This window comes from Avibacterium gallinarum, assembly GCF_002921135.1.
GTDB classification, from domain to species: domain Bacteria; phylum Pseudomonadota; class Gammaproteobacteria; order Enterobacterales; family Pasteurellaceae; genus Avibacterium; species Avibacterium gallinarum.
The window spans coordinates 1-42,710 of sequence record NZ_PQVJ01000008.1 but is presented as its reverse complement, the minus strand read 5'-3'; the positions used below and the strand labels follow the sequence as shown (position 1 = coordinate 42,710).

Below are 42,710 nucleotides of genomic sequence, written 5' to 3'. Positions count from 1 at the left end.
CCTCGTAGGGACAGACCTATGTGTCAGTCCGCATAAAACGAAAAACAAAGTGCGGTGCAAATTTTATTTATTTTTTGATTGTTTTTAGTAAACTTGCCCACAAATAGATAAACAGAAAATCTTGAAAATCATTCATACAATTTATCATTTCACGCCTAATGAAAACGGACGTGATCCTATATAAAACCAATGAAAAATACAAAACACAAACAACCATTTAGCCCATTACAAAAAGCCTTATTTGCTCAATTAACGGAGATGATGAACGTGGATTATCGCCGTCTGCAAGGGCGAATTAAAGGGCTGCATCAAATCAAAAATCCACAAACCCAAGAAAAAGTTGCTGCAGAAATTCAGTTACAAATTCAGCAGGCGCAAGCACGTTTACAGCAACGAGAAAGTGCGATGGGAAAAATTGAATTTCCTGAAAACTTGCCAGTAAGCCAGCGTAAAGATGAAATTCTCAAAGCCATTGAGCAAAATCAAGTAGTGATTATTGCAGGGGAAACAGGGTCAGGTAAAACCACCCAGTTGCCGAAAATGTGCCTTGAGTTAGGGCGTGGAAAAAAAGGCTTGATTGGACACACCCAACCGCGCCGTATTGCCGCACGTTCAGTGGCAACACGCATTGCCGAAGAGCTACATTGTGAGCTAGGAACGCTGGTGGGTTATAAGGTGCGTTTTAACGATCAAATCAGTGATGACACCCAAATTAAGCTGATGACAGATGGTATTTTGCTCGCTGAAATTCAAAGTGATCCTTTTTTAAATCAATATGATACCTTGATCATTGATGAAGCTCACGAACGTAGCCTAAATAACGATTTTATTCTTGGTTATTTAAAACAGCTGCTGCCAAAACGCCCAGATTTAAAAGTGATTATCACCTCAGCAACCATTGATGTGGAGCGTTTCTCGCGTCATTTTAATAATGCGCCAATTATTGAAGTTTCGGGGCGAACCTATCCTGTGGAAGTGCGTTATCGCCCTGTGGCGGAAACGGAAGAACAAGATCAAATCCAATCCATTCTTAATGCCGTTGATGAATTGCAGGCAGAGGGGCGGGGCGACATTTTGATTTTCCTAAATGGTGAGCGTGAAATTCGTGACACCGCAGAAGCCTTGGAAAAACAGCACTTAAAACACACTGAAATTTTACCGCTCTTTGCTCGCTTATCGGCACAAGAGCAAAATAAAATTTTTCACCCAAGTGGCTTAAATCGCATCGTGCTTGCCACCAACGTGGCAGAAACTTCATTAACTGTACCAGGGATTAAATATGTGATTGACCCCGGCACGGCGCGCATTTCCCGTTATAGTTACCGTACCAAGGTGCAACGCTTGCCCATTGAGCCGATTTCACAAGCTTCGGCAAATCAACGCAAAGGGCGTTGTGGACGGGTATCTGAAGGGATTTGTATCCGCCTGTATTCAGAAGAGGATTTTAATCAGCGCTCAGAATTTACCGATCCTGAAATTTTGCGTACCAATCTCGCTTCCGTCATTTTACAAATGACCGCACTCGGGCTAGACGACATCAACGCATTTCCTTTTGTGGACGCACCAGATAAACGCCACATTCAAGACGGCATAAAATTGTTGGAGGAATTACAAGCCTTCCAAATCGTGAAAACCAAGCACGGCGAAAAACGTCAGCTCACCCAGATTGGACGCCAGCTTGCTCAGCTACCTGTTGATCCTCGTTTGGGGCGAATGATGATTGAAGCGGCGAAGCTCGGTTGTTTGCACGAAGTGATGATCATCATTGCCGCCCTTTCCATTCAAGATCCGCGAGAACGTCCACAAGAAAAACAACAAGCGGCAGATGAAAAACATCGCCGTTTTGCGGATAAAAAATCAGATTTTCTCGCGTTCTTAAACTTGTGGAATTATCTGCAAGAACAGCAAAAGGCTCTGAGCAAAAATCAGTTCCGCCGTTTGTGTCAGAAAGATTATTTGAATTATATCCGCGTGCGGGAATGGCAAGATATTTATCATCAAATCCGCCTTACCGTGCGAGAAATGGGCTTGCCGATTAATTCGCAAGCGGCAGAATATCCGCAAATTCACACCGCACTTTTATCGGGTTTGCTTTCTCATATTGGTATGAAAGAAGCGGAAAAACAGCAATATTTAGGCGCAAGAAACGCTCATTTTGCGATTTTTCCTAATTCCGTGCTATTCAAGAAGCAGCCAAAATGGTGTATGGCAGCGGAATTAGTGGAAACCTCCAAATTATGGGGACGAATGGTGGCAGAGATCGATCCCGAATGGATTGAGCCATTGGCACAGCATCTAGTGAAAAAATCTTATGCCGAGCCTCGCTGGTCAAAATCCAAAGGGGCAGTCATTGCTAATGAAAAAGTCACCCTTTATGGTGTGCCAATTGTGGCAAGCCGCCCTGTGAATTATGGCAAAATTGATCCCGTAGTGAGCCGTGAGATTTTCATTCAATCTGCCTTGGTGGAAGGAAATTGGCACACGAAACACACCTTCTTCTTGCAAAATCAACGGCTGATTCGCGAAGTGGAAGAGTTAGAACATAAAACGCGCCGCCGAGATATTTTGGTGGACGAACGCCGTTTATTTGAATTTTATGATCAACGCATTGGCACAGAAGTGGTGTCGCAAAAGCATTTTGATACTTGGTGGAAAAAAGCGCGGCAAAAAGATCCTGAATTGTTGAATTTTGAAAAAGCCTTTCTCACCAATGATAACGCCAATGTCAGCGAGCTAGATTTCCCTAATTTCTGGCATCAAGGCAATTTAAAATTAAAGCTTAGCTATCAATTTGAACCGGGTATGGAAGCCGATGGCGTAACAGTGCATATTCCTTTGCCATTGCTTAACCAAGTGGAAATGCAGGGTTTTGACTGGCAAATTCCGGGCTTACGCAAAGAATTGATTATCGCCCTGATTAAATCCTTACCAAAAACATTACGTCGCCATTTTGTGCCAGCACCGAATTATGCGGAAGCCTTTCTTGGCCGCGTGAATGACGTGGACAAACCCTTGCTAGAAACGCTGTCTGCGGAATTGCGCAAAATCACAGGTGTTTATGTTGCCCCTGATGAATGGAATCTCGCGCAAATTCCACCGCACTTAACAATGACATTCCGTGTGGTTAATGAAAAAGGTAAGAAAATTGCCGAGAGCAAAAATTTAGATGAACTCAAAGTGAGTCTGAAAGTGCAAGTGCAAGAAACCTTGTCAGCGGTGGCAGACGAAGGCATTGAGCAAACAGGGATTCATTTATGGAATTTCGACCAATTACCGCAATATTATGAGCAGAAAAAACAAGGCTTTACCATCAAAGCCTATCCTGCCATTGTGGACGAAAAAGATTCTGTTGGGATCAAATTATTTGAAACAGAATTTGAGCAAGCTGTCGCAATGGAACAGGGACTACGCCGTTTATTATTGCTTAACGTGCCATCACCGATAAAGTATTTGCACGAAAAACTGCCCAACAAATCAAAATTAGGATTGTATTTCACGCCATTTGGCAAAGTGCTGGAATTGATTGATGATTGTATCGCCTGCGCCGTGGATAAATTAGTGCAAGATTTCGGCGGTTTTGTGTGGAATGAACAGGATTTTGAACGCCTAAAAGATTACATTCGAGCCAATTTAAACGAAACCACAGTGGATATTGCCAAACAAGTGGAAGAGATTTTGACGCTCGTGTTTGAAATCAACAAACGCTTAAAAGGCAAAATGGATTTCACCTTAGCCTTTGCTCTTTCAGATATTAAAGCGCAAATTAATCATCTTATTTACCCAAACTTTGTGCAGAAAACGGGCTATCAACGCTTGCCAGATTTATTACGTTATTTGCAAGCCATTGATAAACGCATTGACAAATTATTGCAAGATCCCAACCGTGATCGTGCCGCAATGTTGCGGGTAGAAAATGTCGAAAAGGCGTATCAGCAGTTATTATTAAAATTGCCAAAATCTAAGCCAATCCCCGCAGAAGTGGCAGAGATCCCTTATATGATCGAGGAACTACGCGTCAGCCTATTCGCTCAACAACTCGGCACGAAATATCCTATTTCAGATAAACGGATTTTGAATGTGATTAATGAGATGGGGTAGCAGTACAATTATTGAAAAATCACTGCACTTTATTTATTGCTTTTTTCTTGGTGTAGCTAACGGATTTCGCCGTTGGCGACTTCCTTTCTTTTGCTTACCCAAAAGAGAGTAAGCAAAGAAAAGAACCCCGATCATCGTCAAATTTCTCTTACTTTCAGACTGCGTTATTTTGTCTTGCCGTACTGGCGTACTGTCTTCGCCAAAATGCCTTGTCTGTAAGTGAGAAATTTGACGAGCTCGCTTTTTCCTCATTCCGATAAAATTTTCTTAACGAAAAATCAGCCTGATGTTCGCTTCGCTCTCGCTCGGCGTGATTTTCCTAAAGATTTTATCTCCATTCGGGCGGTTTGGACGGGGAATGTGATTAAGCATTGTAGCATTGTAGGGTGGGCTTTAGCCCACCTAAAACAAAGCATAGGCAACCCGTGGCGTGAAAACGGCAAAATGGTGGGCTAAAGCCCACCCTACGAGATATGAAGGCGTATCATAACCTCCCGTGTAAATTGCCTTCATTTTTAACAAATTTTTAGAAAAGTAACGCCTGAACGCAGCGAAGCGAGTATGGGCTTACTTTTCGTTAAGAAAATTTGTTAAAAATGAAGATAAGCAATTTAGTCGGGTGCTTTTTTCTTTGTCTACTTTCTTTTGAGCAAACAAAAGAAAGTAGGTCGCTCAACGAGCGAAACTGGTTATTAATCACAAAGAAAAAAGTGATTTAACGATGAAACGATGAAACTAAAACTTTACTTTTCTCCTTTCGGGGACGCAAAAGAAAGTAGGTCGTTCAACGAGTGAAATCCGTTATTAATTCCAAAGAAAAACGAAATTTAATATAGAAAATTTAAGATAAAGTGCGGTGGAAATTTTTCAGATTTTAAAAATCTCAGAAAATTACACCGCACTTACTATTTTTTATAACTTAATCTTAAACATCATAAGTGCCCATTACGCTCGCTTGCGCAAGGATATGATTTTGCATCGCGAAGTGTAAGTCATTAAATCTAAAACCTGCTTTAAGATCGAGTTTGGTGTCTAAGGCGTAAACGATTAATTCATAACGGTGGCGGCAATTTGGTGGTGCCATTCCGCCGTAAAATGAGGCTTCAGCGATGTCGAATTTGCCTAATACACTCGCCCAGCTGTTTGCGCCTTGTACATAATCTGTCGCACTTTGGCTTTCATTTTCTTGCACGGAGGTGCGTTCTAAATTGGCAATGAGCCAATGTATCCACACAAAACCGCTGGCGGTAATGGCGTCTTTATCTTCTAACACCACTGCGAAAGATTTTGTGCCTTCTGGTGCATCTTCAATTTCAAATGGAATAGAGTAAGTTGGCATTCCGTTTGGGCTAAATTGCGTGCCGCGTTTTCCATATTTATCCAAAAAGACGCCTTGTTCAATGGCTTGGCTGGTTACTTTCATCCTGTTCTCCTTAATGAAAATAGTTGATAGCAAGAAAATAAAAAGTAAATAATAGTTTTAACCTTTCATTAATAATTTATCGGAAAAAATAAATCAAAGAAGTCATTTATTTGAATGGGATCACAGTAGATTCTAAGCAAGTTTTTTATATTAAACAAGCAGTAATCAAACAGTCTGAGGTTTTATATGGGAATTAGACAACTTTGGCAAGGAATGCAAACCTTGAATAATAAAAAACTTTTTTGCTTTCTTTTTTCTATTATTTTTGCTTTATAGCTTACCTTGCTTTCTTCCAATGCAAGTTTCACGAAAATTCAAAATTATGTGTTATTTCTGCTATTTTTGACGGTTAGGTTTATGGTGAACGGAAAAGATCCCTTTTTCCATCAGTATATAGCTTGATTTGATTGTTTCTAGTCTTTTTACTGAAGCAATGAAGAAAACCAAACTAATATTATTGTGGGGTTTTAATCAACCGTTACGATTGGTAGAGCGGGCGAAGTGGTAAAAAATTAGATACTGCATTAACGTTAGCGCAAGGATTAAAAGGCAGTAAGCCATAATTCACAGCATAATTTAAAATCTCGTTTATCAAGCGAATAGTGCGTTTTAGTGTGTCGCCTTTGCCTTGCTGGCTTAACGGTTCAAGGGATTTAATCACCACATTAGGCAGCATTTCAGCAACGGGCAAATGTCCGAGCAAAGGGAAAACATAAGTTTCCAAGCGTCGCCAATTCTTCTTCAAGGTGATAGGCTCAATTTCTAATGCTTTTTTCTCTTTCCACTTTTCAGCTACAGACAAAAAACTGTTCTCTATTTGCTCATTGATAGCCTGTTCTTCTTCCTTAGCTTTCTCTTGCGGATCGATACCTTGAGCAAGTAACGCACGAAATTCTTCACGTTTAGCGCGAGCCTGGGCTAGGGTAATGCTTGGATATGCGCCTACGCTGAATTTTGTTCGTTTTTTGCTAAAGGGGCGGTGATAATTAAATTGCCAAGTTTTAGATCCGGTAGTAGAGATAAGTAAAAATAGTCCATTGCCATCGGTTAAAGTGTAGGGCTTGTTTTGTGGTTTTGCCCGCTCAATTTCTGTATTAGTTAAAGGCTTGATAATACGCGCCATATCTAGTATCTCCGTAATTTTAGTAACTATGAAAGAGCGATTAGTAACTATATTCCGCTCGTGGTTACTATTATAGTTACTAAAAACTGCGGTTTAAGTCAATTGGCTACGATTAGTTGCGATAGGTAAAATAGGCTAAACCCTTGAAATTACAGGCATTAAAAAATGCCTTTCGAGTGGTTACGAAAGGCTTAGTTAAGTGTTTTGGTGCTCTGAGCGAGACTTGAACTCGCACGTCCTATGGACACTACCCCCTCAAGATAGCGTGTCTACCAATTCCACCATCAGAGCAAAATTCGGTTTAAATTATTGTGGGATATCTGAGTTTTGTTTTTCTTCCACTTTTGGTTGCTGTTCTTGAATTTTTTCTGCAACTTGTGAAAGATTATCAAATTTCCCTGTTTCAACATTATTTCTGTGAGAATTAATATTTGCAATAGCAATACTCACAACAAAGAAAATAGTGGCTAAAATAGCCGTAGTTTTAGTTAAAAAGTTACCTGCACCACTTGCACCAAATACTGTACCCGATGCACCGCCGCCGAATGATGCGCCTGCATTTGCGCCTTTACCTTGTTGGATCAAAATGAAACCAATAAGGACAACGGATACCACTAAGTAGATAATTAACAGTGCTTGATACATTATTTCTTCTCTTGTTCTTGAATAGCAAATTTAACGCGCGAATATTAGCGAATATTACAATGACACGCAAGGGATTTTCAGCAAAAAATGGTTAGTTGTTTTAATTGTAAGCAAATTTTTTCTGTTTTGCTGAAAAGTGCAGCGAAAAATTTACGATTTTTTTACCGCACTTTTGCGTTTGTAGCCTTTGTTGGGGGGGGGGCCATCTGTCTTGAAAGTACTCCGAGCTGTCGTAATGCATCAAAATTGGTATAACTGAGCATTGCAGGCAGGGATTGCACCAATTCGTGCATAAATTGATGATAACTCAGCGCTTTTTGGCTAATGCTGTTGAGCTGTGCTTCCCAGTGGGCGGTCATATCTGGTAGCGTGGCGATGTCAGGCAGGGCTTGAATTAAAATTCGTCCTGTTTCGGTACTATGAATATGACGCCCTTTTTTATAAACAAAACCACGCTTAAATAGCAGTTCAATAATGCTGGCGCGCGTGGCTTCTGTGCCTAAGCCATCGGTTTCGCGTAGGATTTTTTTCAACGCTTTATCTTGTACGAAACGTGCGATCCCAGTCATTGCGGAAAGCAGTGTCGCATCTGAAAAGGGTTTTGGCGGTTGCGTTTTTTTACTCAGAATTTCGCCTTTTTCACAGAATAATTCTTGTCCTTTTTTCACTTCAGGCAGCAAGGGTTCAGCGTTATTTTGCTCATCATTTTCTTTGCCCCACAGTTCTTTCCAGCCAGCCACTTGTAAATTGCTCGCTGCCGCAACAAATTTTCCCCCTGCAATATTTAAGGTGATTTTACAGCGGCGGTATTCCGCATCTGCGCAGAATTGGGCGAGATATTGGCGCGCGATAAGCTGATAAATATTGCGTTCCATCTGCGTTAGATTGACAGGCCGATTTTTTGCTGTTGGAATAATTGCGTGGTGCGCTTCCACCTTTTTATCATTCCAGCAGCGATTTCGCTGTTCAGGATTGATAATAGTCGGTAACGGCTGATAATCGGGCGCGTGAATGGAAATGGCATTCATCACCTTATGGCGTTCAGCGAAATGTTCTTCAGGCAAATAACGGCAATCGGAACGCGGATAAGTAATCAAACGGTGCGTTTCATATAAGCGCTGGCAAGTATCCAGCACTTCTTGCGCTGAAAGCCCATAGCGTTTTGCCGCATCAATTTGCAAGGCGGAAAGGGAATAAGGCAAGGGCGCGCTTTCTTTTTCACGTTTGTCTTGATAATCCGTTACCGTTGCAGGTTGGCTTGTAATGCGCTTTACCACATTTTCCGCTAAGGCGCGGGAAAGCACACGGCCATCTTCATCTTGATAATCCTCGCACGCTTTACTTGGCTGCCAAAGAGCGGTGAATTTTTGCGGAATTTCTTCCTTGGTTTGTACAAAAGCCTGCACTTCAAAATAATCTTTCGGTTGGAAATTTTCAATTTCTAGATCACGGCGAACGATTAAGCCCAGCACAGGCGTTTGCACTCGCCCCACCGAAAGCACGCCACGATAGCCCACATTCTGTCCACGCTTAGTGTAAGAACGCGTCATATTGATGCCATACAGCCAATCCGCTCTAGCACGCGCCAGCGCAGAGGTGGCTAGAGGGATAAAGTTTTGATTTGATTGTAATTTTTTTACCGCTTTTTGCACCGCACTTGGGTTTAAATCGCTAATTAAGCAGCGTTGAATTTGTGCTTTTTTCTCAGCAGAAAGATTGGCGTAGCTAAACACTTCGTCCACCAATAATTGCCCTTCACGATCAGGGTCTCCCGCATTGATAAGTTGATCGGCTTGATGAATCAGCTTTATTACCGTATCTAGCTGTTTTTTCACTGATTTTTTGGGGATAAGCAGCCATTTTTGCGGCACGATAGGTAAATCTTCCACACGCCAAGTTTTGAATTTGGGATCGTAAGCGTCAGGTTCGGCTTGTTCTAACAGATGACCAACGCACCAAGTGACACAATCATTTTCACCACAGCGAATAAAACCATCACCGCGCTGATGAGGTTTGGGTAATACATCAGCAATGGCGCGGGCAAGGCTAGGTTTCTCGGCTATAAATAATCGCATAGGGGACAACATCAATCATCTAAAACAAAGTTCGGCATTCTAACACAGATTTGATTATTCCCAATTTATTAATTTTTCGTTAGAATGTCGCCACTTATTAACATTGAGGATAAAAATTATGTTTGGAAAAGGTGGCTTAGGCAACTTAATGAAACAAGCCCAGCAAATGCAAGATCGTATGCAAAAAATGCAAGAAGAAATTGCACAGTTGGAAGTAACAGGAGAATCAGGCGCAGGCTTGGTAAAAATTACCGTGAATGGTGCGCATAATTGTCGCCGTATTGAAATCGATCCTTCGCTAATGGAAGACGATAAAGAAATGCTCGAAGATCTTATCGCAGCAGCGTTCAATGATGCGGTTCGCCGTGCAGAAGAATTGCAAAAAGAAAAAATGGCATCTGTTACCGCAGGAATGTCATTACCCCCTGGCTTTAAAATGCCATTCTAAATTTTCCCTAATTTTGCACCGCACTTCGTTTCTTATTAAAAATCAAAGTGCGGTGCGTTTTTTGTTTATTTTTAGGCAAAACAATGCAAACAAGCCCATTATTAGAAAATCTTATTGACGCATTACGCTGTTTACCTGGTGTCGGCCCGAAATCTGCACAACGAATGGCGTATCATTTATTGCAACGAGATCGCAGTGGTGGAATGGATCTGGCGCGTGCATTAACTGCCGCAATGTCGCAAATTGGCCACTGCGAACAGTGCCGAACCTTTACTGAAGAAGAAGTTTGCACCATTTGCAATAATCCACGCCGTCAAAACACAGGCTTGCTTTGTGTGGTAGAGCAGCCTTCCGACATTCAAGCCATTGAACAAACAGGGCAATTTTCAGGACGTTATTTTGTCTTAATGGGACATCTTTCCCCGTTAGACGGCATTGGACCAAGAGAAATCGGCTTAGATTTACTAAACAGACGTCTACAAAATGAAGCCTTTCGTGAAGTGATCCTTGCCACCAACCCAACGGTGGAAGGCGAAGCCACCGCCAATTACATCGCGGAACTTTGTATGCAACAAAATATCAAAGTAACCCGCATTGCCCACGGTATTCCTGTCGGCGGTGAACTAGAAACTGTGGATAGCAACACCCTCGGGCATTCTTTCTCAGGGCGGAGAGAGATTCAGTATTAAATATTGGAAAATTCAATGCGGGTATAATAAAGAAAAGAATGGTGCGACTAGCTGGACTCGAACCAGTGACCCCCACCATGTCAAGGTGGTGCTCTAACCAACTGAGCTATAGTCGCACTGAAATTTGCGAGCTATCTTAGCGAGTTTTATTGCGTAAGACAAGCACGTTTTGCATATCAAATAATTAATTGACATAAATTTAATCAATGGCTTAGCGTTTTTTGCTGTTTTTTTCGTGTGGGCGATCTCGATCTCGTCTTGTTTTAGGCGTATAATAGCCCGCAATTTTTAGTTTGTATTTTGAAGAACAATGGAGTAAGTAATGTCTAGAAGACTAAGAAGAACCAAAATTGTATGTACTATGGGACCTTCTACAGACCGTGGTAATAATTTAGAAAAAATTATTGCGGCGGGCGCAAATGTAGTGAGAATGAACTTTTCTCACGGTACGCCTGAAGATCACATTGGGCGTGCGCAACGTGTGCGTGAAATTGCACAAAAATTAGGTAAAACCGTGGCAATTTTAGGGGATCTACAAGGGCCTAAAATCCGTGTTTCAACCTTTAAAGATGGCAAAATTTTCTTAAATGTTGGTGATAAATTTGTTTTAGACGCAGAATTACCAAAAGGTGAAGGTGATCAAGAGTCTGTAGGTTTAGATTATAAAACCTTACCGCAAGACGTTGTTCCAGGTGATATTTTATTATTAGATGATGGTCGTGTTCAGTTAAAAGTATTATCTACTGAAGGCGCGAAAGTATTCACTGAGGTGACAGTTGGCGGCCCTCTTTCAAATAACAAAGGGATTAACAAATTAGGTGGTGGTTTATCTGCAGATGCCTTAACTGAAAAAGATAAAGCTGACATTATCACTGCAGCGCGTATTGGCGTGGATTACTTAGCGGTGTCTTTCCCACGCTCAAGTGCAGATTTGAACTACGCGCGTCAATTAGCGGAAGAAGCAGGACTTAAAGCAAAAATTGTTGCGAAAGTAGAACGTGCGGAAACCGTAATGAGTGATGAAGCAATGGACGATATTATCCTAGCTTCTGACGTGATTATGGTGGCACGTGGTGATTTAGGGGTTGAGATTGGCGATCCTGAATTAGTGGGGGTGCAGAAAAAATTAATCCGCCGTTCACGTCAATTAAACCGTGTGGTGATCACCGCAACACAAATGATGGAATCGATGATCAGCAACCCAATGCCAACGCGTGCGGAAGTAATGGACGTAGCAAATGCGGTATTGGACGGTACAGATGCAGTAATGCTTTCAGCGGAAACTGCTGCGGGTCAATACCCAGCTGAAACAGTAGCTGCGATGGCGAAAGTATGTTTAGGCGCAGAAAAAATGCCTAGCGTAAATGTTTCACGCCACCGTGTTGATCGCACTTTTGAAACGATTGAAGAAGCGGTTGCGATGTCAGCAATGTTCGCGGCGAACCATATGAAAGGAGTGGCGGCAATTATTGCAATGACAAACAGCGGTCATACAGCGAAATTAATGTCGCGTATTAGCTCTGGCTTACCAATTTTCGCATTATCACGTCATCAAGAAACCTTGAATCTTTGTGCGTTATATCGTGGTGTTGTGCCAGTTCATTTCGATCAAGAAAGCCGTACAATCGAAGGCTTAAAAGCTGCGATTCAATTGTTGAAAGATAAAGGGTATTTGGTAACAGGTGATCTTGTATTATTAACTCAAGGTGATCTTTTAACTTCTGGCGGAACAAACACTTGCCGCACATTAGTGGTTGAATAATCTGATTTTTAACCAAAACTAGGTTTGAAAAAGAAAAGTTACCCACAAAATGGGTAACTTTTTTATTTGACGCCTATCAACTTTAGTCGGAATAACATTTCCTTATTTTTCCTACTGATTGTTATAATGACGAAGTTTAATTTGATCGGGAGAAAGCATAATGAGCGTATTTAGCAAAGACCAAGTATTAGACAGATTTCGTTTTCGTGCCGCAACACGTTATTACGATCCAAATAAAAAAGTGAGTCGTGAAGATTTTGATTATATTTTAGAGCTTGCACGTTTATCGCCAAGTTCTGTAGGCTCAGAGCCTTGGCACTTTGTGGTCATTCAAAATCCCGAATTGCGTGAAAAATTGAAACCAGTGAGTTGGGGAATGGCAACGCAACTTGATGATGCGAGTTATGTAGTGGCGCTTTTAGCAAAGAAAAATGCCCGTTACGATTCAGATTATTTTCATAATGCTTTGGTTAAGCGTGGATTAACCGCAGAACAAATGGAAAAAGCAAAAGAAAAATACCGCACTTTTCAGCAAAATGATATGAAAGTGCTAGAAAGTGAGCGTGCATTATTTGATTGGACAAGCAAGCAAGCCTACATTGCACTAGCAAATATGATGACTGGCGCGGCATTTATTGGTGTGGATAGCTGTCCGATTGAAGGCTTTAACTATGAAGCGGTAAATCAAATTTTAGCCGAGGCTGGTGCGTTTGATCCTGCGGAGTGGGGCGTTTCTGTGATGGTAACCTTTGGTTATCGTGCGAAAGAGATTAAAGCCAAATCAAGAAAACCGATGGAAGAATTAGTAACTTGGGTGGAATAGCAGATTTAATCTAAATAAAGAAACTCCTATATTTTATTCTAACGATCTATTTTTTAAAACCCACTGTCCCTGACCTTGATGAAATCGTTCCCTTACCCCCAGCCAAACTTCCACCTTGGGACGGTAAAATCGCTTTTCAACGTTGGTTTGAAGGCCCTTCACCGCAAAAACCAAGTGATGAGTTAATGCAGAAACTGGCTGAAAAAGCCGGGTTAGATTGGCAGACTGGATTGCCGATGAAAAAATAAGGGAAAAACCACCGCACTTTTTATTGAGAGCAGAAAAAAGTGCGGTGGAAAATTAAGGCGGATTTATGGTTTTTGTTTAAGCATCACTGTTCTATTTTTATCCTAATGTAGCGAGGTCAGACTAATGAAATCAATCAAAAAACTAGTATTACTCAGTCTTATTGCCAGCTTGTGTGCGTGTCACACAGTGGCCTCAACCAGTAAGGATAAGCCGATGCAAAAAAACAACAGCATTTTAGATAACCTCACCTTTGAGTGTAAACACGAAGTGCGTCCACCTATTGATAAAGAAGTACATAGCCTCTATGACTATGCGCTGTATCATGGCCTACACAATATGTGGCGGGGCAAGAAAGGTGATGAGGTCTGGCAAAATATGGCAGTGTATTACCGTATTGCTGCCTATAATGGCGATTATCAGGCGAATTTACGCTTGCAATGGTTATTGGAAACCAAACGTGTGGTGGTGAAAAAACCACAAACAGAAGTGTATCACTTAAATAAAGAACTGGAAAAAACTTTACCTGCCACGGCGATGTATAAACTTTACTACCACCTTGATAGCAACTATGGGGTAAAAACTAGCCCAAGGGGGAAGTTTGCTTATCTGCGTAAAGCAGCTGATATGGGAAGTCGAGATGCACAATATGATATAGGACAGCTTTTAGCGTTGCTTAATGATAAAAATACCTTGCGATTTAGGTTAGATCTGCGGGAACAATTACTAAAATGTGCAGCGACGCAAGGGCAGTCAGAAGCAGCTGGATGGCTAGGAATATACTATGAATCAGATAAAAAGTATCAAGAGGCGATTCAAGCTTATCATCAAGGAGTCAAAGCTGGAAATCAGCAATCTGCATATAGTTTATCTCTTGGATTTAGAGAAACTAATCCTAAAGATTCAGATTATCTAGGCGGTAAAATAGATCTAGAACGCGCCACACGCTATAAGATGATCGATGATTATTTATTTAAATATTACTTTTTAAAACCCACCGTCCCCGATCTTGATGAAATCGTTCCCTTACCCCCAGCCAAACTGCCTGCTTGGGACGGTAAAATCGCTTTTCAACGTTGGTTTGAAGGCCCTTCACCGCAAAAACCAAGTGATGAGTTAATGCAAAAACTGGCTGAAAAAGCAGGGCTAGATTGGCAAACTGGATTGCCGATGAAAAAATAAGGGAAAAACCACCGCACTTAAGTGCGGTGGTTTTTTCTCAATTTTTAGTTTTTATTAAGCCAGTTCAGCACGCAATTTCTTCGTCACATCAACCATTACTTCTAATTGCTGTAAGGTTTCTGTCCAACCGCGGGTTTTTAAGCCACAGTCTGGGTTTACCCATAAACGCTCTTTTGGTACCACTTTCAAGGCTTTGCGTAGCAGATGTTCGATTTCCTCTGGTTTTGGTACGCGTGGGCTGTGAATGTCGTACACGCCTGGACCGATGTCGTTTGGATATTTGAAATCAGCGAATGCGTTTAACAATTCCATATCTGAACGTGAAGTTTCAATGGTGATCACGTCCGCATCCAGTGCCGCAATGGCTGGCAAGATGTCGTTAAATTCGGAATAACACATATGGGTGTGAATTTGTGTGTCATCTTGCACGCCCATTGAGCTTAAACGGAATGCTTCGCCTGCCCATTGTAGATACGCGTCCCAGTCTGCACGTTTAAGCGGTAAGCCTTCGCGGATTGCTGGTTCGTCAATTTGGATCACTTTAATGCCTGCTTTTTCTAAATCTAACACTTCGTCAGAAAGTGCCACGCCAATTTGTTTACACACGGTAGCGCGTGGAATATCGTTTCGCACGAACGACCATTGTAAAATCGTAACAGGGCCAGTGAGCATTCCTTTCATTACTTTGTTGGTTAGGCTTTGTGCATATTGCGACCAACGAACCGTCATCGGCACAGGGCGAACGACATCACCGTAAATAATTGGTGGCTTCACACAACGTGAACCGTAGCTTTGCACCCAGCCGAATTTGGTGAATGCGAAACCATCTAATAATTCCCCGAAGTATTCCACCATATCGTTACGTTCCGCTTCGCCGTGAACGAGGACATCAAGGTCGAGTTTTTCTTGCTCACGTACTACCAACTCGATTTCTTTTTTCATCGCCGCTTCGTAATCTTCAAGGCTTAGTGTACCTTTTTTGAATTGGGCGCGAGCTTGGCGAATTTCGCTAGTTTGCGGGAATGAGCCGATATTTGTGGTTGGTAATAACGGTAAATTTAACCACGCATTTTGTTTGGCGATACGCTCAGCAAATGGCGATTTGCGTTGATCCGCACCTTCTGGCAAGTTAGCTAAACGTGCAGCCACTTCAGGGCGATGAATTTCTTTGCTGTTGGCACGCGAATCAGCCGCTGCTTGGCTTGCATCAAGCTCTGCTTGCACGGCAGCACGCCCTTGTTCAAGTGCGGTCTTAATGACGGACAATTCTTGCACTTTTTGAAGCGTGAACGCCAACCAGTTGTAAAGCTCAGGTTTGTTCTCTTTGAGTTGCACTTCCACCGATAAATCATAAGGGCTATGCAATAACGAGCAGCTTGGCGCAATCCATAAACGCTCGCCTAATTTGGCTTTTAACGGTTCAAGTACATCTAACACCTGATTGAGGTTGGCACGCCATACGTTACGCCCGTCAATTACACCAGCGGAAAGCACCTTGTCATAATCTGCAAAGGCGACGAGCTGTTCAGGGGCGCGTACTAAGTCAATGTGCAAACCGCCCACAGGTAAGGCTTTGAGCAATTCCGCGTGTTGTGCTACTGAGCCAAAATAGGTCGCAAGTAATAATTTTGCGTTGACTTTTTCGCTTAATGTGGCATACACCGCTTTGTAAGCCTCAACCCACTCAGGGGCTAAATCCACCGCTAAGGCTGGCTCATCAATTTGAATCCACTCCACGCCCTCAGCCGCTAACGCATTGAGAATTTCCACATAAACAGGCACGAGTTTATTTAATAATGCAAAGCGATCAAAGGCTTCACCTTTTTCCTTACCTAAATGTAAGAACGTCAATGGGCCAACAATGGTCGGTTTCACATTTAAACCAAGGGCTTTGGCTTCACGAATTTGTTGCACATAATGGGCTGGGTTGGCTTTAAATTCGGTGTTTTTGTGAAATTCTGGCACTAAATAGTGATAGTTGGTATCAAACCATTTTGTCATCTCAATGGCGAATTGCTCTTTGTTACCACGCGCCAGTTGGAAATATTGATCAAGCGTTAATTGCTGGCTATCAAAACCAAAACGTGCAGGAATTGCCCCTGTTGCCACCTGCAGATCTAAAATATGATCATAAAAAGTGAAATCTGCCACTGCCACATAATCTGCATTGGCGGCTGCTTGGTGTTTCCAGTTAATCTCACGCAAGGCTTTGGCAATATCTAATAAATCTTGCTCCGCAATCTCGCCACGCCAATAACGCTCTTGGGCAAATTTAAGCTCACGTTTCGCGCCAACACGCGGAAAACCTAAAAGATGAAATGTTGTCATAATCGAACTCCTGTCTTTATTATTAATCAAATAGACGTCTAAACGTCTTTCTTGCGTCTAATAATGCCGAAAGGCTCTGTATTATGCAATGTCATAATTTTCACGTTTTGTATGAATAAAATTAATATTCATATAATGGCAAAAAATTTATCCCAAAAGCACCGCACTTTAGCTAGTGTGCTTTGTTTATATAAATCATTGTGTTGTGCTACAATCTCGCTCATTTTAATCTTTTAGGATCATCAAAATGAAAAAAGCCCTATCACTCATTGTGTTATACAGTGTGTTATTACTCGGAAGCGAATTACTCTATCGCATTGTGTTTGCTGTTCCAGCTTTGCCTATGGGTAAATTAGTGGAGAATTATGCGTTTATTTTGGTATTTGTTGCATTGTTATATAAGAGTCGTACAATGCTTACTTCTTGCTTTCTTTGCAATAAGTTTTATTGGTAACAATGTTCATTATGCGGCTTATCAAAGCTGGATTACGCCAATGAATTTATATTTGCTCTTTGAAGAGTGGCATGAGGTGATAGGGGCAAGTAGTTCCTTAATCGATAAGGCGTTATTTCCCGCATTATGGGGCTTATTAGAAGTGATTTTTGTCAGCTCTATTTTATGTTTTCAACGTAAACGTTCTTGGATTGCTGATGGAGTATTTTTTCTCTTGATGATTTTTGGCCTTGTGCGTGTGGCTTTAGATGAGAGTAAGAGCATTATTTCGCCGAAATTGTCTTATGGACGCATTAAAACGAACTATCTCAGTTTAAGTTCATTTGTGGGGCATACCTTACCTTATAAGGTGTTACACCTAAGCGTTGTGCCTGATTATCAAATGGCTGAGCCACAGGTGGTGAGCAAACCTAAAGTTCGCAATATCATTTTTTTACTCGGAGAGAGTGAAAGTGCTAAACATGTCAGTTATTTTGGTTATGATTTTGAAAATCGAAACACCACGCCATTTTTAACTCGGTTTGCTCAATCTGATGCTCAACCTATTGTCAAAGAAACCTATTCTGCGGGATTACTTACTGCAATTGCACTTCCTTCTTTATTCAATGCTATTGAATACCCAAATGGATTATCCCAAATTTCTAAAGGTACAACGAATTTATTTCGTTTAGCTAAACAGCAAGGCTACCAAACTTATTTTTATACTGCACAATCTCAAGAGGATATGGATCTGCTTAATTTATTAGGTAAAACGTGGATTGATGAGCTGAAATATCCTACAGATCTTGGTTTTGGATTTAAACAACATATGTCTGATAGGGAATTATTACCCTTATTGAAAAAGATTAATTTACGGGAAGGTAATCATTTTATTATTTTACATCAGCGCGGTTCACATATGCCTTATGGCAAGATTTTAACTGCGGAGCAAAAAGTATTCGGTGATAAAACCGCAAATGATGAATATGACAACACTATTTATGCCACTGATCAGCTAATGAAAGCCATTATTCATTATTTACAGCAACAAACTGAGCAAGATTGGCTGTTTATTTATACTTCTGATCACGGACAATTTGTTACGCCTGAACGTCATATTCAGGCGACAATGGACGAGGATAATTATCTTGTACCAACTGTGTTGTATAGCCCTGACAGCGTAGTGCAACAACAATTGCAGCAAGCTTTTTCACAATGTGATCGTTTATTTCATCAGCAAATTGCTACGTTATTGTTAAATAGCTTTGGTTATCAACAGCGAATTAGTTCTTGTGAACAAGGGTATGTCAATAATAATGATCTTTCAGGCGATCAGGGTTATTTACAAATAACGCCAAATGCAATCGAGTGGGTGAATCCTAGCAAATCTCTTAAATAAAGAAAATGAGGTAGAGTAAAGCGCTACCTCATTTTTGATCTTTCTTCTCTGTCAATTCTAACCTGTACAGTACTCCTATTTTTGTGTTTTGACAAAGCATACGCAGTTAAAAATAGAAGTGCCATTTCATAAAAAAATTTTATGTTGTTTAACGATGCATTTACTTCCTGATATTTTGTGTTAGCATAATGTCTTATTTTTCTTTAAAAAATAAGGTGTTTTGTAATGCAACTTTTTGATTCTAAATATTTTTCTTTGAGTTTTTTCGCGTTTTTTAGTGCGTGTTATTGTTATGGGCAGGAAAATGTTGAAAGCACACAGCAACTCGCTCCAATTTTTGTTGAGGCTGAGGCGGTGAAAAATGCTGTGCCAGATCATTATCTCAATACGCAGTATCGTATAAATCAAGCTCAACTTAGCAATAATCATTCCACCACATTAGGGGCTGTGGTAGAGAAAGTATCTGGTGTGCAAAGCAGTGCCTTTGGGCCAAATTCTTCTCGTCCTATTATTCGAGGTTTGTCGAGCCAGCGTGTGGCAGTGTTAGCGAATAATATGCCAATTAATGATTTAGCCGTGGTGAGCGGTAATTTGGCGACTTCAATTAACCCGTTAAATGCCACGGGGATTGAGATTAGTAAGGGCGGTGCCGCGGTGCTTTATGGCGGAAGAAGCCTTGGTGGGGCAATCAATATTTTAGATGAGGCTATTCCAAAACAAATTTCACAAAATAAAATAAGTGGTGAGGTTAGCCTAAATAAAGGTTTTAATGCGCCTAATCAAGGGGCTTTTAAACTGAATATTAACAACGGTGAACATTGGGCATTTTATCTTGATGGCGCAATGAGTAAAATTTCGTCAATAAAAGTACCGCACTTTAGTAAAGCGGGTGTATGTTATGATAAGGCTTATTTGCAGTCTCGCACGGATTTACAGCGTCAATGTCAAGTGAGCATTCCCGTGTTATCTAGCCTTAATCCTGCGTATTTTAAATATATTAGCCAATATTATTTGGATAATTATCAAGATAAAAGTTTGGGGCTAACTGAAGAAGATAAATATACCAATCGTCGTGGGTTTATGGGAGGAAATCCTGAGAATCCACTTTATGTGCCAAACAGTCCTTACTATATGGAAAAATTTGGTGATTTGAAGGAATATCACTCCTATCCCAAAGGAAGAATTCCGAATAGCCATTCTGCAACACGCACTTTTACTTTAGGCAGCAGTTATATTGATCATTTTGGTTATACTGGGGTGTCTTGGCATTATTTTGATACTGATTATGGTGTGCCGGGCTTTGCTTATTTAGCGAGCCAAGCGAATGAGGGATATGCGCCTGTAACAGTGAAAAACCAAACCTACCGTTTGAATTGGGATACCCATTGGGTGATGCCGATCAAAGGAATTGAGAGCGTAGATTTTCAAGTGAATTATCAACACGCGAAGGATCAAGAGTTCTTAGGGGCTGTGATGTCTAATGGTTTTTTGTCTGATAATTATGCTTATCGATTATCTGCAATTCACGCCCCTTTATTTGAGCGATTAATTGGAACTGTTGGTACGGATTTTTCATATCAAAAGGTTAGTGCCAAAGGTCAGGATAGCTACCTTCCCGATTTAAAACGCAAAGCATACAGTATCTTTGCGATTGAAACTCTTGATCTTGCTCCTTTTACGTTGGAGGTTGGACATCGTATTGGAAAAGTGCGTTATCAGTTAGGAGAGTTGCATCGCGAGAGATCGCAAAGTGTTGGAGCTTACTATGCAAAAGATCGTCATTTTTCCTTACAAAATACTCATTTCGCTTTTCAATTTAATCCTAGCGAAAGTAGTTATATTAAGCTTCAGCGTACTTTTGCTGAACGGGCATTAGAAATGAATGAATTGTACGCTAATAATAACCATTATGCTCTGTTGATTGAAGAAAATGGTGATGCACGTTTGCAAAAAGAGAAGAGCCATACTTGGGAAATTTCTGCCGGTATTGAGCAAAATGGGTTCAATGTGGCGGTGAGCTGGTATCGAAATCATTTTGATCATTTCACTTATTTAGGTTACACCAGTCTTGTGCGCAATGGTTTAATGGTAAAACAATGGCGTCAAACACCGCTCATCTTAACTGGGTGGGAAGTGGATTTAAGTTATCAATTAGAAACATCGCATTGGGGTGTTTGGAATTGGCATCTCTTCTATGATCATATTAAACAAAAATTGCCACAGCGTTTAACGGGATTAGGCAATTATTTACCGAATTTACCGTCTTCGCGTTTTGGTGGGGATGTGAATATTGAGTATAAAAATTGGCGCGCCTTTCTTGCGGCAACGCATTATAAAACACAGAAGTATGTGAGTAATGAAGTTGATGAGAAGCTAGTTAATCCATCATTTACTTTGGTAGATATGGGCATCAGCTATGTTTACCCTTGGAAACAAAGTGAAATGGAAATTTATTTCCATATTAATAACTTAACTAATCGAGAAGCGCGTTCGAATACTTCTCCATTAAAATTTCTTGCGCCACAGGCTGGGCGAAATGCCGTATTTGGGATAAAAGTGAACTTTTAGCTTTATGCTCCCTCATCGTTGAAGGTGGGGGAGTTATACAAAGATAAATTGGACAAGTATCATATACAAACCTGTGCCGACAATCATTGATAAAAACATATTCTTTTTCCAAAAATGTAAGCCTAAAACCACCGCACCTGCAATAAAATCAGGTGCGCCTAAATAGGCCGTTGAAAAATCAATGTTTTTATAACAATACACCACTAACATTCCAAACATTGCGGCAGGCAATACTTTACCTAAATAGCGAATATAGGGAGGTGCAGGGCGATGCGCAGGAAAAATAATAAAAGGTAAAATCCGACACAGTTGCACGGCAAAAATGGCAATAATGATAGTAAGGATTTGTTCTGTTAAGGTCATTATTCCACCTTGTTTAATTGGCTGGTTAATTTAGGTCGCCAAAGGGTTAGCGCGACTAAGATTCCGATAAGGGTTGGAATGAGAAAATGATTTTTACCAACCACAATTAAGCACACTAACGCGATACCTAAGCCTAACAAAGAACTTTCGTGTGATTTTTCTTTCAGCCAATTTTCCGCAAAAATAACCAGAAAAAGTGCTGTCATCGCAAATTCAATGCCTTTTAAGTTAAACGGCACTAGATCGCCAAATAAATTGCCGATCACCGCACCAATCACCCAATAACAATGTAAATATAGGCTGACAAAAAGCATATACCAACCTTTGTCTAAGTGCGGTGGAATTTTCGCCATATAATTGAGCGAAAAACTTTCATCTACCAGCGTGCTGATCAAATACCAGCGTTTTTTGCCCAATTTTGAATGATATTTTTCCAGCATTGAAAGGCTATAAAAGAGCTGGCGTAAGCTCACCATTAAGGTCAGCAAGAAAATATGCAAGGGCGCGAAAGCCATCACTAATGCCCCTGCAACAATAAATTCGACTGAGCCTGCGTAAATTAATGCCGCCATAAAAAAGGGATACCACACGCCAAAGCCTAGGGCTTTCATATAAAGGCCGTAAGCTACGCCAAGAAAAAGAAAGCCGATCACCATTGGCAAAGAATAAGGAAATGCCGCCTTGGCTGCCGCCCAAATTGGGCTGTTATGTTGTGCTGGTTGGTTACTACTACTCATCTAAAACAGATAATCCCGGTAAGGTAGAAAAACTTTGTGCTTTTACGGTTTGATAAAAATCATCAACAAACGCCACATCTGCGTCCATTTCACGAAATGCCGCATAAAGATTGCTGTATAACCCTTGATTGGTAATTTTTTTCGCTACAATATAGCCGCGATCTAAATAAGGTTTGGCCGCCCAAAATGGCAATGCCGCAATCCCGCGCTTGCTCGCCACTAACTGAATAATCGCAATGGTTAATTCACTGGTGCGGCGTGTTGGATTAATGCCTTTCGGATTTAACACTTTTTTCAGCAAATCTAGCATATCATCAGGCACAGGATAGGTAATTAAGGTTTGATCGATAAAATCTTCCGCTTGCCAAATGTCTTTATTCGCTAAAGGGTGATCTTTGGCACACAAGCCCACCATTTCATAAGAAAACAACGGCTTATGCACAATGTCTGCGGTTTCTTCAATTTCCGAAACCACCGCCCAATCCGCACGATGGCTGAGCAGCAAGCTCACTGTATCCGTATGGAAGCCCGATACAATATCCAACTCCACCAACGGCCAATTTTGGCGAAAGCTATCCATCGCCGGCATCAGCCAATCAAAACAAGTGTGGCATTCCACCGCAATGCGCAACTCACCCGCCTCACCTTGCTTAACGCGCGCCAAATCTCGCTCCGCCTCCACCACTTTCGGCAAAATATCATTCGCCAACTTAATTAAACGCTCTCCCGCCGAAGTAAAACGCAGGGGCTGGCTTTTACGCTCAAATAACGGCAAGCCGTATTGCTCTTCCAACAATTTAATTTGATGAGAAAGAGCCGATTGGGTGAGATACACACGTTTAGCCGCCAAAGAAACACTGCCCGTTTCTTTCAAAGCTAAAAGGGTTTTCAAATGGCGAAGTTCAAGAAATATGGGTTTCATTTAATAACTTATTAAAACAACAGAATGTGTGGGATTATACAATAAAAATCCACGAACGAGGCGGGGAAATTTTAAGAGAATTCTTCTTTGTAAAAGGGAGGAATATTCAAGGAAAATCAAATCGTCACCAACACAATCTGTTCAGGATCAATATAGCAAAACAGCTTATCACCTTGTTGGAAATTTGAGTTATCATCAATGCTGGCAGTGCATTGTAGGTTTTCGCCTAAGGTGAGCGTGGCTTCTTGGGTGTTGGGTTGTTGGTTGATGTGGGATAAAAGTGCGGGGAAAATATTGCACGTTTTTTGCGGTTTTTCGGTGAATAATTTTACCCACGGCGCTTTGATCATCAGCATCACTTCTTTGCCAAAAACAAGCTGTAAACGAACCGCACTTTGTGGTGTGATAAAGGCGGTAATGGATTGATCTAAATGGGGAATTTGAATTTCTACCGCACAATGATTGCCTGTCTGCGTTAGGTTTTTCACCGTGCCAAAAAATTGATTTCTGGCGCTACTTTGTAAGGAAAAACGCGCGGTGGCGGAAAGCAGGCTATCAAGGGAAACCTGTTCGTCTTGCAAGATAGAAAAGGCTTTTTGTTGCGTTTGTTCCAAGAGATCATAAAGTTTGAGTAGGCGTTTGGCATAGGTTGTGAGTGTCGTGCCGCCACCATTTTTTCCTCCAGTATTGCGTTCTAACAAAGGCATTGGGCTGAGGCTATTCATCGCTTCAAGGTGATCTCACGCACTTTTATAGCTCACTTTGGCATTTTTCGCCGCTTGGCTGATTGAGCCTGATTTGGCAATTTCACGCAGCAGACGAATCCGTTTCGGATCAACAAAAAGTTGTTGTTGCAGTTTTATGGTGAGTAACACTTCGCTATCTAACATTGGGTTTCCTACGTCATTATCTTTAAAGTGCGGTAGAATTTTTTGTCATTTTACGCAAAGTTCGGTTTTTAATGTAGCTTTTATAGGCAACTGTCAAGTGCCACAGAAAGCTGATATGGAAAAAATGGCTTAAAAATGGTATAATATTAAATAAAATAGGATTGCGAGGGGAGGTTACCTATATGGCAATTGCAAATATAAAGGTTACTCTTTTATGTCCAATAGAAAAAGTTTGGAATAAAGTTACTAACTTGAGTGGTTTTGGTTGGAGAAGTGATATAAAAGATATAAAAATCATTGATGAAAAAAATTTTATAGAGATTACAAAAGATGGAGTAGAAACGCATTTTAAAGTTACAGAATGTGCTAAACATCAATGTTGGTCTTTTGAAATTGAAAATGAAAATATAAAAGGGACTTGGACAGGCAAGTTCTATTCGCATGGAGATAAAACAACTTTAGATTTTACCGAAAATATTGTGTCTAAAAAATTCATATTTAAACCTTTTTTGGGGGCATATTTGAGAAAACAACAGAAACTGTATTTTAAAGATTTGAAGAAAGAACTTAATTGCAATGAAGCAAGCTATGTTCAAATGTTATGAAAGTGAAATCAATATAAACTAATATAAACAATTAAATACAAGCAATAATATAGCAACTTACGAAACAGTAAATCAAAAAAGGTTTACTGTTTTTTCTTTGTCTAAAAACGGAAAGGAGGACTTATGGAAGAAGAAAAAAGAGTAACAAAAGAACCATCACACAAACAGTTAATAATGGATATTGGAAAGACAAAATATACTGTAAACCTACATTTTAAGCAAGGTACAGGGGAAACATACAAGGATAAAATACTAAAGCTAATAAAGAGAGAAATAGAGAAGATATAAATTTGTCAAAGAAATTTTGTTTATGTCCTTGACAAATCTTCCCAAATGGATCACGTTTTACAGGCAAAAGACCAATCATTACTGTTAGTCATTTGTTTAGGGTTGTTTCTGTTCACCTTTTTCCGTAGTGTAATTAGTATGTCTAGAGCATGGATTTCTTTGAAAATGAATTACCTGATTGATTTTCAATGGACTAGTAGCTTTTTCTCACATCTTTTGAGATTACCGTTGGATTTTTTTGAGAAGCGGCAGGTAGGAGATATTAGCTCACGTTTTGACTCACTAAGTACAATTCAAACTACGCTGACAACTAGTTTAGTTACCACCATTATTGACCTGATTATGACGATAAGCGTCCTCATTATGATGTTTCTCTATGGTGGTTGGTTAACTTGGGTCGTTATTGCTTTTTCGGTCATTTATTTTATTAATCGTTATATAATTTATTTTATAATGGTAAGCCAAAAGGGAGAAAATCTATGTTAAGAATAAAAAATCGACTGGTTTCTGCGCTAGCGATTTGCGCGTTGATGTCATTTTCTGCACAGGCGAAATTAACTGTTTTTGCTGCCGCCTCAATGACCAATGTGTTAGAGCAAGTGAAATCGAGCTATCTCAAACTTCACCCTAAAGAAGAGATTGATTTTTCTTTTGCCTCTTCTTCCGTATTGGCACGTCAAATCTCGCAAGGTGCACCGGCAGATATTTTTATTTCGGCCAATCAAAAATGGATGGATTTTTTAGCTGAGCATAAGGCGCTTGAGCCTACAAGCCGTGTAAATATTGCACAAAATCGTTTAGTGATGATTGCGCCTAAAACAAGCAAACTTACTCAATTGGACGAGCAAAATCCACAATGGCAAAGTGTATTAGCCAATAGCTATCTTGCTGTGGGCGATCCCGCACACGTTCCAGCAGGGAAATATGCCCAACAGGCGTTAACTTATTTACATCAATGGCAAGCTGTTGAAGATAAATTGGCTCGGGCAAGTAATGTGCGTGCGGCATTAGCATTGGTTGAGCAGGGCGAAGCACCTTTGGGCATTGTTTATGCCACAGATGCCGCAGCAAGCCAAAAAGTGAAAGTGGTGGCGGTGTTTCCAGAAAACTCTCACGCGGTGATTGAGTATCCTGCGGCGATTGTGGCAGGGAATGCTAATCAAGAAAGTGTTACTTTTCTTAATTATCTACAATCACAAGAGGCGAAACAGATTTTTACCCACGCAGGTTTTATTGTGCAATAAAGGATGATTGGTAAATGGATTGGCAAACTTTTTTTCATTTCAGCTCGGCAGAATTAAATGCCATCGGGTTAAGTGTGAAAGTGGCATTGGTTTCTGTGCTAGCGGGCTTGCCCTGTGCCATTTTAGTGGCTTGGTTGTTGGCACGTAAAACCTTTTTGGGGAAATCTTTGCTTAATGGCATTATTCATTTGCCGTTAGTTCTGCCGCCTGTGGTGGTGGGGTATTTATTATTAATTGCAATGGGGCGAAATGGCATTATCGGGCGTTATTTATTGCAATGGTTCGATTTTAGCTTTGGTTTTAGTTGGTATGGTGCGGCGTTGGCCTCTGCCATTGTGTCTTTCCCATTAGTGGTGAGATCGATCCGCTTGGCGATCGAAAATGTGGATTTCAAGCTCGAACAAGCAGCGCACACCCTGGGAGCGTCTGCCTTGAAAACCTTTTTTACCATCACCTTGCCCCTTGCGTTACCCGGCGTGTTGGCAGGCGTTATTCTGGGGTTTGCGCGTTCGCTAGGGGAATTTGGCGCGACCATTACCTTTGTTTCCAATATCCCAAAAGTTACGCAAACCATTCCCCTTGCAATGTTTTCCTTTATTGAAACCCCAGGGGCAGAAAGTGCCGCAGCGCGCTTATGTTTCATAGCCATTGCTATTGCCTTGATTTCCTTACTTATTTCTGAATGGTTAGCAAAATACACACAAAAACGCTTAGGACAATCCAATGTTAGAAATTAATGTACGCAAACAATTAGGCAAAATGTCGTTTGCGGTGGATTTGCAACTGCCTACGCAAGGCGTAACGGCATTATTTGGCTTGTCTGGTTCAGGAAAAACCACGCTGATTAATTTAGTCAGCGGTTTGTTACAACCCGATCAGGGCTATATTCGTTTGAACGGTCGAGCGTTAGTTGATACACAAAAGCAGATTAATCTTCCGCCGAATCATCGCAATGTGGGCTATGTTTTTCAAGAGGGTAGATTGTTCCCCCATTATTCGGTGAAAGGCAATTTGTGCTATGGAATGAAACAGAAAAATAGCGCCGAATTTGCGCGCATTGTGCAGCTTTTGGGGATCGAACATTTGCTTAAACGCTATCCGATCACCTTATCAGGCGGGGAAAAACAGCGTGTTGCCATTGGACGAGCGTTACTCAGCCAGCCTGAAATTTTGCTGATGGACGAACCGCTCTCCGCTCTTGATCTGCCGCGCAAATTAGAATTATTGGATTATTTGGATAAGCTCGCGCAAGAAATTGCTATTCCCATTTTATATGTGACCCACAGCCTTGAAGAATTGGCACGCTTAGCACAACAAGTGGTGTTGCTGGATCAAGGCAAAGTGATCGCCTACGATCAGTGGCAAAATATGCAAGACAGCCCATTGTTTGCTCTTTGGCGAGAAAGAGAAAAGTAAAGCGAAAAACAAAAGTGCGGTAAAAAATTTCAACATTTTCCACCGCACTTATTTTCTTTGCTATTTTTCTTTCCTATGATTTTTTCTTCGCTAACATCGTGACAAATTTCATTTTGATGCGATTGCCGTTTTCATCGGTTTTGTGCAGTTCGCCCATTTCTTCTTGGTATTTAATCAATTCCCAATCTTGATAATAATTTTTCAGCTCGCCCTCTTTAAAAAGTGAAAGAAAACGGCATTGGACAAGGCACATCATCGGTACTCATTGCCGCTACAATCAAGTTATAACCGCCTGCGTTTGTGTGATTTTGCATATTCTCAATAATGGCAGGAATGGCGTTGCGGTCAAGGAACATAAACACTACGGTGGAGAGAATAAAATCGTAATTTTCCTGAATATTGGCATCATTGATGTTGTAAAGTGCGGTCTGAATATTGAGATTTTCTTTTTCTGCCGTGCTGGTGAGGAAAGCAAGGCTGTTTTCGTTGTGATCCCAAGCGGTAACATCATAGCCGAGCAGGCTTAAAAAGAGCGAGTTGCGTCCTTGTCCACAGCCAAGATCCAGCACTTTACAAGGGGGAATAATTTCCACCGCACTTTTCACTTCAGAATGGGTTGGCGTCATATTGTATTTTTTGCTGAAGTAATCTTCTTTTTTGCAATAAAATTCTAAATAACATTCCAGATCATCAGACGCCGCTTCCACGCGGTGCCAAAGTTGAGGTTCAACAAAAGGCGTATCATCTTGCGCGGTGAAAATATGTTCACTCACCACATTGCCGTCTTCCGTTAAAACGAAAAATTTCAGTTTACCTTGTAACACGGTGATTTTGCCCCAAGTGCCAACTTTGGTGTTATGTTTTTCTTGGAACATTTTTGGCAGGCTGTCTTTGTTCCATACGGGCATTTTTTTGTAGCAAATTAATTCATTTTTCATTGTATTTCTCCAAATATGAAAATAGTTGAGTGATATAGTAGGAAATTAATCCGCCTAAGGCAATAAGGCAAGGCAAAAAGTCGCAAAATACCTGCGTAAGATCATTTTTTGCCCTATAAAGATCGTAAAAAAAGGGAAATTTTGCTACAATCCAAGCCTTTATAAGAAGAATTTTTACGCTGTTTTAGCGCTTAAAATGGAAAATACCATTTAAAAGGGGATTAGGAGGATTTATGCGTTGTCCTTTTTGTTCAACAGAAGAAACCAAAGTGATCGATAGCCGTTTGGTGTCCGATGGCTTTCAGGTTCGCCGCCGCCGTGAATGTGGCCATTGCCACGAGCGTTTTACCACCTTTGAAATTACCGAATTAGTGATCCCAAAAATTATTAAAAGTGATCAATCCCGTGAACCCTTTGATGAAGAAAAACTGCGCCGTGGTATTCAGCACGCTTTAGAAAAACGCCCAGTGAGTTCTGATGATGTGGAAAAATCCATTAACCGCATTATTCATCAACTGCGCGCGACAGGGGAACGTGAAGTGCCAAGCCATTTTGTCGGCCAGCTTGCGATGAATGAGCTAAAAAAATTAGACAAAGTGGCTTATATCCGTTTTGCTTCCGTTTATTTAAGTTTTGACGACATCAACCAATTTACCAAAGAAATTGAGAGCTTGAAGGATTAATATGCAACAAAATGCACAACAATTTACCCAGCAAGATCAGCAGTTTATGCAAATGGCGTTGGATCTTGCTAGCCAAGGGCGTTTTACCACCACGCCAAATCCTTCCGTAGGCTGCGTTTTGGTAAAAGACGGCAAGGTGATCGGCAAAGGTTTTCATCTAAAAGCAGGACAGCCCCACGCAGAAGTAATGGCATTACGCGAAGCCGGGGAAAATGCGCGTGGCGCAACGGCTTACGTTACCCTTGAGCCTTGTTCCCATTTTGGCCGCACGCCACCTTGTGCCAAAGGGTTAATTGAAGCAGGCGTGGCGAAAGTGATTGCCGCAATGACCGATCCCAACCCGCAAGTAGCAGGGCGTGGATTAAAAATGCTCGAACAAGCTGGCGTGCAAACTGCGGTGGGATTATTGGCCGAAAAAGCAGAGTTGCTCAATCAAGGTTTTCTAAAAAGAATGCGTAGCAATCGCCCATTTGTGCAACTGAAAATGGCAATGAGCATTGATGGACGCACCGCAATGGCAAGTGGCGAAAGTAAATGGATCACAGGGGAGCAGGCGCGCCAAGATGTGCAACAATACCGTGCGGCCGCTAGTGCAATTCTTTCCACCAGCCAAACGGTGCTAATGGATAATCCTATGTTAAATGTACGTTGGGAACAGCTTCCTCTGGGCGTTCAGCAACAATATCCTGATACTGAACTGCGTCAGCCTGTGCGGATTATTTTAGATAGCCAACACCGCGTAACGCCAGAATATCAATTATTTCAACAACCTACGCCAGTTTGGTTGGTGAGTTCTGGTGCAAGAGATATGCAAGGCTTCCCTGATTTTTGCCAAGCAATACAGATTGAAAAAAGTGCGGATTTTTTCACCGCACTTTTAACCGAACTCGCAGAACGCCAAATCAACAGTTTATGGATTGAAGCGGGCGCACAATTAGCGGGGGCGTTGATTGAAGCAAAATTGGTTGATGAATTAATCGTTTATATTGCGCCGAAATTATTAGGCGATGCAGGCAAAGGACTGTGCCATTTGCCTCATTTACACAAATTGGCTGATGCCCCTTTATGGCAGCTGCAATCTGCAACGCCAGTGGGGGAGGATTTAAAGCTCATTTATCAGCCGAAAAACTAACCCAAGTTCAAATTTAACAAAAGTAAAGCAACAACCAGAAAAAACAAAAAATACAAAGAGAATCAGAATGTTAAGAAAGATTATCCAATCGATCATCATTGGTTTACTTGCCGCAGGGGCAATTTTGTTGATTAGCCCTTCCCTGAAGCAAGGTCAGCCTTTGTTTCAAAAAGAAATCTTTTCTTTTAAAGATGCGGTTCGGCTTGCCTCGCCTGCTGTGGTGAATGTGTATAGTCAATCTTTCACTTCAGTGAGTGGGCAACCGCAGATCACTAATCTTGGCTCGGGCGTGATAATGGCGAAAGAGGGGTATATTCTCACTAATAAACACGTTATTCAAAATGCCGATCAAATCGTGGTGGCAATGCAAAATGGACGAATTTTTGAAGCGAGTTTAATTGGCTCAGATAATCTTACCGATTTAGCTGTGCTAAAAATCCGTGCAGATAACCTGCCGACCATTCCTAATACCAAGCGTAAATTGCACGTTGGTGATGTGGTGCTGGCCATTGGTAACCCTTATAACTTGGGACAAAGTGTTTCGCAAGGCATTATCAGTGCCTTAGGGCGCAATGCTGTGGGCGATTACATTGGACGACAAAATTTTATCCAAACAGATGCGTCCATTAATCGCGGAAATTCTGGCGGTGCGCTGATAAATTCCCTTGGTGAATTAGTGGGGATTAGCACCCTGAGTATTGGCAAAAATGCCAATGAAATTGCCGAAGGGCTGAATTTCGCCATTCCCATTGATCTTGCCAATGACGTAATGAAAAAAATTATCCGCGATGGCCGCGTGATCCGTGGTTTCCTAGGTATTCAAACGGACGTGTTGTTTAGCGATGGGCAAACGAGCAACAAAGGCATTGAAATCACCAGTGTGAGAGAAAACAGCCCTGCGGCTAAAGCAGGTTTGCAAGCGGGTGATATTATGTTGCAATTTGGCGATGTTAAAGCAGAGTCGCCCGCGCAAATGATGAATGTGATCAGCAATACCAGACCAAACACCAGGGTGAATATGGTGATTTCACGCTTAGGGAAAATCATCACATTGCCTGTAACCATTGAAGAATATTCGGTGAATTAAATGTCTTTACAATCTCTACAACCTAGCCATTTTTTTGCTTGTCTGGATCGTTTGAAACTCATTCAACGCTGGTCTTTAATGCGTAATATTGAAAAAGAAAATCTTGCCGAACACAGCCTGCAAGTGGCATTTGTGGCGCATATGCTAGCGGTGATCAAAAATAAATTTTATGCAGGGCAGGTGAACCCTGAACGCATTGCCGTAATGGCAATGTATCACGATAGTTCAGAAATTTTCACTGGTGATTTGCCTACGCCAATTAAATATTTTAATGACAGCATTACTCAAGCCTATAAAGAGATCGAAAGTGCGGCGGAATTTCATTTATTGAGCTTATTACCTGAAGAGCTGCAAGCTGATTTTGCTCCTTATTTACATAGCGAACAGTTTTCTGATGAAGAAAAACACCTTGTAAAACAAGCGGATCTGCTTTGTGCTTACATTAAAGCGAAGTTTGAATTGGAGCAGGGGAATCAAGAATTTTCATCAGCAAAAACGCGTTTGGAAAAATTAATGGCGGAATGGCGCAGCGAAGAAATGAATTATTTTATTCAAGTGTTTATTCCGAGTTTTGGGCGTAGCCTTGATGAAATTGCGTTGTAATGGCTGAATTAACAAGTGCGGTGGAAAATTTCAAAAAATTCCACCGCACTTTATTTTTGCTTTAATGTGATGAGGTTTTCTCGTTTTTATTCTGATTAAACCAAGCCAGATAATCAAATTGATCATAATAGCGTTTGCCAAGCCAGCCAGAATAAGCAAAAAGATCGCCGACACAATCTTGTTGTTCAAGGCCTTGAATATAAAAAGCAGAGCGGATTTCAGGATAAGGTTTATGGGTGAATACCACTTTGTTTTTGTAAGGCAGTGCATCAAAATCGTTTAGATCTTGTTCTGTGCAGCCATCGCGATCGGTCATAATGATAAAAAGATTATCAAAATCAATACGTTGCGAACGCTGTTGCCATTTTTCTTGAGCTTGTTGCGCATTGGCATAATGCACAAAATGGATTTTTATATCATCTAAATAAGCCACAGGGTAGGGCTTATTGTTATTCTCTACAAATTTTAGCGGTTGTTGCTGATAGTGTTCAATGCGTTGCAAATAACGAATGAAATCTTGTGGCTCAAGATATAAATTCACAAAAGGTGAATTGAATGGCTGTCCTAAATCGTGCAGCATAAATGCCCCATTGCAATTACTGGCTAATACGCTCATTCCCTTATTTTTCAAACTATTACGAAGTTTGGGATTAATGAAAAGCTTGCGCATTAGCGCGCTGATTTTAGTTTTGATGAAAGAAAATAACATTATTAATCCTTTAACCGCTGTTTTTCTTGTTCAATGGCTTTTTGGCGGCGGCGGTTTAATTCTTCGCGGATTTTTTCTTTTTGAAATCCATCGGCAATCACTTGTTGCACATTAACTTGTAATGCGGCTTGGTACAGTTTGAGTAGAAAATTCGCTTGTGGGTAATCCACTTGTTCAAAGCCTGTGCGGCCTTTGGCATCAGCCGTGCAAACAAGTAACACTTCTTTGAAACGTTCTGGTTTACGCCACACATCGAGCTGATTGAATAATTTGACAATAGTGGCAGGGCGTAGTTCAAAAGCACGGTGGACATTGGTGTGCGTTTCGCAAACAAGGCACGACAGTTCTTTAATGTAGCTTGGCACTTTGAGCCGATTGCAAAGATTGCGTGTTGGCGTAACGCCTTTTTGTTCGTGGCCAAAATGGCGTGGCAGAAGATCTTTTGGCGTGAGTGCTTTGCCAAGATCGTGGCAAATTGCTGCAAAACGCACCGCACTTTTTTGTTGTGCAGGGCTATTTTCAGTGAGCTTTGTGGCTTGTTGCAACACCAGCATTGTGTGGATAAAGCTATCCACCTCAGGGTGATGTTGCACGGGATTTGGCACGCCGTAAAGGGCGTTAAGCTCTGGGAAAAGCACAGCTAATGCCTTGATGTCTCTTAAAATGTCAAAATAAATTTCAGGATTTGGCGTTTGTAAGGCTTTTTCTGTTTCTAGCCAAACGCGTTCTGCCGTGAGATGTTCAAGCTCGCCCGATTTGGTGATTTGTTTCATTAAGGCAAAGGTTTCAGGGGCGATTTGGAAACCTAAATAATGGTAACGCGCAGCAAAGCGCGCCACTCTTAACACGCGCAAAGGATCTTCGGCAAACGCAGGGGAGATATGGCGGAGTAGGCGATTGTTCAGATCATTGATGCCACCATAAGGATCGTGCAACTTGCCTTGGCTGTCTTGTGCAATGGCGTTAATGGTGAGATCGCGGCGGATCAGATCTTGTTCTAAGCTAATGTCGGGGCTGAAATCGCACACAAAACCGGTGTAGCCTACACCCGCTTTTTTTTCTGTGCGCGCAAGGGCATATTCTTCTTTATTTTTGGGATCAAGAAAAACGGGGAAATCTTTCCCCACTTGAATATAGCCTTGTTGCAATAGTTGCTCTGGTGTTGCGCCAATTACCACCCAATCTCGGTCTTTAACAGGGAGATTAAGTAGCGCATCGCGCACGGCACCGCCAACTAAATAAATTTCCATTTTGCTGAATGGGGTAGTTATGCCCAGCCATCACGGCGGCGACGTTTTGGCATAATGAAAGGTAAGATTAAGCCAAGTAGCAAACCAACACCTAGCACCGAACCGCCATAAATAAACCATTGGATCGCGATTTCACGTTTGCCTGCATCAAGCATTGCTTCTAAATCGCGGTTTTTATTTTTGGTGATTTCAAGTTCACGGTTGAGCTGAGAATTTTGCTCTAACAATTGGCTGCTTTGTTGCTCAGCTTGTTTGGTGCGGCGTTGCATTTCGCTGGTGCGTTGTTGCCAATCACCGTCTAATTGATTGAGTTTTAAGGTTAATTCTTCAATTTTTGCTTTTAATCTTGGATTTTCATCTTTGCTGCTCGGTGTGCTAGAAAGTTCAGAGGTTAAGATCCAAGCTTCACGATTTTTGCTATCACGAATAAGCGTATAGCGATCTTTGTGGTTTAGCACGGTTACCGGTTCGCCTGAACGAATTGCCCCTGCAATTTTAAATTGATCGCCAGCCCCTTTGCGTAAAAAGGTGGAAAGGTTTTCTGTTACATAGCGGGTTTCCGCTTGCGCAAATGGCACGGAAAGAAAGAGTAAAAACAAGATCTTAGTAATTTTTCGCATTACAACACCTTAAAAAATAGACAATAAAAAAGTGCGGTAAATTGTACCGCACTTTCTTTCATTCACAAAATCTTTGTCTTATTTTGTGTGCTTTTTCTATGGCTTACGCAAATTAGATGAAAATGGCGTGCAGCACATAGTAAATTAAAATCGCAAAGAATGCGCCAGCAGGTAAGGTGATCACCCAAGAGGCGATAATATTGCGAATTACCGTTAAGTTTAATGCGGCGATACCACGCGCGAAGCCGATACCTAAGATTGCACCCACAAGGGTTTGGGTGGTGGAAATTGGTAATCCCGTACCAGAAGCCAGTACCACGGTGGTTGCCGTTGCAAATTGGGCTGAGAAACCACGGCTTGGGGTGAGATCGGTGATCCCTGTACCAATGGTTGCCATCACTTTATAGCCCATAACGATTAAACCTAAGGCGATCCCTGCCGCGCCTAATGGTAAGATCCACCAAGCAAGTGGGCTTTTCGCCATAATTTCACCGCCGTTATCCACGATAGAAACCACCGCAGACAAAGGCCCGATAGCATTCGCCACATCGTTTGAACCGTGCGCAAACGCCATTGCACAGGCGGTTAGTAGCATTAGTATACTAAATACTTTTTCTACCGCACCGAATGTGCCTGATTTAACTGTTTGACGGAATTTTTTGCTACGAAAATAGAAATGGCTTGCCACCACAGAAAGGGCGCTGATGCCTAATGAAATAAAGAAAGTTTCGCTACCAGTTAAATGTAAACCAACGTGCTTTAAGCCTTTTATCATTGTTACTACGGACAAAATAAAGATGGTGAGTCCCATATAATATGGGCCATATTTTTGTGCGTTGCGTAACGGTTTTTCTGTATCGAAAATCAGTTTTTGTGTGCTGAAGAAAATGCCATACGCCACCACGCCTGCGATCACAGGGGTGATAAACCAACTGCCCACAATGTTGCGGATAGCTGACCAATCAATCGAGTTCGGCCCAACGGTAATTAAACCGAAACCGATAATTGCGCCAATAATGGTGTGCGTGGTGGAAACTGGCCAACCCATTCGCGAGGCGATGAGCAACCATAATCCAGAAGAAAAGAGGGCCGCCATCATACCTAAGGCCAAAATTTCTGGTGTGGCGATATATTCTGTTGGATTTAAAACCCCGCTTTTAATGGTTTCTGTTACTTCACCACCGGCTAAATATGCCCCTGCACATTCAAAAATCATTGCAATAATAATGGCTTGTTTAGCGGTAATGGTGCCTGAACCTACGGACGTTCCCATTGCGTTAGAAACGTCATTCGCCCCCACACCAAATGCCATAAAAAAGCCGAACGCCGCAGTGATGATCACTAATAAAGTGCCATATTGTTGAATAACTTCCATAGTATTATTCCTATGTTGCTAACAATTGTTGCCTAACAATTATGAACGAGCCAACATTAATTCAATGCGTGAACCCACACGTTGCGCTTGATCTGCAAGCACACCAATCCATTCAAGGATTTTGTATAGGAACATTGCATCAATGGGATTAAATTGATCTTCCATAGAACGCAAAATTAAGCGCAATTTAATTTGCATTTTATCCGTGTCGTCTTCAATATCATCAAGGGTTTGGATCATTTTATTCACAAATTGCACTTCACGCCCTTTGAAACCCGTTTCAAGCAAGCCGTCCATTTCATCGATCACAAGATGTGCTTGCTCCGCCGCATCAATACTGCGGGTTAAATATTTCATAAAATCTTCTTGCATTTCAGGAGGGAATGGACATTGACGACCAATCATTCTGCCTGCAATATCTTTGGCGTAGTTCGCTAATTTATCTTGTTGCGTAACTAATTCTAATAAATCAGTACGTTCAATGGGCATAAACAAACCGCGTGGCAGTTTTAAGCGAATTTCACGCTTTAATGTATCTGCTTGGCGCTCTGTGTCAGAAATCTTTTTGCGTAATTTCTCCGCATTTTCCCAATCACCTTGGAAAGTGTATTCAAAAAATGGAATGAGATATTTACAACAATCAGTTACCTTAGCAGAATGACGTGCTAAAGGCTTTAATGGGGAATGGGCAAATAATCCTAAAATATTATTTACAGCCATAAGATAACTCCTTCTAGGGGTTAGGTTGATAAATTTTTGTGCATATTCATCTTGTTCAAGGCTATGCGGGCGTAAAAATACACTATATTTCATCGAAAAAACAAGGAATTTATTAGATAATATGAAAAAACTTGATTAAGGTTGGAAGGAATCGACAAAATGAGTACAGAAATTGAATTAAAACTACTAATTCCGCAATTTGGCTTAAATTCATTCAAGCAAAATTTGCTGAAAAACGCACCGCACTTTCATCAACAGGTATTTTTAGGCAATACTTATTACGACACCGCCGATAAATTTTTCGCGCAGCACCAAATGGGCTTGCGTGTTCGCAAAGAAAATCAACAGTTTACCTTAACCTTGAAAACCAAAGGGGAAGCACTAGGCGGTTTGCATATTCGCCCTGAATATAATTTGCCGCAGCAAAATGAAACGCCTGATTTAGCCCAATTAGTGGAAAACTATGATCTCGATCCCAGCTGGAAAACACTTTCATTACAGCCGATTTTTGCCACGGATTTTGCGCGAGAAACTTTCCTTATTCGCCCAGAATTTTCGTCAGAAACACCAAAAACACAGGAAACAGCAGAAATTGAAGTGGCGCTTGATCAAGGCAAGATTTTGGCTGGTGATAAACAGGCAGAAATTAGCGAAGTGGAATTTGAATTAAAGCAAGGTAAGGTGGCAGATTTGCTCGATTATGTGCGATCTTTACCGTTGGAAAATGGCGTGCGATTAAGCGCCATTAGCAAAGCGCAACGGGGTTATGCCTTGGCAGAAAATCATCAGCCTAAAGCACAAAATTGTTTGGATAAATGGCGAGATTTTTTAGATTTCGCGCAAAGTGCGGGCAATTTTTCGCAAAAATTAACCGCACTTTTCCAGCTGGAACAAGGTCTAATTGAAGAAACCTTTGCCTTAGGGCAGGCCTATTTTGCCGAAGACTTTTTACGCACGGTGGAGCGAATCGGTGCGTTTTTCAATCTTTATCATTTTTATACGGAAAATGGCAATTTGTTGGAAAATGCCTTTAATGAACAAGGTTTAAGCGATGCGCTTAAAACAGATTGGCTGGCGTTGGTGGAAAGTAGTCAGCAATGTTTGGCAGAATGTAAACAGCTGATTGCACTTCATAGCGAAACAAAAAATAACGCCGAAGTGATCGCGCAATTATTTGATTTATTGCAATCGGCATTTTATTTACAACGAATGTTAAATCTGATTTCGCTCACTTATGTTGAAGAGAATGACGCAGCGAATTTGGAAAATTTGGAGATGAACAATGGCTAAAGCAAAAACCGCTTTTGTGTGCAATGATTGCGGTGCGGAATATGCCCGTTGGCAAGGGCAGTGTAATGCCTGTAAAGCGTGGAATACCATCACCGAAATTCGCCTTGCCCCAGCCAAAGCAAGCCGTGCTGATCGCTTCAGTGGTTATGCAGGGGAAACGCAGGCAAAAATCCAAACGTTGGCAGACATCAGCTTGCAAGAAGTTCCCCGTTTTCATAGTGGCTTTTACGAGCTTGATCGTGTCTTAGGCGGAGGCATCGTGCCGGGCAGTGCTATTTTGATTGGCGGACACCCCGGCGCAGGGAAAAGTACTCTATTATTACAAGTGATGTGTGGTTTAGCGCAAAATATGACCGCACTTTATGTTACAGGCGAAGAATCCTTGCAACAGGTAGCAATGCGCGCCAATCGTCTTGGGTTGCCAACAGATCGGCTGAATATGTTGTCGGAAACCTCTGTAGAACAAATTTGCCATTTGGCCGATCAGCTTAAACCGCAAATCATCGTGGTGGATTCCATTCAAGTGATGCACCTTGCGGATATTCAGTCTTCCCCTGGTAGTGTTTCCCAAGTGCGCGAATGTGCGGCGTTTCTAACCCGTTATGCGAAAACCCGTCAAGTGGCGATTGTGATGGTGGGACACGTTACCAAAGACGGCACCTTGGCGGGCCCGAAAGTGCTAGAACACGCCATTGACTGTTCATTGTTATTAGAGGGCGAAGCGGATAGCCGTTTCCGCACATTGCGTAGCCATAAAAACCGTTTTGGCGCGGTCAATGAACTCGGCGTGTTTGCGATGACAGAGCAAGGCTTGCGCGAAGTGAAAAATCCTTCTGCCATATTCTTAAGCCGCGGTGAAGAAGACACCGCAGGCAGTTCCGTAATGGTGTTATGGGAAGGCACACGCCCGTTGTTGGTGGAAATTCAAGCCTTGGTGGATCACTCAATGCTCGCCAATCCAAGACGGGTGGCAGTGGGCTTGGAGCAAAATCGCCTTGCTTTATTATTAGCCGTATTACACCGCCACGGCGGCCTGCAAATGTCCGATCAAGATGTTTTCGTGAATGTGGTCGGCGGCGTGAAAGTGAGTGAAACCAGCGCCGATCTTGCCTTATTACTGGCGTTAATTTCCAGTTTCCGCAATCGCCCATTGCCAAAAGATCTGGTGGTGTTCGGCGAAGTGGGGTTAGCAGGGGAAATCCGCCCTGTACCAAGTGGGCAAGAACGCATTTCTGAAGCGGCAAAACACGGTTTTACCCGCGCCATTGTGCCATTCGCTAACAAGCCAAAAAGTGCGGTGAAAAATATGCAAGTTTTCACCGTGAAAAAATTGGCTGATGCCTTGGCGATTTTGGAGCAGTTTTAAAATATAAAAATGAACAAAAAGAATGTGGCTTGTGCTGCATTCTTTTAAAAAATGCAACAAAAACCACCGCACTTAAAATTAATTACCATAATTTACTAATTAATAGTGTTGTTTAAGAAATAATCTTGTTATACTTCGCGCCCGCTATTAATTTGACCTGTTTTATTTAGACAATAACTATGAAACCAAAAACATCATTTATGCTATCTCGTTTTAAGTATAGTCAATTATCCGCGTTAATTGCTTCGATAATTGCTTCCACTCCTTTATATGCAGCAAATGTCCGTGGTGATATTGATTACCAATACTTCCGTGATTTTGCGGAAAATAAAGGGAAGTTCACCGTTGGTGCAATGAATATTCCTGTATTTAATAAAAATGGGGAGAACATCGGTTTGATGATGAAGGATGTGCCGATGATTGATTTAAGTCCTGCCGCAAGAAATGCGGGCTATGTTACTTTAATTGCGCCGTCTTTTTTAACGGGGGTGGCACATAATGGTGGATTTGGTTCTTCTCAATTTGGTGGTGCAGATGAAAATCCTGACTCTCATCATTTCAGTTATTTAGTGGTGAATCGTAATAACTTTCCTGAAGAGTGGGAAGGCAAGGCTGTTGAAAAACGTGATCGAGATTACCACGCTCCGCGTATCCACAAAATGGTTACGGAAGTTGTGCCAGCTGAATTAACCGATGCTGCAGTTGGCGATCCTGCCATTGATACAAAAACATTCAAAGATAGAACGCGTTTCCCTATTTATGCTCGTGTGGGTTCGGGGAGGCAACAGGTACAAGATTCTCCAGAGGCGGGTAATAAGCCAAGAGATGTTGCACCAGCTTACCGTTATATGATCGGTGGCGTGTCGTATGATATGTATTCCGTATCAGATCGTAATGAAATTGCTTCTTTCGGTAGCCATTCAGAAGATGGGAAATGGCTTTACAATGGGCCAATCAGTTTGTTTGGTTCTCAGTATTACGGTCCAATGATCACTTATGCAAAACCTGGCGACAGTGGCTCTGCTTTGTGGGCTTATGATAAACAGAAAGAGAAATGGGTAATTGTCGGTGTTTTGAATTTTGATTATGACTATGACAATATTTGGGCATTGCCACGTTTGGCTTATGTGAAATATGTGCAAGACAAAGCAAATGCTGGAAATATTGAAAATGCACAGAAAGATCAAGTATGGACGTGGGCGGTAGATAGCACTGCGGCCGAGCATAGTGCGATTAAAAGTGACGATACTTCTCTTTCGGTGGATTTATACAATCAATCTTTAACAGGTCAGGATACAGCGCAAACTCGCCCTTCTTTAGATTATGGTAAAAGTGTTTTCTTTAATGGCGCAGATGGCGGTGTATTGCTTTTAAAAGATAATATTAATCAAGGTGCTGGATCACTTTATTTCAATGCAGATTTCACGGTAAAAGCAGAAAATAATCAAACTTGGCTTGGTGGTGGCGTGTCTGTTGCGAAAGATAAAACTGTAACTTGGCAAGTGGCAAATCCACAAGGTGATCGCTTATCTAAAATTGGTGAGGGGACATTATTAGTCCAAGGAACAGGCGAAAACCTTGGTGATATTAGCGTGGGTGATGGTACAGTTATTTTGAATCAGCAAGCGGATTCTGCTGGACAAAAGCAAGCATTTAATCAATTAGGAATTACCAGTGGGCGCCCAACAGTTGTTTTACAAACAGCAGATCAAATGGATCCAGATGAGATTTATTTTGGTTATCGTGGTGGACGTTTGGATTTAAACGGTAACGATTTAACATTTCAACGTATTCAACATTCTGATGAAGGCGCAATGGTTGTTAATCACCGTGCAGATAAACCAGCCACTCTCACTTTAACGGGAACGAATGTTAGAGAAAAAGATTTAACCTGGGGAAGTTGGGGGAAAGCTGGCTACGATATTTATGAATATGCCAATCCTTATGCAAATGGGCAGAAAGATTATTTTGTCTTAAAAGGTGATCCTTGGGGTTTTTATCCAACCAATCAAACTAGTACAGATCACTGGGAATATTTAGGCAGTGATCGCGCGGCGGCGATTCAAACGATCATTGAGCGTAAAAATGCACAACAGACATTAACCGCGTTTGCCGGTTATTTCGGTGAAAAAGCTTCCGACAAAACAAATGGTGGCTTAAATGTAAATTATCAACCAGTGGTAGAAGAATCAACGCTATTATTAACAGGGGGAATGAACCTTAATGGTGATTTTTCAGCTAAAGGTGGTAAGGTTGTTTTTGAAGGTGTGCCGACACCACACGCGCGTGATGTGTTGAATAATCGTGAGGTCATTTTTGACGATGATTGGATAAACCGTGATTTCTCAGCGAAAACTATTTCGGTATCCAATAAAGCGAATTTTACCGTAGGGCGTAATGTTTCCTCACTTAATGCTAATATCAATGTTAATGATAATGCGATTTTAGATCTGGGCTATCAAGCAGGGCAAACTGTTTGCTTGCGTTCCGATCACACTGGAGAAGTCAGCTGTGATATGCCAACTTACAGTGAAGAAACCTTGAACAGCATTCCAAGAATGGCACTCGCAGGGGATATTAGTTTATCTCAACAAAGCCGTTTAAATTTAGGGAAAACAGATTTTACTGGTTCGATTCAAGCTGCAAAGACTACTCAAACCTCGTTATCCAAAGAATCACATTGGACATTAACAGGTAACAGTACGCTAGGAAATTTGAATTTAGCAGAGGGCTCACAAATTACTCTGAGCCAAAATGACAAACCATTTAATACCTTAACCGTTAATGGCGATTTAAGCGGAAATGGAAAATTTTATTACCGCACTAACTTTTCTACATTAAACAGCGATAAAGTTGTGGTAAACGGAAAAGCATCAGGTAATCATCTACTTGTGGTGAATGATATTGGCAATGAACCGCAGCGTAGCAAAGATCGCCTAACCTTAATAACAGCTAATTCATCTGAAAATTTAGCTGTAACATTGCAAAATAATTATGCGGATATTGGTGCTTACCGTTATAACTTGATTCAAGAAGGGAACACATTCCGTCTATATAACCCTATTGTTGAAAAAGAAATTGCGGAAGAAGAACGTAAAGCCGCAGAAGAACAAGCACGCCGTGAAGCGGAAGCAAAACGCTTAGAAGAAGAGCGTAAAGCCGCGGAAGAACAAGCACGCCGTGAAGCGGAAGCAAAACGCTTAGAAGAAGAGCGTAAAGCCGCGGAAGAG

At 41.4% G+C, this 42,710-nt stretch carries 35 protein-coding genes, 2 tRNA genes and 3 pseudogenes; 23 read left to right on the top strand and 17 right to left on the bottom strand.

What is annotated here, in order from left to right:
• Nucleotides 1-189 precede the first annotated feature (189 nt).
• Both hrpA and C3007_RS11445 read left to right on the top strand, forming a co-directional pair.
• Nucleotides 190-4,098, top strand: a complete 3,909-nt coding sequence (gene hrpA / locus C3007_RS03375) for an ATP-dependent RNA helicase HrpA (RefSeq protein WP_103853098.1) — start codon at nt 190-192, stop codon at nt 4,096-4,098.
• Between the two features lie 219 nt (nt 4,099-4,317).
• Nucleotides 4,318-4,554, top strand: a complete 237-nt coding sequence (locus C3007_RS11445; RefSeq protein ID WP_165779947.1) for a hypothetical protein — start codon at nt 4,318-4,320, stop codon at nt 4,552-4,554.
• A gap of 469 nt (nt 4,555-5,023) precedes the next feature.
• Here C3007_RS11445 and C3007_RS03370 read toward each other — a convergent pair whose 3' ends face one another.
• The 5 genes from C3007_RS03370 to C3007_RS03350 all read right to left on the bottom strand — a co-directional run bounded on the left by C3007_RS03370 (nt 5,024) and on the right by C3007_RS03350 (nt 9,364).
• On the bottom strand, nt 5,024-5,521 hold the full coding sequence (locus C3007_RS03370; protein ID WP_103853097.1) for a YbhB/YbcL family Raf kinase inhibitor-like protein: 498 nt from the start codon (nt 5,519-5,521) through the stop codon (nt 5,024-5,026).
• Between the two features lie 478 nt (nt 5,522-5,999).
• Nucleotides 6,000-6,644, bottom strand: coding sequence for an integrase arm-type DNA-binding domain-containing protein (locus C3007_RS03365; protein WP_243397654.1), 645 nt, complete (start codon nt 6,642-6,644; stop codon nt 6,000-6,002).
• 205 nt (nt 6,645-6,849) lie between these two features.
• Nucleotides 6,850-6,935: transfer RNA gene (locus C3007_RS03360), tRNA-Leu, on the bottom strand.
• 15 nt (nt 6,936-6,950) lie between these two features.
• Entirely contained in the window at nt 6,951-7,289 is a 339-nt protein-coding gene (gene secG, locus C3007_RS03355; RefSeq protein ID WP_103853096.1) for a preprotein translocase subunit SecG, read from the bottom strand.
• Between the two features lie 161 nt (nt 7,290-7,450).
• Nucleotides 7,451-9,364, bottom strand: a complete 1,914-nt coding sequence (locus C3007_RS03350) for a DNA topoisomerase III (protein WP_103853099.1) — start codon at nt 9,362-9,364, stop codon at nt 7,451-7,453.
• 118 nt (nt 9,365-9,482) lie between these two features.
• On the opposite strand from C3007_RS03350, the gene C3007_RS03345 reads away from it, so the two are divergent.
• Together C3007_RS03345 and recR are read left to right on the top strand one after the other, a co-directional pair.
• Nucleotides 9,483-9,812, top strand: a complete 330-nt coding sequence (locus C3007_RS03345; protein WP_103853095.1) for a YbaB/EbfC family nucleoid-associated protein — start codon at nt 9,483-9,485, stop codon at nt 9,810-9,812.
• A gap of 83 nt (nt 9,813-9,895) precedes the next feature.
• Nucleotides 9,896-10,501: a recombination mediator RecR gene (gene recR, locus C3007_RS03340; protein ID WP_103853094.1), complete on the top strand. Its 606-nt coding sequence runs from the start codon at nt 9,896-9,898 to the stop codon at nt 10,499-10,501.
• A gap of 39 nt (nt 10,502-10,540) precedes the next feature.
• Here the strand turns inward: recR and C3007_RS03335 are convergent.
• Nucleotides 10,541-10,617, bottom strand: a tRNA-Val gene (locus C3007_RS03335).
• Between the two features lie 206 nt (nt 10,618-10,823).
• Between C3007_RS03335 and pyk the strand changes: the two genes are divergently transcribed.
• The 4 genes from pyk (at nt 10,824) to C3007_RS03315 (ending at nt 14,514) form a co-directional block, all read left to right on the top strand.
• Nucleotides 10,824-12,263 carry a pyruvate kinase gene (pyk, locus tag C3007_RS03330; protein WP_103853093.1) on the top strand — a complete coding sequence of 480 codons (1,440 nt, stop codon included), beginning with the start codon at nt 10,824-10,826 and terminating at the stop codon, nt 12,261-12,263.
• A gap of 160 nt (nt 12,264-12,423) precedes the next feature.
• Nucleotides 12,424-13,086 carry an NAD(P)H-dependent oxidoreductase gene (locus tag C3007_RS03325; RefSeq protein WP_103853092.1) on the top strand — a complete coding sequence of 221 codons (663 nt, stop codon included), beginning with the start codon at nt 12,424-12,426 and terminating at the stop codon, nt 13,084-13,086.
• Nucleotides 13,087-13,100: 14 nt separating this feature from the next.
• A complete protein-coding gene (locus C3007_RS11675) occupies nt 13,101-13,334 on the top strand; it encodes a DUF6396 domain-containing protein (RefSeq protein ID WP_370445392.1) in 234 nt (77 codons plus the stop codon).
• Nucleotides 13,335-13,548: 214 nt separating this feature from the next.
• Complete coding sequence (locus C3007_RS03315) at nt 13,549-14,514, top strand: SEL1-like repeat protein (RefSeq protein WP_243397653.1); 966 nt, start codon at nt 13,549-13,551, stop codon at nt 14,512-14,514.
• Nucleotides 14,515-14,568: 54 nt separating this feature from the next.
• Here the strand turns inward: C3007_RS03315 and metE are convergent, their stop codons facing one another.
• Nucleotides 14,569-16,842, bottom strand: a complete 2,274-nt coding sequence (metE, locus tag C3007_RS03310; protein ID WP_103853090.1) for a 5-methyltetrahydropteroyltriglutamate--homocysteine S-methyltransferase — start codon at nt 16,840-16,842, stop codon at nt 14,569-14,571.
• A 365-nt stretch (nt 16,843-17,207) separates the two neighbouring features.
• On the opposite strand from metE, the gene C3007_RS03305 reads away from it, so the two are divergent.
• Both C3007_RS03305 and C3007_RS03300 read left to right on the top strand, forming a co-directional pair.
• The gene (locus C3007_RS03305) at nt 17,208-18,674 is read left to right on the top strand and encodes a phosphoethanolamine transferase (RefSeq protein ID WP_243397652.1); all 1,467 of its coding nucleotides are present in this window, start codon (nt 17,208-17,210) and stop codon (nt 18,672-18,674) included.
• 225 nt (nt 18,675-18,899) lie between these two features.
• Nucleotides 18,900-21,242 (top strand): TonB-dependent receptor, encoded by a 2,343-nt coding sequence (locus C3007_RS03300; RefSeq protein WP_103853089.1) that lies wholly within the window; start codon nt 18,900-18,902, stop codon nt 21,240-21,242.
• 33 nt (nt 21,243-21,275) lie between these two features.
• Here the strand turns inward: C3007_RS03300 and C3007_RS03295 are convergent, their stop codons facing one another.
• The 4 genes and pseudogenes from C3007_RS03295 to C3007_RS03280 form a co-directional block, all read right to left on the bottom strand.
• Nucleotides 21,276-21,605, bottom strand: coding sequence for a branched-chain amino acid transporter permease (locus C3007_RS03295; RefSeq protein WP_103853088.1), 330 nt, complete (start codon nt 21,603-21,605; stop codon nt 21,276-21,278).
• Nucleotides 21,605-22,342, bottom strand: coding sequence for an AzlC family ABC transporter permease (locus tag C3007_RS03290; RefSeq protein ID WP_103853087.1), 738 nt, complete (start codon nt 22,340-22,342; stop codon nt 21,605-21,607). The genes C3007_RS03295 and C3007_RS03290 overlap by 1 nt, the downstream gene beginning before the upstream one ends.
• Nucleotides 22,335-23,264, bottom strand: a complete 930-nt coding sequence (locus tag C3007_RS03285) for a LysR family transcriptional regulator (protein ID WP_103853086.1) — start codon at nt 23,262-23,264, stop codon at nt 22,335-22,337. The genes C3007_RS03290 and C3007_RS03285 overlap by 8 nt, the downstream gene beginning before the upstream one ends.
• A 328-nt stretch (nt 23,265-23,592) precedes the next feature.
• Nucleotides 23,593-24,154 (bottom strand): annotated as a pseudogene (locus C3007_RS03280) (TOBE domain-containing protein); the annotation flags it as partial.
• 182 nt (nt 24,155-24,336) lie between these two features.
• Here C3007_RS03280 and C3007_RS03275 point away from each other — a divergent pair.
• The 6 genes and pseudogenes from C3007_RS03275 to modC form a co-directional block, all read left to right on the top strand.
• Entirely contained in the window at nt 24,337-24,759 is a 423-nt protein-coding gene (locus tag C3007_RS03275) for an SRPBCC family protein (protein ID WP_103853085.1), read from the top strand.
• A 123-nt stretch (nt 24,760-24,882) separates the two neighbouring features.
• A complete protein-coding gene (locus C3007_RS03270; protein ID WP_103853084.1) occupies nt 24,883-25,047 on the top strand; it encodes a transposon-encoded TnpW family protein in 165 nt (54 codons plus the stop codon).
• Nucleotides 25,048-25,092: 45 nt separating this feature from the next.
• Entirely contained in the window at nt 25,093-25,533 is a 441-nt protein-coding gene (locus C3007_RS03265) for an ABC transporter transmembrane domain-containing protein (RefSeq protein WP_243397651.1), read from the top strand.
• Nucleotides 25,527-26,291, top strand: a complete 765-nt coding sequence (gene modA, locus C3007_RS03260; protein WP_103853083.1) for a molybdate ABC transporter substrate-binding protein — start codon at nt 25,527-25,529, stop codon at nt 26,289-26,291. The genes C3007_RS03265 and modA overlap by 7 nt, the downstream gene beginning before the upstream one ends.
• A gap of 14 nt (nt 26,292-26,305) precedes the next feature.
• Nucleotides 26,306-27,028, top strand: a complete 723-nt coding sequence (gene modB / locus C3007_RS03255) for a molybdate ABC transporter permease subunit (RefSeq protein WP_103853082.1) — start codon at nt 26,306-26,308, stop codon at nt 27,026-27,028.
• A pseudogene (gene modC / locus C3007_RS03250) lies at nt 27,015-27,692 on the top strand (molybdenum ABC transporter ATP-binding protein); the annotation flags it as partial. The gene modB and the pseudogene modC, both read left to right, overlap by 14 nt.
• 88 nt (nt 27,693-27,780) lie before the next feature.
• Here modC and tehB read toward each other — a convergent pair.
• Nucleotides 27,781-28,645, bottom strand: a pseudogene (gene tehB / locus C3007_RS03245) (SAM-dependent methyltransferase TehB).
• A gap of 233 nt (nt 28,646-28,878) precedes the next feature.
• On the opposite strand from tehB, the gene nrdR reads away from it, so the two are divergent.
• The 4 genes from nrdR (at nt 28,879) to yfbR (ending at nt 32,150) form a co-directional block, all read left to right on the top strand.
• A complete protein-coding gene (nrdR, locus tag C3007_RS03240; RefSeq protein WP_103853080.1) occupies nt 28,879-29,328 on the top strand; it encodes a transcriptional regulator NrdR in 450 nt (149 codons plus the stop codon).
• Between the two features lies 1 nt (nt 29,329).
• Nucleotides 29,330-30,460 carry a bifunctional diaminohydroxyphosphoribosylaminopyrimidine deaminase/5-amino-6-(5-phosphoribosylamino)uracil reductase RibD gene (gene ribD / locus C3007_RS03235; protein ID WP_103853079.1) on the top strand — a complete coding sequence of 377 codons (1,131 nt, stop codon included), beginning with the start codon at nt 29,330-29,332 and terminating at the stop codon, nt 30,458-30,460.
• Nucleotides 30,461-30,527: 67 nt separating this feature from the next.
• Nucleotides 30,528-31,547 (top strand): outer membrane-stress sensor serine endopeptidase DegS, encoded by a 1,020-nt coding sequence (gene degS, locus C3007_RS03230; protein ID WP_103853078.1) that lies wholly within the window; start codon nt 30,528-30,530, stop codon nt 31,545-31,547.
• Nucleotides 31,548-32,150, top strand: a complete 603-nt coding sequence (yfbR, locus tag C3007_RS03225) for a 5'-deoxynucleotidase (RefSeq protein ID WP_103853077.1) — start codon at nt 31,548-31,550, stop codon at nt 32,148-32,150.
• A gap of 61 nt (nt 32,151-32,211) precedes the next feature.
• Here the strand turns inward: yfbR and C3007_RS03220 are convergent, their stop codons facing one another.
• The 5 genes from C3007_RS03220 to C3007_RS03200 form a co-directional block, all read right to left on the bottom strand.
• Nucleotides 32,212-32,859: a DUF1919 domain-containing protein gene (locus C3007_RS03220; RefSeq protein WP_103853076.1), complete on the bottom strand. Its 648-nt coding sequence runs from the start codon at nt 32,857-32,859 to the stop codon at nt 32,212-32,214.
• 2 nt (nt 32,860-32,861) lie between these two features.
• Nucleotides 32,862-34,109: a multifunctional CCA addition/repair protein gene (locus tag C3007_RS03215; RefSeq protein WP_103853075.1), complete on the bottom strand. Its 1,248-nt coding sequence runs from the start codon at nt 34,107-34,109 to the stop codon at nt 32,862-32,864.
• A gap of 17 nt (nt 34,110-34,126) precedes the next feature.
• Nucleotides 34,127-34,729: a TIGR04211 family SH3 domain-containing protein gene (locus tag C3007_RS03210; protein WP_103853074.1), complete on the bottom strand. Its 603-nt coding sequence runs from the start codon at nt 34,727-34,729 to the stop codon at nt 34,127-34,129.
• A 112-nt stretch (nt 34,730-34,841) separates the two neighbouring features.
• Nucleotides 34,842-36,104 carry an inorganic phosphate transporter gene (locus C3007_RS03205; RefSeq protein WP_103853073.1) on the bottom strand — a complete coding sequence of 421 codons (1,263 nt, stop codon included), beginning with the start codon at nt 36,102-36,104 and terminating at the stop codon, nt 34,842-34,844.
• A gap of 39 nt (nt 36,105-36,143) precedes the next feature.
• Nucleotides 36,144-36,824 carry a TIGR00153 family protein gene (locus C3007_RS03200; RefSeq protein ID WP_103853072.1) on the bottom strand — a complete coding sequence of 227 codons (681 nt, stop codon included), beginning with the start codon at nt 36,822-36,824 and terminating at the stop codon, nt 36,144-36,146.
• Between the two features lie 159 nt (nt 36,825-36,983).
• Between C3007_RS03200 and C3007_RS03195 the strand changes: the two genes are divergently transcribed.
• The 3 genes from C3007_RS03195 to C3007_RS03185 form a co-directional block, all read left to right on the top strand.
• Nucleotides 36,984-38,114, top strand: coding sequence for a CYTH domain-containing protein (locus tag C3007_RS03195; RefSeq protein WP_103853071.1), 1,131 nt, complete (start codon nt 36,984-36,986; stop codon nt 38,112-38,114).
• Complete coding sequence (radA, locus tag C3007_RS03190; RefSeq protein ID WP_103853070.1) at nt 38,107-39,480, top strand: DNA repair protein RadA; 1,374 nt, start codon at nt 38,107-38,109, stop codon at nt 39,478-39,480. The genes C3007_RS03195 and radA overlap by 8 nt, the downstream gene beginning before the upstream one ends.
• A 179-nt stretch (nt 39,481-39,659) precedes the next feature.
• Nucleotides 39,660-42,710 (top strand): S6 family peptidase (locus C3007_RS03185; RefSeq protein WP_103853069.1); only part of this gene is annotated, 3,051 nt, incomplete at its 3' end.

Bases quoted from the DNA above. Each gene is read 5' to 3' on its own strand.
- hrpA (WP_103853098.1), top strand. From the start codon at position 190: ATGAAAAATACAAAACACAAACAACCATTTAGCCCATTACAAAAAGCC.
- C3007_RS03370 (WP_103853097.1), bottom strand. From the start codon at position 5,521: ATGAAAGTAACCAGCCAAGCCATTGAACAAGGCGTCTTTTTGGATAAA.
- C3007_RS03365 (WP_243397654.1), bottom strand. From the start codon at position 6,644: ATGGCGCGTATTATCAAGCCTTTAACTAATACAGAAATTGAGCGGGCA.
- secG (WP_103853096.1), bottom strand. From the start codon at position 7,289: ATGTATCAAGCACTGTTAATTATCTACTTAGTGGTATCCGTTGTCCTT.
- C3007_RS03350 (WP_103853099.1), bottom strand. From the start codon at position 9,364: ATGCGATTATTTATAGCCGAGAAACCTAGCCTTGCCCGCGCCATTGCT.
- C3007_RS03345 (WP_103853095.1), top strand. From the start codon at position 9,483: ATGTTTGGAAAAGGTGGCTTAGGCAACTTAATGAAACAAGCCCAGCAA.
- recR (WP_103853094.1), top strand. From the start codon at position 9,896: ATGCAAACAAGCCCATTATTAGAAAATCTTATTGACGCATTACGCTGT.
- pyk (WP_103853093.1), top strand. From the start codon at position 10,824: ATGTCTAGAAGACTAAGAAGAACCAAAATTGTATGTACTATGGGACCT.
- C3007_RS03325 (WP_103853092.1), top strand. From the start codon at position 12,424: ATGAGCGTATTTAGCAAAGACCAAGTATTAGACAGATTTCGTTTTCGT.
- C3007_RS03315 (WP_243397653.1), top strand. From the start codon at position 13,549: ATGCAAAAAAACAACAGCATTTTAGATAACCTCACCTTTGAGTGTAAA.
- metE (WP_103853090.1), bottom strand. From the start codon at position 16,842: ATGACAACATTTCATCTTTTAGGTTTTCCGCGTGTTGGCGCGAAACGT.
- C3007_RS03305 (WP_243397652.1), top strand. From the start codon at position 17,208: ATGCGTTTATTTTGGTATTTGTTGCATTGTTATATAAGAGTCGTACAA.
- C3007_RS03300 (WP_103853089.1), top strand. From the start codon at position 18,900: ATGCAACTTTTTGATTCTAAATATTTTTCTTTGAGTTTTTTCGCGTTT.
- C3007_RS03295 (WP_103853088.1), bottom strand. From the start codon at position 21,605: ATGACCTTAACAGAACAAATCCTTACTATCATTATTGCCATTTTTGCC.
- C3007_RS03290 (WP_103853087.1), bottom strand. From the start codon at position 22,342: ATGAGTAGTAGTAACCAACCAGCACAACATAACAGCCCAATTTGGGCG.
- C3007_RS03285 (WP_103853086.1), bottom strand. From the start codon at position 23,264: ATGAAACCCATATTTCTTGAACTTCGCCATTTGAAAACCCTTTTAGCT.
- C3007_RS03275 (WP_103853085.1), top strand. From the start codon at position 24,337: ATGGCAATTGCAAATATAAAGGTTACTCTTTTATGTCCAATAGAAAAA.
- C3007_RS03270 (WP_103853084.1), top strand. From the start codon at position 24,883: ATGGAAGAAGAAAAAAGAGTAACAAAAGAACCATCACACAAACAGTTA.
- C3007_RS03265 (WP_243397651.1), top strand. From the start codon at position 25,093: ATGGATCACGTTTTACAGGCAAAAGACCAATCATTACTGTTAGTCATT.
- modA (WP_103853083.1), top strand. From the start codon at position 25,527: ATGTTAAGAATAAAAAATCGACTGGTTTCTGCGCTAGCGATTTGCGCG.
- modB (WP_103853082.1), top strand. From the start codon at position 26,306: ATGGATTGGCAAACTTTTTTTCATTTCAGCTCGGCAGAATTAAATGCC.
- nrdR (WP_103853080.1), top strand. From the start codon at position 28,879: ATGCGTTGTCCTTTTTGTTCAACAGAAGAAACCAAAGTGATCGATAGC.
- ribD (WP_103853079.1), top strand. From the start codon at position 29,330: ATGCAACAAAATGCACAACAATTTACCCAGCAAGATCAGCAGTTTATG.
- degS (WP_103853078.1), top strand. From the start codon at position 30,528: ATGTTAAGAAAGATTATCCAATCGATCATCATTGGTTTACTTGCCGCA.
- yfbR (WP_103853077.1), top strand. From the start codon at position 31,548: ATGTCTTTACAATCTCTACAACCTAGCCATTTTTTTGCTTGTCTGGAT.
- C3007_RS03220 (WP_103853076.1), bottom strand. From the start codon at position 32,859: ATGTTATTTTCTTTCATCAAAACTAAAATCAGCGCGCTAATGCGCAAG.
- C3007_RS03215 (WP_103853075.1), bottom strand. From the start codon at position 34,109: ATGGAAATTTATTTAGTTGGCGGTGCCGTGCGCGATGCGCTACTTAAT.
- C3007_RS03210 (WP_103853074.1), bottom strand. From the start codon at position 34,729: ATGCGAAAAATTACTAAGATCTTGTTTTTACTCTTTCTTTCCGTGCCA.
- C3007_RS03205 (WP_103853073.1), bottom strand. From the start codon at position 36,104: ATGGAAGTTATTCAACAATATGGCACTTTATTAGTGATCATCACTGCG.
- C3007_RS03200 (WP_103853072.1), bottom strand. From the start codon at position 36,824: ATGGCTGTAAATAATATTTTAGGATTATTTGCCCATTCCCCATTAAAG.
- C3007_RS03195 (WP_103853071.1), top strand. From the start codon at position 36,984: ATGAGTACAGAAATTGAATTAAAACTACTAATTCCGCAATTTGGCTTA.
- radA (WP_103853070.1), top strand. From the start codon at position 38,107: ATGGCTAAAGCAAAAACCGCTTTTGTGTGCAATGATTGCGGTGCGGAA.